This is a genomic window from Aerococcus viridans (assembly GCF_002871935.1).
Lineage (GTDB): Bacteria > Bacillota > Bacilli > Lactobacillales > Aerococcaceae > Aerococcus > Aerococcus viridans_B.
This window is the reverse complement of record NZ_PNHQ01000004.1, coordinates 57,672-114,509: the sequence shown is the minus strand read 5'-3', so window position 1 is coordinate 114,509 and position 56,838 is coordinate 57,672. Positions and strand designations below refer to the sequence as shown.

60 protein-coding genes, 2 pseudogenes and 2 riboswitches (1 of these 64 cut by a window edge) are annotated in these 56,838 nt (G+C 37.7%); of the genes and pseudogenes, 45 read left to right on the top strand and 17 right to left on the bottom strand.

Features of this window, described 5'->3' with window-relative positions:
* The first annotated feature begins 312 nt into the window (after nt 1-312).
* The 12 genes from CJ191_RS02795 (at nt 313) to CJ191_RS02740 (ending at nt 12,114) form a co-directional block, all read left to right on the top strand.
* Complete coding sequence (locus CJ191_RS02795) at nt 313-915, top strand: CadD family cadmium resistance transporter (RefSeq protein ID WP_026465298.1); 603 nt, start codon at nt 313-315, stop codon at nt 913-915.
* A 348-nt stretch (nt 916-1,263) separates the two neighbouring features.
* Nucleotides 1,264-2,454 carry an NAD(P)/FAD-dependent oxidoreductase gene (locus tag CJ191_RS02790; RefSeq protein WP_070468610.1) on the top strand — a complete coding sequence of 397 codons (1,191 nt, stop codon included), beginning with the start codon at nt 1,264-1,266 and terminating at the stop codon, nt 2,452-2,454.
* Between the two features lie 628 nt (nt 2,455-3,082).
* Nucleotides 3,083-4,360 carry an ABC transporter permease gene (locus CJ191_RS02785; protein WP_102198944.1) on the top strand — a complete coding sequence of 426 codons (1,278 nt, stop codon included), beginning with the start codon at nt 3,083-3,085 and terminating at the stop codon, nt 4,358-4,360.
* A gap of 9 nt (nt 4,361-4,369) precedes the next feature.
* Complete coding sequence (locus CJ191_RS02780; RefSeq protein ID WP_070468613.1) at nt 4,370-5,026, top strand: ABC transporter ATP-binding protein; 657 nt, start codon at nt 4,370-4,372, stop codon at nt 5,024-5,026.
* Entirely contained in the window at nt 5,026-6,402 is a 1,377-nt protein-coding gene (locus tag CJ191_RS02775) for an ABC transporter permease (RefSeq protein WP_102198943.1), read from the top strand. Before CJ191_RS02780 ends, CJ191_RS02775 begins: the two co-directional genes overlap by 1 nt.
* Nucleotides 6,403-6,498: 96 nt before the next feature.
* The gene (locus CJ191_RS02770; RefSeq protein ID WP_070468617.1) at nt 6,499-7,152 is read left to right on the top strand and encodes a response regulator transcription factor; all 654 of its coding nucleotides are present in this window, start codon (nt 6,499-6,501) and stop codon (nt 7,150-7,152) included.
* Nucleotides 7,149-8,471, top strand: a complete 1,323-nt coding sequence (locus tag CJ191_RS02765) for a sensor histidine kinase (protein WP_102198942.1) — start codon at nt 7,149-7,151, stop codon at nt 8,469-8,471. The genes CJ191_RS02770 and CJ191_RS02765 overlap by 4 nt, the downstream gene beginning before the upstream one ends.
* Before the next feature lie 362 nt (nt 8,472-8,833).
* Nucleotides 8,834-9,871 (top strand): KPN_02809 family neutral zinc metallopeptidase, encoded by a 1,038-nt coding sequence (ypfJ, locus tag CJ191_RS02760; protein WP_102198941.1) that lies wholly within the window; start codon nt 8,834-8,836, stop codon nt 9,869-9,871.
* An 84-nt stretch (nt 9,872-9,955) separates the two neighbouring features.
* Nucleotides 9,956-10,053: riboswitch (SAM riboswitch) on the top strand.
* Nucleotides 10,054-10,124: 71 nt separating this feature from the next.
* The gene (locus tag CJ191_RS02755; protein ID WP_102198940.1) at nt 10,125-10,439 is read left to right on the top strand and encodes a hypothetical protein; all 315 of its coding nucleotides are present in this window, start codon (nt 10,125-10,127) and stop codon (nt 10,437-10,439) included.
* A 130-nt stretch (nt 10,440-10,569) separates the two neighbouring features.
* Nucleotides 10,570-10,818, top strand: a complete 249-nt coding sequence (locus CJ191_RS02750) for a tryptophan synthase subunit alpha (RefSeq protein WP_445534772.1) — start codon at nt 10,570-10,572, stop codon at nt 10,816-10,818.
* A gap of 321 nt (nt 10,819-11,139) precedes the next feature.
* On the top strand, nt 11,140-11,451 hold the full coding sequence (locus CJ191_RS02745) for a PadR family transcriptional regulator (RefSeq protein WP_102198948.1): 312 nt from the start codon (nt 11,140-11,142) through the stop codon (nt 11,449-11,451).
* 15 nt (nt 11,452-11,466) lie between these two features.
* Complete coding sequence (locus CJ191_RS02740; protein ID WP_102198939.1) at nt 11,467-12,114, top strand: DUF2812 domain-containing protein; 648 nt, start codon at nt 11,467-11,469, stop codon at nt 12,112-12,114.
* 205 nt (nt 12,115-12,319) lie between these two features.
* Here CJ191_RS02740 and gloA read toward each other — a convergent pair whose 3' ends face one another.
* A complete protein-coding gene (gene gloA / locus CJ191_RS02735) occupies nt 12,320-12,700 on the bottom strand; it encodes a lactoylglutathione lyase (protein WP_102198938.1) in 381 nt (126 codons plus the stop codon).
* 140 nt (nt 12,701-12,840) lie between these two features.
* Nucleotides 12,841-13,323, bottom strand: coding sequence for an ECF transporter S component (locus CJ191_RS02730; protein WP_102198937.1), 483 nt, complete (start codon nt 13,321-13,323; stop codon nt 12,841-12,843).
* Between the two features lie 526 nt (nt 13,324-13,849).
* Here CJ191_RS02730 and CJ191_RS02725 point away from each other — a divergent pair.
* Complete coding sequence (locus CJ191_RS02725) at nt 13,850-14,518, top strand: RluA family pseudouridine synthase (protein WP_102198936.1); 669 nt, start codon at nt 13,850-13,852, stop codon at nt 14,516-14,518.
* 70 nt (nt 14,519-14,588) lie between these two features.
* Here CJ191_RS02725 and CJ191_RS02720 read toward each other — a convergent pair whose 3' ends face one another.
* Nucleotides 14,589-14,945, bottom strand: a complete 357-nt coding sequence (locus tag CJ191_RS02720) for a hypothetical protein (protein ID WP_102198935.1) — start codon at nt 14,943-14,945, stop codon at nt 14,589-14,591.
* A gap of 132 nt (nt 14,946-15,077) precedes the next feature.
* Between CJ191_RS02720 and CJ191_RS02715 the strand changes: the two genes are divergently transcribed.
* Entirely contained in the window at nt 15,078-15,644 is a 567-nt protein-coding gene (locus CJ191_RS02715; protein WP_102198934.1) for a sugar O-acetyltransferase, read from the top strand.
* A 907-nt stretch (nt 15,645-16,551) separates the two neighbouring features.
* On the opposite strand, the gene CJ191_RS02710 is transcribed toward CJ191_RS02715, so the two are convergent.
* On the bottom strand, nt 16,552-17,304 hold the full coding sequence (locus tag CJ191_RS02710) for an SDR family NAD(P)-dependent oxidoreductase (protein WP_180960922.1): 753 nt from the start codon (nt 17,302-17,304) through the stop codon (nt 16,552-16,554).
* A 153-nt stretch (nt 17,305-17,457) separates the two neighbouring features.
* On the opposite strand from CJ191_RS02710, the gene yaaA reads away from it, so the two are divergent.
* From yaaA to CJ191_RS02680, 7 genes are all read left to right on the top strand, one after another.
* Entirely contained in the window at nt 17,458-18,180 is a 723-nt protein-coding gene (yaaA, locus tag CJ191_RS02705) for a peroxide stress protein YaaA (protein WP_102198932.1), read from the top strand.
* Nucleotides 18,181-18,210: 30 nt separating this feature from the next.
* Nucleotides 18,211-18,354, top strand: a complete 144-nt coding sequence (locus tag CJ191_RS09120; RefSeq protein WP_180960923.1) for a hypothetical protein — start codon at nt 18,211-18,213, stop codon at nt 18,352-18,354.
* A gap of 221 nt (nt 18,355-18,575) precedes the next feature.
* Entirely contained in the window at nt 18,576-20,285 is a 1,710-nt protein-coding gene (locus CJ191_RS02700) for a catalase (protein WP_219721553.1), read from the top strand.
* A gap of 44 nt (nt 20,286-20,329) precedes the next feature.
* Complete coding sequence (locus CJ191_RS02695) at nt 20,330-20,887, top strand: hypothetical protein (RefSeq protein WP_102198931.1); 558 nt, start codon at nt 20,330-20,332, stop codon at nt 20,885-20,887.
* A gap of 195 nt (nt 20,888-21,082) precedes the next feature.
* Nucleotides 21,083-21,568: a PTS sugar transporter subunit IIA gene (locus CJ191_RS02690; RefSeq protein WP_102198930.1), complete on the top strand. Its 486-nt coding sequence runs from the start codon at nt 21,083-21,085 to the stop codon at nt 21,566-21,568.
* A gap of 22 nt (nt 21,569-21,590) precedes the next feature.
* Nucleotides 21,591-21,881: a PTS sugar transporter subunit IIB gene (locus tag CJ191_RS02685; RefSeq protein ID WP_102198929.1), complete on the top strand. Its 291-nt coding sequence runs from the start codon at nt 21,591-21,593 to the stop codon at nt 21,879-21,881.
* A 27-nt stretch (nt 21,882-21,908) separates the two neighbouring features.
* Nucleotides 21,909-23,309, top strand: a complete 1,401-nt coding sequence (locus CJ191_RS02680) for a PTS galactitol transporter subunit IIC (protein WP_102198928.1) — start codon at nt 21,909-21,911, stop codon at nt 23,307-23,309.
* 110 nt (nt 23,310-23,419) lie between these two features.
* Here the strand turns inward: CJ191_RS02680 and CJ191_RS02675 are convergent, their stop codons facing one another.
* The 4 genes from CJ191_RS02675 to lacA all read right to left on the bottom strand — a co-directional run bounded on the left by CJ191_RS02675 (nt 23,420) and on the right by lacA (nt 26,223).
* The gene (locus CJ191_RS02675) at nt 23,420-24,175 is read right to left on the bottom strand and encodes a DeoR/GlpR family DNA-binding transcription regulator (protein ID WP_102198927.1); all 756 of its coding nucleotides are present in this window, start codon (nt 24,173-24,175) and stop codon (nt 23,420-23,422) included.
* Nucleotides 24,176-24,314: 139 nt separating this feature from the next.
* Nucleotides 24,315-25,247 carry a tagatose-6-phosphate kinase gene (gene lacC / locus CJ191_RS02670; RefSeq protein ID WP_102198926.1) on the bottom strand — a complete coding sequence of 311 codons (933 nt, stop codon included), beginning with the start codon at nt 25,245-25,247 and terminating at the stop codon, nt 24,315-24,317.
* An 11-nt stretch (nt 25,248-25,258) separates the two neighbouring features.
* The gene (lacB, locus tag CJ191_RS02665; protein WP_102198925.1) at nt 25,259-25,771 is read right to left on the bottom strand and encodes a galactose-6-phosphate isomerase subunit LacB; all 513 of its coding nucleotides are present in this window, start codon (nt 25,769-25,771) and stop codon (nt 25,259-25,261) included.
* 23 nt (nt 25,772-25,794) lie between these two features.
* Nucleotides 25,795-26,223 carry a galactose-6-phosphate isomerase subunit LacA gene (lacA, locus tag CJ191_RS02660; RefSeq protein ID WP_102198924.1) on the bottom strand — a complete coding sequence of 143 codons (429 nt, stop codon included), beginning with the start codon at nt 26,221-26,223 and terminating at the stop codon, nt 25,795-25,797.
* A gap of 215 nt (nt 26,224-26,438) precedes the next feature.
* Here lacA and lacD point away from each other — a divergent pair, with 215 nt between their 5' ends.
* From lacD to rlmD, 9 genes are all read left to right on the top strand, one after another.
* Nucleotides 26,439-27,431: a tagatose-bisphosphate aldolase gene (gene lacD / locus CJ191_RS02655; RefSeq protein ID WP_102198923.1), complete on the top strand. Its 993-nt coding sequence runs from the start codon at nt 26,439-26,441 to the stop codon at nt 27,429-27,431.
* Between the two features lie 23 nt (nt 27,432-27,454).
* Nucleotides 27,455-27,772, top strand: a complete 318-nt coding sequence (locus CJ191_RS02650) for a PTS lactose/cellobiose transporter subunit IIA (protein ID WP_102198922.1) — start codon at nt 27,455-27,457, stop codon at nt 27,770-27,772.
* A gap of 4 nt (nt 27,773-27,776) precedes the next feature.
* Nucleotides 27,777-29,477: a lactose-specific PTS transporter subunit EIIC gene (locus CJ191_RS02645; protein WP_102198946.1), complete on the top strand. Its 1,701-nt coding sequence runs from the start codon at nt 27,777-27,779 to the stop codon at nt 29,475-29,477.
* A 13-nt stretch (nt 29,478-29,490) separates the two neighbouring features.
* Complete coding sequence (gene lacG, locus CJ191_RS02640) at nt 29,491-30,912, top strand: 6-phospho-beta-galactosidase (RefSeq protein WP_102198921.1); 1,422 nt, start codon at nt 29,491-29,493, stop codon at nt 30,910-30,912.
* A 274-nt stretch (nt 30,913-31,186) separates the two neighbouring features.
* Nucleotides 31,187-32,134 carry a 2-keto-3-deoxygluconate permease gene (locus tag CJ191_RS02635; RefSeq protein ID WP_180960921.1) on the top strand — a complete coding sequence of 316 codons (948 nt, stop codon included), beginning with the start codon at nt 31,187-31,189 and terminating at the stop codon, nt 32,132-32,134.
* Between the two features lie 173 nt (nt 32,135-32,307).
* Nucleotides 32,308-33,243, top strand: a complete 936-nt coding sequence (locus CJ191_RS02630; RefSeq protein WP_180960920.1) for a 2-keto-3-deoxygluconate permease — start codon at nt 32,308-32,310, stop codon at nt 33,241-33,243.
* Between the two features lie 214 nt (nt 33,244-33,457).
* Entirely contained in the window at nt 33,458-34,042 is a 585-nt protein-coding gene (locus CJ191_RS02625; protein WP_102198918.1) for a sugar O-acetyltransferase, read from the top strand.
* Between the two features lie 36 nt (nt 34,043-34,078).
* On the top strand, nt 34,079-34,570 hold the full coding sequence (locus tag CJ191_RS02620) for a YehS family protein (protein WP_048725910.1): 492 nt from the start codon (nt 34,079-34,081) through the stop codon (nt 34,568-34,570).
* A gap of 112 nt (nt 34,571-34,682) precedes the next feature.
* Nucleotides 34,683-36,092, top strand: a complete 1,410-nt coding sequence (rlmD, locus tag CJ191_RS02615) for a 23S rRNA (uracil(1939)-C(5))-methyltransferase RlmD (RefSeq protein WP_102198917.1) — start codon at nt 34,683-34,685, stop codon at nt 36,090-36,092.
* A gap of 245 nt (nt 36,093-36,337) precedes the next feature.
* Here the strand turns inward: rlmD and CJ191_RS02610 are convergent, their stop codons facing one another.
* Nucleotides 36,338-37,219, bottom strand: coding sequence for a polysaccharide deacetylase family protein (locus CJ191_RS02610; protein WP_102198916.1), 882 nt, complete (start codon nt 37,217-37,219; stop codon nt 36,338-36,340).
* Between the two features lie 214 nt (nt 37,220-37,433).
* Complete coding sequence (locus CJ191_RS02605) at nt 37,434-38,009, bottom strand: rhodanese-like domain-containing protein (protein WP_102198915.1); 576 nt, start codon at nt 38,007-38,009, stop codon at nt 37,434-37,436.
* Between the two features lie 162 nt (nt 38,010-38,171).
* Here CJ191_RS02605 and CJ191_RS02600 point away from each other — a divergent pair, with 162 nt between their 5' ends.
* Nucleotides 38,172-38,744, top strand: coding sequence for an LOG family protein (locus tag CJ191_RS02600; RefSeq protein WP_102198914.1), 573 nt, complete (start codon nt 38,172-38,174; stop codon nt 38,742-38,744).
* A 32-nt stretch (nt 38,745-38,776) separates the two neighbouring features.
* On the opposite strand, the pseudogene CJ191_RS02595 reads toward CJ191_RS02600, so the two are convergent.
* Nucleotides 38,777-39,760: pseudogene (locus tag CJ191_RS02595) on the bottom strand (IS30 family transposase); the annotation flags it as partial.
* A 52-nt stretch (nt 39,761-39,812) separates the two neighbouring features.
* Between CJ191_RS02595 and CJ191_RS09240 the strand changes: the two are divergent.
* Both CJ191_RS09240 and CJ191_RS02590 read left to right on the top strand, forming a co-directional pair.
* Complete coding sequence (locus tag CJ191_RS09240) at nt 39,813-39,935, top strand: hypothetical protein (protein WP_257994106.1); 123 nt, start codon at nt 39,813-39,815, stop codon at nt 39,933-39,935.
* 18 nt (nt 39,936-39,953) lie between these two features.
* Nucleotides 39,954-40,292: a GH32 C-terminal domain-containing protein gene (locus tag CJ191_RS02590; RefSeq protein WP_102198913.1), complete on the top strand. Its 339-nt coding sequence runs from the start codon at nt 39,954-39,956 to the stop codon at nt 40,290-40,292.
* A gap of 239 nt (nt 40,293-40,531) precedes the next feature.
* Here the strand turns inward: CJ191_RS02590 and CJ191_RS02585 are convergent, their stop codons facing one another.
* Both CJ191_RS02585 and CJ191_RS02580 read right to left on the bottom strand, forming a co-directional pair.
* Nucleotides 40,532-41,872 (bottom strand): APC family permease, encoded by a 1,341-nt coding sequence (locus CJ191_RS02585; protein ID WP_102198912.1) that lies wholly within the window; start codon nt 41,870-41,872, stop codon nt 40,532-40,534.
* Between the two features lie 411 nt (nt 41,873-42,283).
* On the bottom strand, nt 42,284-42,667 hold the full coding sequence (locus CJ191_RS02580; protein ID WP_219721552.1) for a hypothetical protein: 384 nt from the start codon (nt 42,665-42,667) through the stop codon (nt 42,284-42,286).
* Between the two features lie 72 nt (nt 42,668-42,739).
* Here CJ191_RS02580 and CJ191_RS09365 point away from each other — a divergent pair.
* Both CJ191_RS09365 and CJ191_RS02570 read left to right on the top strand, forming a co-directional pair.
* A pseudogene (locus tag CJ191_RS09365) lies at nt 42,740-43,632 on the top strand (IS30 family transposase); the annotation flags it as partial.
* Nucleotides 43,633-43,852: 220 nt separating this feature from the next.
* Entirely contained in the window at nt 43,853-44,149 is a 297-nt protein-coding gene (locus CJ191_RS02570) for a hypothetical protein (protein ID WP_102198911.1), read from the top strand.
* Nucleotides 44,150-44,450: 301 nt separating this feature from the next.
* On the opposite strand, the gene CJ191_RS02565 is transcribed toward CJ191_RS02570, so the two are convergent.
* Nucleotides 44,451-44,966, bottom strand: a complete 516-nt coding sequence (locus CJ191_RS02565) for a hypothetical protein (RefSeq protein WP_102198910.1) — start codon at nt 44,964-44,966, stop codon at nt 44,451-44,453.
* A gap of 196 nt (nt 44,967-45,162) precedes the next feature.
* Here CJ191_RS02565 and budA point away from each other — a divergent pair, with 196 nt between their 5' ends.
* The 5 genes from budA (at nt 45,163) to CJ191_RS02540 (ending at nt 49,522) form a co-directional block, all read left to right on the top strand.
* Nucleotides 45,163-45,867, top strand: a complete 705-nt coding sequence (gene budA, locus CJ191_RS02560) for an acetolactate decarboxylase (protein WP_102198909.1) — start codon at nt 45,163-45,165, stop codon at nt 45,865-45,867.
* Nucleotides 45,868-45,878: 11 nt separating this feature from the next.
* Nucleotides 45,879-46,619: a M48 family metallopeptidase gene (locus CJ191_RS02555; RefSeq protein WP_257994105.1), complete on the top strand. Its 741-nt coding sequence runs from the start codon at nt 45,879-45,881 to the stop codon at nt 46,617-46,619.
* Nucleotides 46,620-46,726: 107 nt separating this feature from the next.
* Nucleotides 46,727-47,929 carry a dicarboxylate/amino acid:cation symporter gene (locus CJ191_RS02550; protein WP_102198907.1) on the top strand — a complete coding sequence of 401 codons (1,203 nt, stop codon included), beginning with the start codon at nt 46,727-46,729 and terminating at the stop codon, nt 47,927-47,929.
* 889 nt (nt 47,930-48,818) lie between these two features.
* A complete protein-coding gene (locus CJ191_RS09345) occupies nt 48,819-49,001 on the top strand; it encodes a VOC family protein (protein WP_210382493.1) in 183 nt (60 codons plus the stop codon).
* Nucleotides 49,002-49,021: 20 nt separating this feature from the next.
* Nucleotides 49,022-49,522 carry an SRPBCC domain-containing protein gene (locus CJ191_RS02540; protein WP_102198906.1) on the top strand — a complete coding sequence of 167 codons (501 nt, stop codon included), beginning with the start codon at nt 49,022-49,024 and terminating at the stop codon, nt 49,520-49,522.
* A gap of 63 nt (nt 49,523-49,585) precedes the next feature.
* Here the strand turns inward: CJ191_RS02540 and gpmA are convergent, their stop codons facing one another.
* Entirely contained in the window at nt 49,586-50,275 is a 690-nt protein-coding gene (gpmA, locus tag CJ191_RS02535) for a 2,3-diphosphoglycerate-dependent phosphoglycerate mutase (RefSeq protein ID WP_070468666.1), read from the bottom strand.
* A 451-nt stretch (nt 50,276-50,726) separates the two neighbouring features.
* Nucleotides 50,727-50,823: riboswitch (Fluoride riboswitch) on the top strand.
* A gap of 47 nt (nt 50,824-50,870) precedes the next feature.
* On the opposite strand from gpmA, the gene CJ191_RS02530 reads away from it, so the two are divergent.
* Complete coding sequence (locus CJ191_RS02530) at nt 50,871-52,052, top strand: cation:proton antiporter (RefSeq protein ID WP_070468668.1); 1,182 nt, start codon at nt 50,871-50,873, stop codon at nt 52,050-52,052.
* 145 nt (nt 52,053-52,197) lie between these two features.
* Here the strand turns inward: CJ191_RS02530 and CJ191_RS02525 are convergent, their stop codons facing one another.
* Nucleotides 52,198-52,476, bottom strand: coding sequence for an SDR family oxidoreductase (locus CJ191_RS02525; protein WP_083272805.1), 279 nt, complete (start codon nt 52,474-52,476; stop codon nt 52,198-52,200).
* 44 nt (nt 52,477-52,520) lie between these two features.
* Nucleotides 52,521-53,717 carry an NADH-dependent flavin oxidoreductase gene (locus CJ191_RS02520; protein ID WP_102198905.1) on the bottom strand — a complete coding sequence of 399 codons (1,197 nt, stop codon included), beginning with the start codon at nt 53,715-53,717 and terminating at the stop codon, nt 52,521-52,523.
* A 208-nt stretch (nt 53,718-53,925) separates the two neighbouring features.
* Between CJ191_RS02520 and CJ191_RS02515 the strand changes: the two genes are divergently transcribed.
* From CJ191_RS02515 to CJ191_RS02500, 4 genes are all read left to right on the top strand, one after another.
* Nucleotides 53,926-54,942 (top strand): MsnO8 family LLM class oxidoreductase, encoded by a 1,017-nt coding sequence (locus CJ191_RS02515; protein ID WP_102198904.1) that lies wholly within the window; start codon nt 53,926-53,928, stop codon nt 54,940-54,942.
* A gap of 147 nt (nt 54,943-55,089) precedes the next feature.
* Nucleotides 55,090-55,428, top strand: coding sequence for a glycine cleavage system protein H (locus CJ191_RS02510; RefSeq protein ID WP_070468673.1), 339 nt, complete (start codon nt 55,090-55,092; stop codon nt 55,426-55,428).
* Between the two features lie 3 nt (nt 55,429-55,431).
* Nucleotides 55,432-56,265: a protein-ADP-ribose hydrolase gene (locus tag CJ191_RS02505; protein ID WP_102198903.1), complete on the top strand. Its 834-nt coding sequence runs from the start codon at nt 55,432-55,434 to the stop codon at nt 56,263-56,265.
* A 67-nt stretch (nt 56,266-56,332) separates the two neighbouring features.
* Nucleotides 56,333-56,838 carry the 5' portion of an SIR2 family NAD-dependent protein deacylase gene (locus CJ191_RS02500; protein ID WP_374754464.1) on the top strand. 385 nt of this gene lie beyond the right edge of the window, so the window shows 506 of its 891 coding nt (coding positions 1-506); its start codon is at nt 56,333-56,335; its stop codon lies beyond the right edge, outside the window.

Below are 56,838 nucleotides of genomic sequence, written 5' to 3'. Positions count from 1 at the left end.
TCTACAGACCGCTTACTGATGGGGTGCCAGTCAACCATCCCTTAGTGTCTTTAAACGGTTGGAGATATTACATCGTTTGTACAACCACCATGTTTAGGACAAACTCTCTGTTTTAACAGAGAGTAGTTGATGAGGGAACAAAGCGACTTCATAAATGTTGGTTTAGAAAGCATATGAGTCACGTGAAAAAAATATGAAAGTTGGATGTTTTATATGAAGCAATTTATTAAACATTCTCCCTTGGCTTTGGCCAAGTTGATGTGTTTGTGTGAAAACTACCAATTCTAATAAACATATTGAAAGGGGAGGCTTATGGAAATAATTATATCTTCAATGTTAGTTTTTATCTCTACGTCCATCGATTATTTGGTTGTTTTAACGATTCTTTTCTCTACCATGAATACGGGTAAACAACGATCAATTTATATTGGCCAATATATTGGAACGGGGTTGCTCGTTGGCTTTAGTCTCATTGCAGCGTACTTCCTGAACTTTATTCCACAAGATTGGGTGATCGGATTACTTGGTTTACTTCCTTTGATTCTGGGGATTCGGGCTATCTTCATCGATGAAGATGTAGATGAAAAGGACTTAGAAGAAAAGATGTCGCATAGACAGTCAGAAGTTGCGAGTGTGGTTGCTCTGACCATTGCCCTTGGCGGAGATAATTTGGGGATTTATATTCCTTACTTTACTGGAATGTCCTTCCAGGAAGTCATGGTTGTGATCCTTGTTTTTATCATTGGGATTTTTACCTTGTGTTATTTATCCAAACGATTAGCTTCGGTTCCTATGATTGGTGAAGTAGTTGAGCGTTACGAAAAAGTCATCGTACCAGTCGTTTTCATCGGCTTGGGTATTTTTATTCTGTTAGAGAATGGTACGATTCAACATCTTTGGTCACTGATTGCATAGAATTTTAAGCACCTTCACGGAAAGTAGAATATACCATTAAAGTATATAAGGTTGAGCTTAGATACATATAACACAACCGGAATATGAAAGAGGCACAGAACGATGTAATATCATTAGCGTCGTTCTGTGTCTCATTTTTATGTATATTTTTTAACAATTATGGATCACAGCTTTCTTATTCTCTAAATGGGAAATAAATAAGCTGATATTTTATTAATAGGTTATACTTGAAAAACTGAGACAATCATAGATCTAATTCGAGAGAGAATAAGAAATATAGCGTATGCAAAAATATTTAAGAAGAATTTTGGTAATATATGTAGGAAGAGAAAAAGGGGGGCATGATTTATGCAATATTCATATAAATATATAATATTAGGTGGCGGGATGGCTGGTGCCAATGCCGCAATGGAAATTCGTAAGTATGACCGTAAAGGGACATTGCTGATAGTCACGCAAGAAACTGACAAACCCTACTATCGTCCTCCATTAAGTAAAGAATTTTGGACAGAGCCAGCCTACCCAAAAGAAACGATATATTATAATATTTCGGATAATGAATCGATTGATATCTTAACTGGGACAACTGTGAAGCAAATTAATGCCGATCGACAAACGATTGAGATTGAGAGTGGAGAAATCTATCAATACGAAAAATTGCTTTATTCACTGGGTGGCGCTCCAAAGTGGATTGATGGGCTGGAGAGCGAGCGTGTCCTAGCTTTAAGAAACTTAGAAGATTACCGAAACCTCCGAAAGTTAGCCAAACCTGGGAGCAAAGTCATTATCGTTGGAGGAGGCTGGGTTGGAGCAGAACTTGCAGCAGGTCTAAAGCTGAATGATATGGATGTGACGCTTGTTTTTCCTAATGAAATATTAAATGAAAAACGACTACCACGAATGCTTGCTAAAGAATTTCAACAGCGCTTTGTAGATATTGGCGTTTCTTTGATAAACAATACTTATGCTAATAGTTACAGTGTAGCAGACGATCAGGTGAGTCTTACATTAGAGAATGGCGCTGTATTGAAAGCGGATATTCTTGTTTTAGGAATTGGATTAAAGCCAAATGTTGAATTAGCAGAAGCAGCTGGGTTAGAAGTGGGTAATGGCGTCATTGCTGACAAGTATTTGCAAACTTCCAACAAACATATCTATGCAGCAGGAGATGTGTTGAATTATCCAGATGTAATCATAGGACGTAATCGTTTTGAACATGAAGAGCAAGCGGAGTATTCTGGGAAAGTAGCGGGACGAAACATGACGGGCGCTGAAGAAGTTTATAATCATGGTGCGCCACTCTCTTATACGAATGTCTTAGATATTTCTATTGAAGGTGTCGGTGAAATGAGTCGCAACCGTGATGATGCGATTATTGAAGAAGTTGCCGGAGGTTATATTGTTTATTATCTTTTTAAAGGTAAACCAACAGGAATATTAACTTATAATGTGAAAGTTGATATGGATAAGGCCCGTGAAATTCTTGTTAACCCACCGAAAACATTAGATAAGCTAACGAGAATGTTGAAGCCTATTTAATTGATTTGTTGAATACTAGATAGCTTCAGAATTGAAAAAGATGATAAAAAGGAATATTTTATGGAAAAATTTTACGAGAGTTGACCAATCGTCAACTCTTTTTTATATCAATGACAATTAATGATTGTTGTCGACTTTACTGGTCACGATACTGTGCTGGACTGTACCAAACAAGTTTTGCTTTGATGCGTATTCGTTCTTCGTTATAGTGCTACCTAAATCTTCAAAATAATGATAAGTTTCTCTATCATATTTTTTTTAGTTTGCTAAAAAACTTTTCAATCGATAATTGATTACAATAATTTCTTAATAATACCCTCTAAAGTCAGGTTTCTGGTCTTACTTTAGGGGGTTTTTGTATGCTTATTTGCTAAGTATGTAAGAAGAAATTTAAGGATGTTATTTGTCTTGTTATAGCCTAGCTTAAAAAAATAAAGCAGTATTTCATAAACGTTTCATAAAAGGTGTATAGAATGTTATTGAAAATAGCGATCAAAGCTATTGTGTAAAAAATAATGGAGGACAAGCCTTCAGTTCTGAAGAGCTAGGAAGCTTAATTCATGCGAATGTTTGACCTGTGGCTACAATAAGTTTTTTGGAATAAAAATAGAAAGGGGCTTATTAGTAAGTGATAAAAAACGCACTAGCATATATTACAAGAAAAAAATATAGAACATTGATTATTTTTGTTATTTTAACAATCGTTCTTTCTTGTTTGTATGCATGTTTGATCATAATGAAATCAAGCAACGAAATAGAAGATTTTTTATATAAAAGTTCTAATGCTTCAATATCAATAACCCAAAAGGATGGTCATTATTTTAATATCAGTCAATTTAAAGATATTGAAAAAATAGCAGAGATTGAAGAAAAAATCATTCAATTTGATGGATTAGCAAAACTAAAAGATGCTAAAGCAGTTAGCGGAGAGCAAAAAATAAAAAGAGAGGATTTATCTGACGAGTTTAAAAATGTTGTTTCATTCGAAGCTACTAATAATACTTCAAGAAACATTTTATTCAGTAGCGGAGCATTTACAATGAAACAAGGTAAAAACATAGAAATAAATGATAAAAACGCCATAATTATCCATGAAGAATTTGCTAAACAAAACAATCTCCAATTAGGTGATGAAGTTGAACTTGAATTATTAGATATGGAAGAAAGTGGCAAAATAAATAGTCATAAATTTAAAATTATCGGAATATTTTCTGGTAAAAAACAGGAAACATATACAGGATTATCTTCTGATTTCAGTGAAAATATGGTTTTTATAGATTATTCAACAAGCCAAGAGATATTCAATAAATCAGAAGATAATAAAATTGCCAATAAAATTTTGATGTATGCTGGTAGTTTACAATCTACAGACTTAGCTTTAAAAAAAATTAAAGCCCTTGAAATTGACCAGTCGAGATATGTTATTGAGAAAGAGAATAAGGCGTTTGAAGAATCTCTAGAGTCAGTGAGTGGCATAAAACATATCATAAAATTAATGACTCATTCTATTATGTTAGCTGGTATAGTTGTGTTTTCGTTGATCTTGATTCTATGGTTAAGAGAAAGAATTTATGAAATAGGTATATTTTTATCGATTGGCATAACCAAGATACAAATCATCATGCAATTTATATTCGAGTTAATATTCATATCTATACCCAGTATCATAGTCTCATTATTGTTAGGAAACCTACTCCTAAAAGTAATTGTAGAAGGACTTATAAACTCAGAGGACGCAATGATATTCGGTGGAGGATTCATCAATAAAAGCAGTTTGATGTTGAATATCACAACCTTTATAGAAAGTTATTTAATACTAGTCAGTATCATTGTTTTATCAGTTGTCATTGCTTCCTCATTCATATTAATAAAGAAGCCAAAAGAAATATTATCAAAAATCAGTTAGGAGAAAATAATGGATATATTCGAAATAAAGAATGTAACTTACAGTTACGGAAATTCTAAAGAAAAAGTGTTATCAGGTGTAAATCAAAAATTTGAACTTGGAAAGTTCTATGCGATAGTAGGGAAGTCAGGAACAGGAAAGTCCACACTGCTGTCCTTACTTGCAGGACTGGATAAAGCACAAACAGGGAAAATCTTGTTTAAGAATGAAGATATAGAAAAGAAAGGATATCGTCATCATAGAAAGAATAATATATCCCTGGTGTTTCAAAATTATAATTTAATCGATTATTTATCACCAATTGAAAATATTAGATTAGTAAATAAATCAGCGGATGAGCAGATTTTGTTTGAACTAGGCTTAGATAAAACACAAATAAAAAGAAATGTGATGAAATTATCTGGTGGTCAGCAACAAAGGGTAGCTATTGCTAGAGCATTGGTATCAGATGCGCCAATTATACTAGCGGATGAGCCTACCGGTAACCTAGATAGTGTAACTGCTGGAGAAATCATTCATATATTAAAGACATTGGCTAAAGATAGAAATAAATGTGTAATTGTTGTCACACATAGTAAGGAAGTAGCAGATGCTGCGGATATCATTTTAGAACTGAGTGATAAAAAATTGAAAAAAGTCAATAAAATGAATTTGGAGGCTGAATAATGATAAAAAATGCATTTGCTTATGTAACAAGAAAAAGCTTAAAATCGTTCATCATTATGTTAGTTATTTTATCCATGTCAACTTTAAGTCTCATTAGTTTATCGATTAAAGATGCCACGGACAGAGCTTCAAAAGAGACATTTGCTAATATAACGAATAGTTTTTCTATAGAAATAAATAGACAAGTAAATCCAGGAACACCTAGGGGAGGGGGAAATGTAAAAGGTGAGGATATTAAAAAGATATCTCAAACAGATAGCATTGACGCCTATGTAAAAAGAATAAATAGTGTCGCAGACTTAGTTGATTATGATATTATTGAAACCCAAGATACGCTTGCGAATCAATCACCTGAAAGAGCGAAGAATTTTAAAAGAACAGTGATGTTAACTGGGGTTAACGATTCTTCAAAAGAAACAAAATTTATATCAGAAGCATATAAATTAGTAGAAGGAAACCATTTAGAAAATGAAGATAAAAATAAAATTTTAATGCACAAAGATTTAGCAGAAAAAAACCATCTAAAAGTTGGCGATAAAATAAAAATAAAATCTAATTTATTTGATGCTGATAATGAGAAAGGTGCAAATGAAACTGTAGAAGTAGAAATTAAAGGTCTATTTGATGGATATAATAGCGGTGGCGTAAGTGCAGCACAAGAACTATATGAAAATACATTAATCACTGATATTCATACAGCTGCTAAAGTTTATGGTAATACAGAAGATACAGCTGTATACCAAGATGCAACATTCTTTGTAAAAGGGGATAAAAATCTTGATAGTGTACTAAAAGATCTTGGGAAATTAGATATAAATTGGAGAGAATATAATTTGATTAAAAGTTCATCCAATTATCCTGCACTGCAACAATCTATATCAGGTATCTATTCAATTTCAAACAAATTACTTGTTGGCGCTTTAATATTTGCAGGAGTGGTCGTTTCGTTATTGCTATTCTTATGGATGGATGCTAGAAAAAAAGAAATAGCAGTATTACTATCATTAGGTACATCTAAATTAGAAATTTTTGGTCAATTCATAGTTGAGTTAGTATTTATATCCATTCCAGCACTACTTGGTGCTTATTTCTTAGCTCAATATACATCTGATAAGCTTGGAAACAATATATTGGATAAGGTTACTGATGATATAGCTAAACAAATCGCTAGACAATCTGCATCTAGCCAATTAGGTGGTGGAGCAGAAGTTGAAGGATTCAACAAGACTTTATCAAGTTTAGACATAAATGTCTTACCTAAATTCATCATTTATGTAGCTATATTTATGGGTCTAGTACTTCTGATATCATTGATTATTTCTTCCTTCAATATATTAAGAAAGAATCCAAAAGAATTATTAACTGACAATAATTAAAGCTTTCGGTGCTTTTTAGCACCGAAAATTTTTGACTTTCAAATATCCAATAATAGACATGTATAATATGGTATACATACACCAAAGGAGAAGGCTATGAAAATATTAACTGTTGAAGACGATCATATGATAAGAGAGGGAATCAGTGCATATCTTTCAGAATTTGGATATATGGTTATTCAAGCTAAAGATGGTAGGGAAGCCTTGTCAAAATTTAGTAGCGATATCAATTTGGTTATCCTAGACATTCAGATACCCTTCGTAAATGGTTTAGAAGTATTGAAAGAGATTAGAAAGAAAAGCAACCTACCAATTTTAATTTTGACTGCATTTAGTGATGAAGAATATAAAATTGATGCATTTACGCATTTGGCAGATGGATACGTAGAAAAGCCATTTTCATTGCCGGTATTAAAGGCTAGAATAGATTCTTTAATTAAGAAGCATTATGGTCATATAGAAAAGTTTGAATATAAGGATTTATCGGTAAATTTTAATAGTTATACAGCTAAAATAAATGGTGAAGAAATAGATGTAAATGCAAAAGAACTAGAGATATTAAAATGTTTATTGGATAATGATGGGCAAGTATTAACAAGAATGCAAATTATTGATTATGTATGGAAGGATAGCGAAGAAATTCCTTATGATCGCGTAATAGATGTGTATATAAAAGAACTTAGAAAAAAATTAAAATTGGACTGTATAACGACGATAAGAAATGTAGGATATAAATTGGAGAGAAAATGAAAAAGTTAACCATATTTCCCAAAATGTTCATACAAATATTTTCTGTTCTTGGCATAATTATTATATTCGTTCATTTATTGGTTTTTTTTATCTTTCCTAAAACATATTTGGAGACAAGAAAAGAAGAGATTCATGATATGGCAAATGAAATCTCTAGTAATATGAACGGAAAACACATAAAAGATATAGCGCAAACTTTGGAACTTTATTCTAAGAGTAGTGAAATCAAGGTATTTATAGAAGAAAAGAATAATCCACATGAATTACAGATCAACGATAATATCAATTTTAATTTAGAAAGTGATAGTAATTCTTTGATCATTGAAGAAAGAGAAATAGAGCTGAATGATGGAAACAAAACAAATCTACAATTTGTATCTATAGCAGATATGCAGAAAGATGCGAAAGATTTAAGTCTTAAATTTTTACCCTATTCTTTATTGATATCCATTCTATTTTCTACCGTTATTTCTTTATGGTATGCTAAATTAATAAAAAACAATATACAGGAAATAAAAATTGTTACTGACAAAATGATCACACTAGATAAAAAAGCGCGTCTAAAAGTGCATTCTAATGACGAGGTTGGGCAACTCAAACAACAAATCAATGACCTATATGCTGCTTTATTAACCACCATTAACGATTTAGAAGTTAAAAATAATGAAATTATAAAATTGGAAAAGTTAAAATATGATTTTTTTAAAGGTGCATCTCATGAACTTAAAACACCTATAGCGAGCCTTAAAATCATACTGGAAAACATGAAATATAATATTGGAAAATATAAAGATAGAGATATTTATATTAACGAATGCATTGAAATAGTTGATAGTTTGACTAAAAATATTACTCAAATATTATCTGTTCATCATATAGAAAAATTGAATAATGATGAAGAATATTTGAAAATAAATGATACTTTAGAAGACGTATTGAAAAAGTATGAGGTATTGGTAAATCAAAAGAACATTACTGTCAACAATAATCTACTAAATGCGCATGCTTATATAGGCAAAACAGCTTTAAAAATGATTCTATCTAATTTGATTAGTAACGCTGTAAAATATACTGATGTAGGTGGGGTAATTAATATAGGGATTGATAACAGTTGGTTTTATATCGAAAATTCAAACAGTAATCATCATATTTCTAATATGGATCAAATATTTGAGGTTAAATTTGATTTAAACAAAGAAAATAGTAATGGGTTAGGCTTATATATTGTAAGTAATATTCTGAATAATTATAATATGGAATATAAAGCATTGCAGGATGAAGATTTTTTTATTTTTAAAATTAAAATGCTTTCTAAATAATATATAAAGAATATTCTCCTTCTGCCATTTTAGAGGACTCCTTACGTCAATATCTAGGAGTCCTTTTTTGTTATGAGACCTATATACTGTAGCGTCAAAAAAATGGTACTGCTGAATGGTGTGCCCACCAATATGTTTTGAACTGCATCCGGTCAGATAAAAGCCATGTACTGCACGCACGTGACTTCGGCTACCAACGTCAAGTCGTCCAACTGCGGATCAATATTCGTATAGATATCATGTTAAAACGATTGAGTTAGACGATTATCTTATATTTAATGATGAATATCGTTTACATTACTTTAGTTTTCTGCATTATATTATATATGATATAATGTAGAAAACTGTCAGGGGGTATTTCCATGAAATGGCAAGGGCGCAAACGTAGTGGTAATGTAAAAGACTTGCGTGGTCAAAACACCAGAGGTGGTGGATTAGGTGGTTTGGGGCAAGGGCGATCCGGAGGGAGAATACCTATTCCACTTCCAGGAGGGCGTGGAAGATCAACTGGAGGTAGAAGCTTAGGTTGCGGTTCGATTATCTTAATGTTGATTCTATTCTTTGTATTTGGAGGAACATCTTTATTAGGTGGCAATCAGTCTAGTTCAAGCAATAATCAATCAAACGATCGAACCAGTCAGGTAGATGTCCAATTACCGGGACAGATGGAATCGAATACGCAAATTCAAGCAAATCCTAATAATCAGGTCAGTTTACCAGAGACTGGATCCACAGATAGTGACACAGTTACTGAAGATGAGTTGGCTGAATTTGTTTCTGTTATCCTTTATGATACCGAAGAATATTGGACACAAGCATTTTCTGAAGCTGGATATACATATAAGGCTCCAGAGTTGGTCATCTTTGAGGATGCTGTGAATTCATCTTGTGGGTATAATACATCTGAAGTTGGACCTTTCTATTGTCCAACGGATGAAACTATTTATATCGACTTAGAGTTCTATAATCAACTTGTTAAAAATTATGGAGGCGGTGGTGATTTTGCTATGGCCTATGTAATCGCCCATGAAGTAGGTCACCATGTCCAACAGCAACTTGGTATTTCCAATCAGGTTAGACAAATTCAGTCTGAAGTAGGTGAAACTGAACAAAATCAATGGACCGTACGGATGGAATTACAAGCGGACTATCTTGCTGGTGTATGGGCGCATAACGTCGTTGAGAATGATTGGATGGAAGCAGGAGATCTTGAAGAAGGATTAAACGCAGCTTATCACATTGGTGATGACGTCTTGCAAGAAAAGGCCTATGGCTATACGATGCCCGACTCTTTTACCCACGGTACTGCTGAGCAACGGCAAAGCTGGTTTAAGAAAGGGTTAGAAGCAGGCGACTTGTCACAATGGGATACGTACAATATAGACTATAGTAGCCTATAAAGTGAGTTACAAAATTTGTTTGATGATAATAGTTTTGAAATCTATCAATACATTTGGTATAGTAGGAATACAATTAAAGAACACAACTTATTCAGAGCAAGTGGAGGGATTTGGCCCTATGAAGCTTCAGCAACCTACTTTTGGCAAGGTGCTAATTCCAACTCGAAAGAGATAGATGAGTCTAACCAAGTTATGGGCACGACGAGTCGCGTTGTGCTTTTTTTATTGAATAAAATAACTAGGAGTGTGTCGGATGTTTAATGATGAGTGCGTAAATTTTAGTGAATTTGTAGGTGGGATTAGCACCCTAGGTTTTATGCCGTATTTTCGTTTTCGCAAAAGTAAGACAGGAGATCCTAAGGAACATGATCATATTGCTGTGATCTGTCGTGATGAGCCATGTTCTGGGGACCATATTGCTAGAGTTTGCGTGTGTTGTATAGGAAAAGTCCATGTCAATGATTATGATGGATTTAAAGAGGCAATAAGCCGTGAAACATATGACCAATTAGTCAATTTGATTACTAATTTTTCCTATACAGATGTGGACTATAAAGCAATACGGTAGTAAAAAAGAGACCCTACTAGTTGCCATTTGGTAGCGACCCCCAAAAGTTAGAGCTATAAAACTAACTTTTGGGGGTCGCTACCTTGCCAAAGAGGCAGAGGGGTTTATTTACTTAGTATCGTCTATGGGGGTGACTGGTGTCCGTTCGAATATCACAACGGATATATCAGCTATGGTTGCTGAAATTCGGGCAGTTTCAGATATTCCAGTAGCAGTTGGCTTTGGCATCAACCGACCGAGTCAGGTTAAAGATATTGCCACTAAAGCAGATGGCGTCATTGTAGGGAGCGGGTTTGTGCGTTTAGTTGAAGCCCACGGTGAAGAAGCAAAAACTTACATTTACGACTATGTTCATGAGATGCAAGGTGCTTTAAGATAGGATGTGAGACAGGGCGTTCAGACATCCTAGTTTCATTGCTAAGGTAAAATAGGTAGTTGTGCGTTTAGTAGCTGATAACTGTTCCCCCATTTCAAATCACAGTTTTACTATCATAACTGAATAATTGTAAAAGGAGTTAGTAAACGATAAGCTAGCTTCTTTTTTACTGAGTATTTTTCCTGATAAGAGAATATATTAACTGTGATTCCTTGGCTATTCTTGCTTGGGAAAATTGTAAATTAAAAAAACTTGCAATATACAGTCCGACTGTATATAATCTAACTATACAGTTGAACTGTATATAAAGAATAAGGGATGATCATCATGCGTAATAGTGCTTTACCACTCACAGAAACAACTTATTTAATTTTATTGAGTTTACTAGAACCACGCCATGGCTATGCCATTATCAAAAATGTGGCGGAACTAAGTGACAATCATGTCAAAATTGCAGCCGGTACAATGTACGGTGCATTAGATAATCTTTATAAGCAGGCTTGGATTGAAGAAGTAGCTAGCGAAAATAAACGGCGGAAAGTTTATCAAATTACAGAAAAAGGCAAAGAAGTACTTGATGCAGAAATTGATAGATTATCAAATTTAACTGCGTTAGGCAATCGATTGTTTAATTAAGAGAGAAGGGGTACTATGTCTAAATCAACATATAAGTTTAAGTTATTCTTATTTGCAGATATTGATAAAGAAGAAGCATGGATAAACGCACAACGAGATAAACATTTATATCTAGCTAGCATACCTATCGGTTCCATATTGTATCGTTTTCGTGAAGCTGAAACTGACTTCGTCCCAATTACCCGGCTTGATTTTCGTGAATTCAAGAACAAATCAGCATATGAAAACTATTTATCTTTATATGAAGATGGTGATTGGTACCATATTTATGGTAATCGTTGGAATGGTTTGCATTATTTTAGACAGGACAATCCAAGTGGAGATACCAACCTATATTCTGATGAAGACTCCAAAGCACAGTTATACCTAAGATATGCTAAGTACTTAGTGACCTTATTCATCTGTTTTTTACCAATTATATTAAATCTAGAATTAATGGATTTATTAAACTTCCATACTTTTAAATCAGCCTATTTAACACCGGGACTTTGGCAAATGAGCGGTGCTCAGTTCTGGAGTGCATTTGCCTTTGAAACCCCATTTGCCCTAATGAGAATTTTTTCTGGTTGGCTACTTGTGGTCTTAGTTGCTTCATTCTTATTGGGCTCATTTATTAATTGGCGTCGCTATAAGAAATTACAAGATGAAGCGATTAGTTTATAAATTGTTTCGGTATGTTTGTATATAAGGTATATAACATATGGACGAAAGATGCATAAAAAAGGTAAGACAAAAGTCGTTTAGAATTTATGTTCTGCTTTTGGGTAATATCAAACAATGCTGACTTTTGAAAACCGATGATAAACATTTTTATATAGCGAAAAGAGGCTGGTATATTTTTGTCCCAGCCTCTTTTTGCTATATAAGTTTATTTTTTACGTTTTACTTCGATGCGATAACCATCTGGGTCAGTCACAAAGAAGTATGATGGTGTACCACCAGAAAGGCCTTTTAAATCACCAGTTTCATAGGCAGAAGCTTTACAAGTTTCATGCATAGCTTCTAAATCATCAACCGTTACACCTAAATGACTAAAGCCGTCTCCAATAGTATATGGCTCTGCATCATAGTTGTATGTTAATTCGATTTGAACAGCAGATCCTGGAGAATTTAAGTAAATTAAATCAAATTTATTTTCAGGAAATTCTCTACGACTTGCTACCTCAAAATCAAATAGGTTCGTGTAAAAATCTAATGTTGCATCAATATCTCTCACACGTAAACAAATTTCAACAAGTACTTGGCTCATTCTATTTACCTCCATTCATTTGATTAACTTCATCATAACATAGAACATAAATGCGGTCGCATGATATGAATGATTCAAGATAACAAAAACAAATGACCATGCATACATCAATTGTGTCATTGGTCATTTGTTTCTTTAGCTTATAAATATCTTTGGATGACTGGTCTTAACCTGATACTGATTGGAATAGCGATTAAGGCCCCTACACCAGATTGTAGAATGTTAGTGAACAAGCCTGCAATCGCTGCAGCAGCCGTACCATATAAGATCCAGCTAGCAATCGCATAACCGACAATCATCACAACTGCGGATAAAACTAAGTATAATACTTTTTCTTTACGGCCTTTATCTATGGCTAAACCAGCAATATACCCTTGGGCACCATGGATAACTGCTGAAAAGATTATCCACTGTGCATAACCTGAGAGTAAGTCAATTAAACCACCACTCATAGCACCGACGACCAAGCCGCCTATTGGCCCAAAAACCAATGAAGCTGTGACGATACCTACATCAGCAAACGTGAAGAATCCATTTGATGCAGGAACAGGAATAATGATAAATAAAGAGATGGCTACAACTAATGCCGCCGTCACAGCATAAAATGCATATTGTTTTTTCATATAAATTTCCTCCCTAACCCTATCAAAATAAAAATTTTTATTTAAATGAAATTTTTATTAGATAATATGAAAATTTTAATCCAATCTTTATATTATCATTTGAAAACAAATAAAGAAAGGTGGATAAAACGCTATCATTTTTATTCGCACATAAAAAGCAATGACCAGTCGAAATTGAAACTAAATGATGAAATATAATTGATTATTCATTATCTATTTAAATGTTTAACGATGTTAAGAAGAATGTCATCTAACGTCAAAAGAGGTATTCATTCAAAACGTCATGCTATAATAGTGATTGAAATACCTAGTAAGTTTGATGCTGGCTAAAAGACGCTTGTCGATGGCTAACGGTTGATGAAGGATATGTACTTGATATTTGTCAATCTAAATACTATCAATATGACCTTTTACCATTTTTAATGTATCAAATGCCCCTTTTTTATACATGAAAAACCTGTTTAAATAGAAGAAGTTGGTTAGATATGCTATGGTAGGATCATTAGTTCAAAAAGGAGTAGAGTCAATGGATGTACCAATACTATATGAAGACAATCATTTATTGGTAGTTCAAAAACCAGTAAATATACCCGTTCAAGGAGACAATAGTGGAGATAAGGATTTATTAACCTATCTGAAAGAGGATATTAAATATCGCTATCAAAAACCCGGCAATGTCTACTTAGGTTTAGTACATCGTTTAGACCGGCCGGTTGGCGGTGCGATAGTATTCGCCAAAACTTCAAAAGCAGCGTCAAGATTATCTGATCAAATTCGGCGTAATGCTATGGACCGAACTTATTATGCAGTGGTTCATGGTAGACCTAAGCAATCTAGTAATCGGTTGGTAGATTATCTATATAAGAATCGCCAGAAGAATATGGTATCCATTGTTTCAAAGAATCACAAAGAAGCCAAAAAGGCTGTTCTTGATTATACTGTCATTGCATCAAAGGATGGTCTCAGTCTGGTTAGCGTGCAATTACAGACCGGTCGTCCCCACCAAATTCGTGTGCAGTTGGCAGGTATGGGAACACCTATCTGGGGCGATCAAAAGTATGGTCAACAATATAGTCAAGTCGGTCAGCAGATTGCCTTGTGGGCACAAAGCCTTACTTTAGAACACCCGGTTAAAAAGACCATACTTACTGTCGAGTCACCACTACCAACAACTTATCCATGGGATATTTGGTAAATAAGCAATGATGAATGCAAGAAGTACTCCCTTGATAGAAGAGTGCTTTTTTTTAGGTACACTGATTTCACTATTTTAACGATCTAAGTGCAAACGAAGATGTGAGGTCACTTGCCACCAGAATTGGTTGTGCCAGCATCTTTAGGGGTTGCCCTGTATAATTATATAAGGCTACTAGTTTCTTTGTTTCATCAAGTCGCTCCTTAATATCTTCCGCAATCCCACTATAACAATGAAATTGTATATCAGGATATTTTGCTTGGACATCTTTCACTACTTGAGCAATCAGTCGCAAACTCGCTGACTCACCACCACCAATATAGACACTGCCAACGATAACATCATCTGGCTTTCGTATTTCAGCTGCCGTAGTATAGTTCTCAGCTTTGGCAATAGCTATAAAATAACGTAAAGTAGGTATCTCCATTCTAAATCCTCCTAAAGCATCGCTATAACTTTTTGTTATAACAGCACATAAAATATAACTATTTGTTATATAAAAATTTAGCGCCAATACTAGAAATAAGCAATGAAGAAGTAGATAAAGGAGCGAACCGTCATGGATTTAGAAACTTATTTAGCAGAAGTGAAGAAGGGCAACCGCATTGAAGCGGATTCTCCAGCCCATCTAGTGATGCACCAGATGAGTCAGGAAGCTTTAAAGATAACCATGCAAATCAACAATCAGTATCATGAGCCATCAAAGCTACGGCAACTCATGTCAGATTTAACCGGTCAAGAAATTGATGACAGTTTTACCCTATTTCCACCATTTTATACAGACTTTGGTAAGAATATTCATATTGGCAAAAATGTCTTTATCAACGCCGGATGCAAGTTCCAAGACCAGGGAGGTATTGAAGTCGGGGACGGTGCTTTAATCGGTCATAATGTGGTGATGGCCACCTTAAATCATGCAGAAGACCCGAGTGACCGTGGTTCAATGATTCCCGGAAAAATTACCCTTGGTAAAAATGTGTGGATTGGGTCTAATGCTACTATTTTAGCCGGTACAACAGTCGGAGATGGTGCGATTATTGCAGCAGGCGCGGTTGTCACAAAAGATGTCCCAGCCAATACGGTTGTAGGTGGCGTCCCTGCAAAAGTGATTAAAGAGATACAGTAAGATAAAAATACCAGTCAACTGAAAGATTTACTTCAGTTAACTGGTATTTTATTACTTCTTAACATCGGAAACCATACCCATACTCTTTATAGTCGGGTTCGAGTCTCTAGAAATGACTGCGTTTCAGATGAAGTTGTAGCTGACTGTATCATCTACTGCCTTCATCTTCCAATGGTTCATTTCTAATCGGTTTGTGTCACACCCTATGGAGTTGAGCTCCAAATGTCAGACTCGTGCCACTTCAGGATTAGGCTACGTGATTTTTAATCACTCCGGCTAATGCTTCCATTGTTACGAGTCTAAACGACATTTGTCACATCCTGTAGTTGAGCTCGTCAGGGCAGGCAGGTGTCCGCTTCAGAAATAGATTGCGTGATGTGCCATCACTACATCTATTTCTTCCATCGTCTCCTGTCTGAACGCCCTGCCTCACATCCTTTAGTCGGGTTCCACAAACCAGAAATGACTGCGTTTCAGATGAAGTTGTAGCTGACTGTATCATCTACTGCCTTCATCTTCCAACGGTTCATTTCTAATCGGTTTGTGTCACACCCTTTTTAGTTGAGCTCCAAATATCAGACTCGTGCCACTTCAGGATTAGGCTACGTGATTTTTAATCACTCCGGCTAATGCTTCCATTGTTACGAGTCTAAACGACATTTGTCACATCCTGTAGTTGAGCTCGTCAGGGCAGGCAGGTGTCCGCTTCAGAAATAGATTGCGTGATGTGCCATCACTACATCTATTTCTTCCATCGTCTCCTGTCTGAACGCCCTGCCTCACATCCTTTAGTCGGGTTCCACAAACCAGAAATGACTGCGTTTCAGATGAAGTTGTAGCTGACTGTATCATCTACTGCCTTCATCTTCCAACGGTCCATTTCTAATCGGTTTGTGTCACACCCTTTCTATTCTACTGGGTATCCGCCTAGTGTCCAACCGCCGTCTTGGATTAGGTTAATGCCCTGGATATAGTCAGAGTCATCTGAGGCAAGGAAGAGGGCTGTTTTTGCGATTTCATCTGGTTGGCCTGGTCGTCCTAGTGGTGATTTTTCTAGACGTTTGTCTGTTACAGTTTCGGTCATTGGGGTATCAATAAAACCAGGTGATAGCGTATTTACCTTAATGCCTTTAGGTCCTAGTTCATGCGCTAATTGGCGCGTCATTCCGACTAAACCATATTTACTTGACATATAAGGTGTTCCGCCAACACCAACCATACCGGTAGCTTGCGAAGCAATATTGATGATCACACCTGAACCACGTTCAATCATATGTGGTACGACAGTTTTTGTAGCTAACCAAGGTGCTTTTAAATTTAAGCGGATGACGTCATCGAAAAGCGCTTCATCCGTGTCTTGAATTGGATCGTAATTATCCAAAATACCTGCACCATTATAAAGGATATCGATTTTACCATAGTGATCTAAAGTGGTTTGAACAGCATCTTTAATGGATTGGCTTTCATTTAAGTCAGCTTTTACAAAAAGACCTGTTGGCCCAAATTCAGCAATTGTATCTAAAATCTTATTTGCCTTGTCTTCGTTACGACCAACGATAGCAACTTGTGCGCCTTCTTTAGCGTACAAAGTAGCAGTTGCCTCGCCAATACCTGATGTACCACCAAAAATTAATGCGACTTTACCATCTAATTTTCCCATTAAAAACATCCTTTCTGATTTTAAATGTTGATTACTTCTAGCATAGGAGATTTAGATAGCGCTTGCAAATAAAATACATGGTTGTGTCTTGGCTATATTTTAAAGAATAAGCTAAACTAATGACATAGATTGAAAAGTAAGGACGCGTGAACTATGAAAATTATTTTTTCTCCAGCCAAAGAAATGAAGCTAGATCAAGTATCTGCAAATCAACCTAAGTATTTAAACACTACTAATACTATTATCCAAACCTTACAGACGCTGTCAGATGAGGAAATAAAAGCAATTTACAAAATTTCCGATCAACAAGTGTCACAAGTAAAAGACTATATCCAACATTTAAACGTGGGAGATGCATACCCAGCCTTATCTCTATACAATGGACTAGCCTTTCGCCAAATTGATGTGGATACAGGTGACGGCGCTATTGGGGCATATTTAGACCAACACTTGCGTATTTTATCTGCTTTATATGGGCCCTTGAAAGCTTTTGAACCTATACGACCTTATAGGCTTGATTTCAATACTGCATTAAAAGTTGAAGGTCAAAACTTGCGTCAATTGTGGGACAATGATTTTAATCTTTTTTTTGAAGAAGGGGAGGTCATTTTAAATCTAGCGAGTCAAGAATTTTCAGGAATGTTAGATAAAGACCGCTACACTTGGATTGACTTTGAATTTTATGAATATGATGAAATAAAAACAAATGGTTTAAAAAAACATGCAACCATTTCGAAAAAGGGACGAGGGAAAATGCTGCAATTCTTAGCAGAAAATCAAATTAAAGAGCTGTCAGCTATTAAAGCGTTTTGTAAAGATGGTTATCAATTTGATTCAGAACGTTCAAATAGCAGAAAAATCGTCTTTATAAAATAAAAAAATATTAAGTGTTTTGTGAAAAAATGTGTGAAACACATAAAAAATATTGCATATGTCTCTTGGACAGAAGGATTGAAGGAAGCCTTCACTAGAGAAGATTCACTAGGTTTACCACCACTACCAGGTGGCGAAACCATCCAACACTTACATACAGGCCGTTATGATATGTGAAGAAAATAAATAAGATCAAAAAAGCGTTCATATGAACGCTTTTTTGATACAAGATTGTTTTTTATAAATTTCTTAACACCACCGGCATTAAGGGGAAGTACTGGCTATAGGAGAAATTTTAGAATATAAAATGTTTTTATTATTTATTATATAAGCAACATTTTTGAGTGTCATTTTAGTAGGTGTTACCCTTTAAGTAATATAAATAGGAGGTTTTAGATTTGAAAAATCCAATGGATAAAAATGGACTAGTTAAAAATAGTGAAAGTCGTAACCAAGTTGTACCGGATAATCCAGCACTCCATACTGATGAAGGGGCACCGGTGATCAATAATGATGATACGATGACAGCAGGTCGACGAGGACCAAGTGTATTACAAGATACTTGGCTACAAGAAAAACTAGCGAATTTTTCTCGTGAAGTCATACCAGAAAGACGTATGCATGCAAAAGGTTCTGGTGCATTTGGTACATTTACAGTGACCAATGATGTGACTAAATATACTAAAGCAAAGATTTTTTCTGACGTAGGTAAACAGACAGAAATGTTTGCGCGATTTTCTGAGGTCGCTGCTGAACGTGGAGGTGCGGATGCCGAACGTGATATCCGTGGTTTTGCCCTAAAATTCTACACTGAAGAGGGTAACTGGGATATGGTTGGAAATAATACACCAGTATTTTTCTTGCGTGATCCTAAACACTTTATTGATTTAAACCGTGCAATTAAACGTGACCCCAAAACCAATATGCGTAGTGCCAATACCAACTGGGACTTCTGGACATCACTACCAGAGTCATTGCACCAAGTGACCATTACAATGAGTGACCGTGGTATTCCATCATCTTATCGCTTTATGCACGGTTTTTCTTCTCATACCTACAGCTTAATTAATGCCAATAACGAACGTGTATGGGTGAAATTCTTCTTCCGTTCTCAACAAGGGATTCAAAATCTGACTGATCAAGAGGCAGCTCAAGTGATTGCAGAAGATAGAGAATCACACCAACGCGACTTATTTGATGCGATTGAATTTGGACAATATCCTAAATGGACATTATATTTCCAAATTATGACTGAAGAAGAAGCTAAACAAGTAGATTTTAATCCGTTTGACTTAACAAAGGTTTGGCCAAAAGAAGACTTCCCGTTTGTTGAAGTAGGAGAAATGGAATTAAATAAAAATCCTGAAAACTATTTCCAAGACGTTGAACAAGCTTCATTTAACCCTGCCGCTTTAGTTCCAGGTATCGGTGTTTCACCAGATAGAATGCTACAAGCACGTTTATTCTCATATCCGGATGCACAACGTTACAGAATTGGTGTTAATTATCATCAAATCCCCGTGAACTATCCGCGTGGCGTAAAAGATTTCCATCCTTATAGTCGTGATGGTCAAGGACGTATGGATGGTAATGGCGGAGGACAAATCCATGTGGAACCCAATTCATATGGCAACTGGAAAGACCATAAAGATATGGCAGAACCACCAATGGATGCGGGAGATGTTGATTATTACGATTTCCGTGGAGACGATAATGACTATTACACGCAACCAGGTATTTTATTTAACCGGATGACACCAGAACAACAATTAGTTTTATTTGAAAATACCGCACGTGCAATGGGCGATGCTACGCTACAAATTAAGCACCGTCATATTAATAATTGCTACCAAGCAGATCCTAAATACGGGGAAGGTGTAGCAGAAGCCTTAGGTATTGATATCAATACTGTTGATTTAACACCAACACCAAGGGATTCAGACCAAGCCAACCGTGAAGCCAATGCCCGCGGTGCTGAAGATCTTAATGTGCCAACTGAACCTGCACAACCAGTATCAGCAAAGGATTTACCAGAAAAAGGCCGTGATACCAACGTTCAAGATCCAACAAGCTTAACAGGTATTATGGACGATCCATTTGTCTTATAATCAGAAGCACCTTTGAGTTAGTCATTTATTTTAGGAGGACAAAAATGAAAAAAAGATTTTATCCGATATTAGGAATGGTTATTTTTCTGACACTGCTTGCTAGTTTAATTGGAAAAGCAAGCATTTCAATGGGACTGGTCATGGGGTTAATGGTATTTGCTTTAATGTTAGCGAGTACCCTGCAAATTATTTTGAACAATGACCAAGGATCTCATATACAAGCTGCATCCACTACAATCATAGGTGGGATTTTAGCGATGATTAGTCACGTTGCAATAGCATTCACAGGTTTCGATAATCTGTTATCAGGATCAGTGGTCGCTATTACAGGATTTGTCGCTGTAATTGGTTTTATTGCTTATGCAATAGCTAGTTTTATCCGTTTGAAAACTACCGGAAAAATGACTCAAGCTAGTCAATTGACTTTTAATAAATGGACAAAAGGGATTCTTATTGTAAGCACTACTGCAACCCTTATCCATATGCTGTCATTTGATTTCTTACATCAAAATATAGTGTTCATGAGCTTAATTACTTTTTATGTTGTATCAACAGTCATTGCTTTTATATACGCCAACAGCAAACAAGCCGTGAGCGTGTAAAATTAAAAATATAGTGAAATAAATCTCCAAGAATTACGTTAAAGGTAGATTCCTGGAGATTTTTTTATTATTTAAATTAAGAGTATTAATAGATCTAGTGTTTATATTTGTTTAAAAATGTTAATTAATGTTGATAAATGAAATGTAAGCGCTATAATTACAGATGTAAAGTATATAAGAAGAGGAGGATTTATATTGTCAGAAGTTAAAGAATCGTTAGTTTCCATAGAGGATACTTTTATTTCAGAAGCCACAACTAGCGAAGAAGTTTTAAAAGAAATTGGTTTGAAATTATTAGAGAAAGGACTTGTGAAAGAAAAATTTGTAGAGAATATTCTTGAACGAGAAGAGAATTATCCCACTGGCTTAGATTTGTCCGTAATTAATCCGAGTTACGATAATATTGCAGTCCCTCACACCGAAGGAGAATACGTGAACACTACTAAGGTAATTCCTGTAGGTTTAACTAATAAAATTGTATTTCATAATATGATTCGACCTAAGGAACCTTTAGAGGTATCTAATTTATTTATTATTTTGAATAATAGTCCTGAGGAGCAATCGCAGATACTAGCTAAAATAATGGATTTCATTAATTCTCTAGATATTGAAGAAGCAGAAGCTTTATTCCAAGCTTCAACGCCTTCAAACTTATACGATGTCATTAAAAATAAACTATAGATAAAAATTAGGAGGTAATAGTATGACTAAGATTTTAGCAGCATGTGGTGCAGGAGTTAATTCTAGCCACCAAATCAAACACGCTATTGAAGAGGAAATGAAAAATAGAGGATATAACGTAACTTGTGATGCAGTGATGATTAAGGATATTACGGAGGATCTGTTAAGTAAGTATGATATTTTCGCAGAAATTGCTGAAACGGATTTCTCTTTTGATATCAATATTCCAGTCGTCAATGCAGGTCCTATTTTATATCGTATTCCAGCTATGGCAAAACCAGTTTTCGATGAAATAGAAGCAATTATTAAATAAGACTTTAAAAGCACTTGGAGGTAGAAGATGAGCTATATAATTGATTTGGCGAATACAGTACTCCAACCCTTAATAAACTTAGGGGCTGCTCCATTAATGACGATTATATTAACAGTCATTGCTTTACTGTTTCGTGTGAAATTTACTAAAGCACTTGAAGGTGGGATTAAATTAGGGATTGCATTAACTGGTGTTGGTGCAATTATGAATATTTTAACCGGTGCTTTCTCTAATGCACTAGGAGAATTTGTAGCAAATACAGGGCTAAATTTAAATGTAACTGATGTTGGGTGGGCACCACTCGCAACCATTACATGGGGTTCACCGTATACACTATATTTTATGCTGATTCTCCTAATTGTTAATGGTATTATGCTTGCACTAAATAAAACAAACACGTTAGATGTAGATATATTTGATATTTGGCATTTATCTATAGTAGGTTTGTTTGCGATGTACATGGGGGCTAACTTACTCGTAACTACATTGTTGGTTGTATTTATTGGGGTATTAAAAATTATCAACTCAGATTTAATGAAACCAACTTTCAACGATTTATTGAATGCACCAGATGAAAACCCAATGACTACCACTCATATGAATTATATGATGAATCCAATCATTATGTTATTAGATAAAATTTATGACAAACTATTTTCATGGTTAGATAAGTACGATTTTGATGCAGCTAAATTGAATAGTAAGATTGGTTTTTGGGGATCTAAATTTGCAATTGGAATTTATCTAGGAATTTTCGTAGGTCTGTTAGCAGGTATTTCTATTCAAGAAATGTTGACACTAGGCTTTACGGCAGCTGTTTGTTTGGAGTTATTCTCTGTTATTGGTCAATGGTTTATTGCTTCTGTTGAGCCACTATCACAGGGCGTAACTGATTTCACAAGTAAGAAATTCTCAGATAGAACTTTTAATATAGGTTTAGATTGGCCATTTATCGCTGGTCGTGCGGAAATTTGGGCGGTGGCTAATGTATTAGCACCTATTATGCTGATTGAAGCATTAATCTTACCTAATAATGGGCTTCTTCCACTTGGTGGGATTATTGCAATGGGCTTAACGCCAGCATTATTGGTAGTTACTCGCGGTAAAATTATTCGAATGATTGTGATTGGTACAGTATTGCTACCCACATTCTTATATTCAGGCACATTAATCGCACCATTTGTTACTGAAACAGCAAAACAGGTAGGTGCATTCCCAGCAGATGTAGCTTCAAACTCATTGATTTCACATACTACGTTAGAAGGACCAATTGAGAAATTTGTGGCTTATTTTGTGGGACAAGCATCACAAGGCGATATTGAAATGATGATATATGCTGCTTTAGCAATTGCTTTATACCTTATTCTGTTTGTCTGGTATGCAAAACAAATGCAGAAACGAAATGCTGAATACGCTAAGAAAGGATAGAGATTCATTTTTGATAAAATGATTCGAAAAGCTTCCCAAGGACTTTTAAAAGTCCTTGGGAAGCTTTTTATGATTGAATAGTAAGAATATTTATGGTGAGTAAGTGACTGTTATTCAGAAACTAGGAGGATATTAGCGTACTTATTGATGTGTTCATACCGGTGATCTTCATCGTTATTAATCACAACCGCATTCACATCGTTTAGAGAATAATAAGTGAAGAAATCTTCTTTACCTACTTTAGAAGCGTCTAGTAACAGAAACTTTTCTACTGAATTATTCAGTGCTAATTCCTGCGTTTTTCCTTCTTCTAATGTAGCAGTCATAATGCTATTATTTGTTACGCCATTAGCACTAAAGAATGCCTTATGAAATTTTAAATTCTCTAATACAGCAAGAGTAATATACCCATTAAATGCTTGTGTATTCTTCTTGATTTTTCCGCCTAGTAGGTATACATTGATATCCTTTTCAGCTAGGGTATTGAAAACGGGTAGACAATTTGTATATACTTCATAATCTTGACGCTGCATCTTTTGTGCCACGATTTCCATGGTAGTACCAGGTCCCATATAAATGATATCGCCATCGTTGATTAACTCAATAGCCTTGTCTGCGATACGGTTTTTTTCTTGAATATTAATGACTTTTTTTGCTTCATGGGATAGTTCTTCTTTAGGATATTCTTCTTTAGAAATGGCTCCCCCATGAACTCGTCTTAATGCACCACTTTCTTCAAGTTCTGTTAAATCTCGCCGAACGGTCATATCTGATACATTAAGTTTGTCAACAATATCTGTTACGGATACTGTACCGTTTCGTTTAAGTAAATCTAGGATAAGTTCATGTCTCTTTTCCTTTAACATTGTTGAGTTCACCTCACTTCCTGTCAGCTATAATGGTTACTTTTAATTATCAATAGTCACGTATTATTATGATTCATGCCTATAAAAAAATAAAGCCCTTCTCAAATACATAGTATACTTGAAAAGAGCACGAAATAAATTAATATTCGGTTACAGTCACGCGATTAAATAAATCATCATAATGATCGGTAGCGATATGGCCCGTCACACTCTCCATTGCATTTAACATACCAGTTGTCATCGCTTGCTTAAGTAGATGAATATCATCTAATTTATCCTCCAAGGCACTGGCAATACCTGCTACTGTAGCATCACCAGAACCAACAGGATTTACAACAGGAATGGTCGGTATATTGACCTTATAGAAACGATTATTATGTTTGGCAAAAGCGCCATCGCCGCCTAAGGACACTACAATCCACTCAATTCCTGAAAATAAATCATTGGTTAATACAGATTTTAAACTATCTGGGTCAGAACTAACTTCAGTTCCTAATAAATCTGATAGTTCTTCAATATTCGGTTTAATGACAGTAGGCTTCTGAACAGATTTTAGCACACTTGAAAGATTTGCTTTAGAGGTATCTAAAACAATTTTCTTGTTTGAATCATTCGCAAATTGAATTAATTTTGCATAATAGTCATCTTCTAAACCATTTGGTAAAGAACCAGATATGGTAATGACATTAGCGTGGCTAACCAATGCCTTGAAGTGGTTTAAGAAAGCTAGTTTTTCATCATCTGCTATAGTAGGACCTGATTCTAATACTTCAGTTTGTTGGTTATCGTGCAGGATGGCTATACAATTTCTTGTTTCACCTTTTATTGATAAAAAATCATTTTGTATACCAGACTCATTCAGATCCTTCACAATTGCTTTACCCAAATTACCACCAATAAATCCAGTGGCAGTTACAGCTTTATTTAAATCGTGTAAAACCCTAGTGACATTGATACCTTTTCCACCAGCTGTCTTGCTTACTTTATCAGTTCTATTCGTGGTATCTAATTTTAGGTTTGAAATTGTGTATGAGATATCTATAGAAGGGTTCAGGGTTACAGTCAATATCATACAATCACCATTTAATCGTGGTATTCGCCACGATCCCATTTTTCAAGATATTCAGTAAATAAGTCAGAATTATCAGCTTGATTGCTAGATTCTAAATGTGTAATTTTATCGATTAATGTTTTGTTTTCTTCTGATGGCTGATATTCTTCTTGAATAAAGGCTGTAATGATATCTTCCATTAACAATTCACCGGTAATCATACCACCAAAGGCAATGACATTCGCATTTAATTCACGTTTCGAATATTGTGCGGTAGTCATGTCTCTAACCAAAGCAGCACGAATCCCTGGGACTTTATTGACAGCATTAGAAATACCAACACCGGTACCACAAATGACAACGCCTAGATCAGCTTCTCCACTAGCTACTGCTTCGCCCACTTTTCGGCCATAAATTGGATAATGTGTTCTTACATGATTATAGGTACCTACATCGATTACTTCATAACCTTGTTCAACTAAATAATCGGATACATTTATTTTGATATCCGTTACGATATGGTCACAACCAATTGCAATTTTCATAAATTTACCTCCTATTTTATTCATTAGCACATAGCATTTAACATATCTACTCTAATTTGGTGACGTCCACCATCATAGTCGGCAGATAAAAAGGCGTCGACAATATTTTCTGCCAATTCAGGACCAACAATTTGTTCCCCTAAAGTGATAATTTTTGAATTATTGTGTTCTCTAGTCATATAAGCTGAGCGTTCATCAGAAACTTCAGCTGCAATAATGCCTTTGATTTTTGTTGCTGAAATATATGAACCTGCACCATAGCGATCAAATAAAATGCCCCGTGCGTTATCATCAGCTAAGATTTTTTGAGCCACTTTAGTAGTAGATTCTACAAAGTCAACACTTGCGGTCTCTGATAAATCTTCGAACTCATAGTTGTTTGCTTCTAGGAATTGTTTGATCGTTTCTTTTAACTTCATACCATCCTTATCAGCACCAAGATATACTTTCATATGATTACCTCCAAAATTAAATTTTTATATTTACAAACATATTGTAGAACATAAACAAACAAAAAACAACAATAACAATCAAATTTAATAAAAATAAGTGATTTAATAATCTTTTAAAAAGGACTTGACTAGTTATTGAAAGCGTTATAATATCTAATTAAACAAAAAGAAACATAAAACAACACAAAAGAACACACATCCATAAGGAGGACATTATGAAAATAGTATCAGCAGAAAAATTAAATCGATTAAAACAGTTATCCACTGAGGAAGGGTTTATTTCAGCACTAGCAATTGACCAACGTGGGTCATTAAAAAAGATGATTGCACAAGCTGGAGAAACAGATGATATTCAAAAAGCTGTAGAAACATTTAAAGAAGCAATTTCTGAAGAATTAACCCCTTACGCATCTTCTATCTTATTAGATCCAGAATATGGTTTACCTGCTTCAAAAGTAAAAGCACCTACTTCAGGATTGTTATTAGCTTATGAAGAAACAGGGTATGATGCCTCTGAACCTGGTAGATTACCTGATTTATTACCTATTTGGTCTGCTCGAAGAATTAAAGAAGAAGGCGCAGATGCCGTAAAATTCTTATTATATTATGATGCGGATGAGGGAGTTGAAATTAACGATCAAAAACAAGCTTTTGTTGAACGGATTGGATCTGAATGTAAAGCAGAAGATATCCCTTACTTTTTAGAAATTTTAACGTATGACAAAGATATTGAGGATGCTAAATCTAAAGAATATGCAAAAGTGAAGCCAAGAAAAGTAATAGAAGCAATGAAAGAATTCTCTAAGGATAGATATGATGTAGATGTCTTAAAAGTGGAAGTACCTGTAAATATGAACTTCGTAGAAGGTTATACAGAAGAAGAACCAGTATACACACTCGAAGAAGCGAAAGGTTATTTTAAAGCCCAAGATGAGGCGACAACACTGCCTTACATTTATCTAAGTGCAGGCGTAAGTTCAAAATTATTTAGAGATACCTTGGTATTTGCTAAAGAGTCTGGCGCAGCATTCAATGGTGTATTGTGTGGGCGAGCTACTTGGAAAGATTCAGTTGCTGTATTTGCAAATGATGGAGAAGAAGCTGCGCGTAAATGGTTGAGCACACAAGGTGTAGCTAATATTGAAGAATTGAATAAAACTTTAAATGAAACAGCAACATCTTGGGAAAATAAAATATCAAGTAAATAAAAATATTTAACGGAGGCATAATTATGAATAAAGAAGAAGCAACTATGATAGGTTTTGAAATTGTTGCCTATGCAGGTGAAGCACGATCAGTTTTGGTGGAAGCTTTATCCAAAGCCCGTAATGGTGATTTTGAAGCAGCCGAGCGATTAGTTAGCGAAGCGAATGAAAGCTTGGTGGATGCACATAATGCTCAAACAGATATGCTAGCTAAAGAAGCAAGTGGAGAAGATATTGAATTAGGCTTTATTATGGTTCATGGACAAGATCATTTGATGACGACCTTATTATTAAAAGAAATTGTGACTGATTTTATTGAACTTTACCGAAGAGTAGGTGACTAAAATGATGGAAAAATTAATTTCTCAGATTGAGAAAATGAAACCATTTTTCGAGAAGTTATCTAGAAATATTTACTTACGGGCGATTAAAGATGGTTTTATCTCGGCTATGCCGATAGTTTTATTTTCAAGTATTTTTATGCTAATCGCTTATGTACCGAATGTTTGGGGATTTTATTGGAGTGATGAAGTAGTTGCCTTCATTGTAAAACCATATACCTTCTCAATGGGGATTTTAGGACTACTCGTTTCAGCAACAACAGCAAGGGCGCTAACAGATTCCTATAATAGACGCTTGCCGGCAACCAAGCAGTTAAATCGGGTTTCCACCATGATTGCAGCGATTGTTGTCTTCCTATTCCTTTCATCAACTGAAATTGCACAGGGTGAAGGGGATGCAGTTGTTGCAGGATTTTCATCTGGTTATCTCGGCACAACAGGCCTATTAGCAGCCTTTGTAGCAGCCTTTATTACCGTAATTGTCTATAATTTCTGTATGAAAAATGACATTGCCATTCGAATGCCAGAGGAAGTACCACCAAATATCTCACAAGCATTTACGGACGTTATCCCATTTGCTATTGCAGTGGTCATCGCGTATGGTATTGACATTGCGATTCGTGCTTTTACAGGCGTAAGTTTTGCACAAGCCATAATTCAAATGTTTCAACCCTTGTTTACTGCAGCCGATGGTTATGTGGGGATCGCCATTATTTACGGTGCTATAGGATTCTTCTGGTTTATTGGTATTCATGGACCATCAATTGTAGAACCAGCCATTACTGCAATTGCCTTCTTGAATATGGATGCAAACCTAGCATTAATCCAAGGTGGCGAGCATGCTGCTAACATTATCACACCGGGCTTACAGTACTTTGTTGCAACATTAGGGGGTACAGGTGCAACGTTTGTCGTGCCTTACTTATTTATGTGGTTTGGTAAATCAAAACAAAATAAAGCAGTTGGGAAAGCGTCATTTATCCCAACCTCTTTTGGTGTGAATGAGCCAATCCTATTTGGTGGACCATTGGTACTGAATCCAGTATTCTTTGTACCTTTTGTTTTAGCACCTATTTTAAATGTCTGGATTTTTAAATTCTTTGTAGAAGTTTTTGGAATGAATGGATTCTCTTATTTCCTACCTTGGCCAACACCAGGACCTATAGGTATCGTATTAGGGACAGGAATTGCACCTTTATCATTTGTTGTAGTGGCTCTACTGATTGCAGTAGATGCGATTATTTACTACCCATTCTTTAAAGTTTATGACAAACAAATTTTAGAAGAAGAAATGCGTAATGAAGCCGAAATCATTGAAGAACAAGAGGAAGAAGGAGAAAAAGAGCCTGTAGATGTAGACACAACATCAACTGGTAGTCATATTAAAGATGAGGTATCTGTATTAGTATTGTGTGCTGGAGCAGGAACGAGTGGCTTACTGGCAAATGCTTTAAATAAAGGAGCCAAAGAATATGATGTTCCAGTAGTAGCAGGTGCAGGGGCTTATGGTGCTCACCAAGAGATTATGGGCAATTATGATTTAATCATATTAGCACCTCAAGTAGCTTCTAACTATGATGATATTAAAGCAGATGCTGATAGATTAAATGTGAGATTAGTAAAAACTAAAGGGAAAGAGTACATCTCTTTAACTCGAGATCCAAAAGCTGCACTAGAATTTGTTGATTCTGTATTAAAAGAAGCATAAAGTAAAGGAGATTATGATGAATTTACCTAAAGAATTTTTATTGGGTGGCGCAACAGCCGCTTATCAAGCAGAGGGTGCAACGACAGCAGATGGAAAAGGGAAAGTTGCTTGGGATGATTATCTAGAGAAACAAGGACGATTTAAAGCTGAGCCAGCGAGTGATTTTTATAATAAATATCCATTAGATTTAAAATTATCACAAGAATTTGGCGTAGATGCTATTCGTGTTTCTATTGCTTGGTCACGTATCTTTCCTAACGGGGACGATGCAGAAGCGAATCCAGCAGGCGTACAATTTTATCATGACCTATTTAAGGAAGCGCATGCTCGAGGCGTTGAACCCTATGTAACACTCCATCACTTCGACACACCGGATGCCTTACATAGTCAGGGTGATTTTTTAAATCCTCATACTATTGAAAGTTTTGTCAGATATGCAGAGTTTTGTTTTAATGAATATCAAGAAGAAGTAAAATACTGGATTACCTTTAATGAGATTTGGCCTGTGACTAGTGGGCAATATTTAGTAGGAAAATTCCCACCAGCAATTACTTATGATTTCTCAAAAACTTTGCAAGGACAACATAATATGATGGTTGCCCATGCAAAAGCCATTAAATTATTTAAAGACAATCAGTATGATGGTGAGATTGGAATTATTCATTCATTAGAAACGAAGTATCCTTATGAAGGTAAAAAAGAAAATGAGCATGCAGCATTCTTGTATGATGTACTTGCGAATAAATTCTTATTGGATGCGACATATAAAGGATACTACACTGAAGAAGTGATGAATGCGGTAGATGAAATATTATCGGCTAATAATGGTGAGATTCATATTACAGAAGAAGACCTCGCACACTTAGATGCAGCGAAAGATTTAAATGACTTCCTCGGTATTAATTACTATCAAAGTAATTTTGTAAAAGCATATGATGGTGATAATGATATTCATCATAATGGTACAGGCGAGAAAGGAACATCAGTATTCGCGTTACATGGTGTTGGAGAGCAAATGTTTGATATGGATATCCCTAGAAATGATTGGGATTGGTTAATTTATCCGGATGGTCTAAGAGATCAAATGATTCGTGTAGCAAAAGAGTATCCAAACTACAAGAAGATTTATGTCACTGAAAATGGGATGGGTTATAAGGATGACTTCAATACAGAGTTAATCGATGATACTCCTCGAATTGATTATATTAGAAAGCATTTAATCGCTTGTACAGAGGCAATTGATGCTGGTGTTAATGTAGTTGGTTACTTTGTTTGGTCATTAATGGACGTATTCTCTTGGTCAAATGGCTATAATAAGCGTTACGGGCTATTCTATGTAGACTTTGATACTCAAGAAAGATATCCGAAAAAGAGTGCCTATTGGTGGAAACAATTGAATGAGAATAGAGATTTAAGCTCCAACGATATAGGATAATAGTAGCTAGTTAACCATCTAAGGTGATATACTTTAGATGGTTATTTTTTTAACTTTTAAATTATTATAACTTTGGTAATAATTGAAGGGGAAAATTCACAAACTATTTCTAAAATGAAGTATACGTTTTCTTGATTTTGGCTTATGAAAATTAGTTAAAAACGCTACATTTAGGCTTTTGGCAATAGTGAATGGCATTTTTTTAATCTTTGAAATTCGCTTGAATTACTAAAATTTTAGCCGTATGATTGTGAAGAAAGAAGGAGTGTTATACATGATTAACTTAATGCGTAGAGTGCCAGCGGGTACTTTTTTAATTCCAATGATTATTTCCATGATTATTTACTCGATAATGCCTGATTTATTTAGAATTGGTGGTCCAACCGAGGCTTTCTTCTCAAGTTCAGGAACGAATTATATTATTGGTTTGCTTGTATTTGCATCTGGTACAACAGTTGATTTGAAGAAAATTGGTAAATTACTGAAACACCAGGGTGCTTTAGTCATTTTTAAAATCGTGATTGCGACAATTTTCTCATTTATCTTTTTAAATTTCTTTGGTTTAGATGGTATTTGGGGGATTTCAGGTTTAGGATTTGTTTCTGTTATGCTGTCTTCAAATCCAGCTATCAACTTATCTATCACTGATTCGTACGGTGATAAAGATGATGCTGCAATTTATCCATTTGCGGTTATTCCATCACTTCCCGCAATACCTTTAATCATTATGAGTGTCTATATCAACGGCGGTTTTGGTGGCGTAGATTGGATGCCGGTTATTTCCGTTTTCTTACCGTTAGTAGTAGGGATTATTTTTGGTAACCTAGATAAAGAATTCGGTAAAGTATTTGGTGCAGTCATGCCGGCATCATTAATGTTATTAGGTTGGTTGCTTGGTCAAAATATGGATATGTTTGAGGCAATTAAGTCAGGGGTTTCTGGTATTATTGTGACAATCATCTTCATGATATTAGAAATGCCAACTTCTTATATCTTTGAGAAAAAAGTATTACATTATGAAGGCTATTCAGCGATCGCTTTATCTACCGTTGCTGGTGTGACAACAGCCGTGCCAGCAGTAGTTGCAGTGGCCTTACCTGAAGTTGCTAAAGACGTAACTTCTGCTACAGCGCAAGTATTAATGGCTACAATTATCACATCGATTGTTGCACCACTAATTGTTAATAAAATTCATGATAAGTATACAGAAATAGATCACTAGATTAAGATAAATAGCAATCGATTTTGAGACTGGATTTTACAGTCTCTTTTTCTTCGTCAAGATGTTTTAAAAAATATTGAATACTAGTAAGGTCCTTGTATTCAATATTTATGCATAGTATGATAGTTTTGATGTACTGATTTATAAAATAAAAACAGAAGGAGTTTATGTGGTTGATTAAATTTATGCGTCGAATACCAGCAGGGACATTTATAGTCCCAATGGTTGTGTCTATGGTGATTTATTCGTTTTTCCCTAGTTTATTTAATATAGGCGGTCCAACAGAGGCTTTTTTCTCTAATTCAGGGACAAATTATATTGTTGGTTTATTGGTATTTGCATCTGGTACAACAGTAGACTTAAAAAAATTAGGGCATTTGATGAAACATCAAGGCGCGTTAGTTTTAATAAAAATGTTTATTTCCATCATTTTTGGGACAATCTTTCTGCTAGTATTCGGTCTTGATGGTGCTTGGGGGATTTCTGGATTAGGTTTCTTAGCGGTTATTTTATCGATTAATCCAGCTGTACACTTGGCTTTAACTGAAATGTATGGTGATAAGGATGATGCTTCTATTTATCCATTTGCGGTTATTCCAGCCTTGCCAGCCTTACCAATGATTATGTTATCAGCATACATCTCAGGTGGTTTTGGTGGTATTGAGTGGACACCCATCATCTCGATCTTCTTACCTTTGGTGATAGGTATTATATTGGGTAATTTGGATCCTGAATTTGGCAAAGTATTCGGTCCGGTAATGCCAGCTGCCTTAATGCTACTTGGTTGGTTACTTGGTCAAGGGATGGATATGTTTGAAGCTATTCGATCAGGTATTTCTGGTATTATTGTGACAATTATTTTCATGGTTTTATCTATGCCACTAATGTACTTCATTGATAAGAAAATATTGAAATATGATGGGTTAGCTGGGGTATCTATCGCTACAGTCGCAGGTATGTCTACAGCTGTTCCAGCAACTGTTGGTGCAGCTATACCAGCGGTAGCAGGCGATGTAACATCTGCTACTGCGCAAGTGTTGATGGCAGCGATTATCACTAGTATACTTGCACCAATCATTGTAGATAAACTTTATCAAAAAAAGGATTAATTTAGTATCATTAAATGAGCTTGAGAGGTCGGGAATTGGTCCCGGCTTTTTTTATTAGACTTTAGACTTAAATGGTCTAGCGCGATCAGTACATGATGCGTATTACACAATCTAGACAGATTTGTAAATGAGGAAGGACGTTATTTCTGGTTAACAATAGATTTTGTTATACTAAGCATTAAGAAATAGGTTAAAGACATAAGGAGTTTCATTCATGACAACTGAGAAAGAAAAGATGCTAACTGGCAAAATTTATGATGCGAATTACGATCCAGAACTCGTTGCTGCAAGAGCGGATGCTAAGGAATTGTGTTTTGACTTTAACAATGCGCGACCTAAAGAAATATCTAAACGACAAGATATTATTCGACAATTATTAGGTAAGATAGGTAAGCAATTTGAAATTGCAGGGCCATTCTTTTGTGATTACGGCTTTAATATTGAAATTGGAGACCATTTTTATGCTAACCATAATTTAGTAATTTTGGATGGTGCCAAAGTGATATTTGGAGACAATGTTTTTATCGCACCAGACTGTGGCTTTTATACAGCCGGCCACCCGCTAGATGCAGACCGCCGCAACAAGGGATTAGAATACGCCAGACCCATTACAGTCGGCAATGATGTCTGGTTTGGTGGTGGCGTGAAAGTCATGCCAGGTGTAACGATAGGCGACGGGGCTGTCATTGGTGGCGGTTCAGTAGTCACAAAAGATATCCCAGCCAACATGATTGCAGTCGGTAACCCTTGTAAGCCAATCCGTGAAATTACTGAAGCAGATGCCCGTTGTGACGGTTAATCTGCTATAATAACTATTGAGAGAGGTTGAGATAAAATGAATAATAATGACCGACTAACGCGCTTGCGTTATGCTTTAGATATCAAAGACGAAGATGTTGTAAAAATTTTCGACATGGGTGGGGCAAGTGTCACAGCTGATCAAGTACGTGCCTTCACTACTTCAACGCCTACTAGTGAAGATGAGTATGAGCGTGAGTATGAAGAAGTCTTAGACAATGAACACTTTGAACGCTTTTTAAATGGGATTATCACTTCCCAACGTGGCGTCCGTGAAGGGGCACCGGAACCAAAACTTGAGTTAACTGACGACAATGCCAACAATCTATTATTGAAGAAAATGAAGATTGCCTTGTCATTAACCACAGAAGATTTGCATGAAATCATGGAAGATGCTGGCGGCCGTTTAACCAAAAGTGAGTTAGGCGCCGTCTTACGTAAAGAAGGACACCGCAACTACAAACCATGTGGCGACCGGTACGCACGTAACTTCCTAAATGGGTTGAAAATGCGCTACCGCGGGGAATAAATTACCGTCACATATATAGTAGTTAATAGTAGAAATCAGACTGGGGAAACCTAGTCTTTTTTCGTATAAACTGTTATAATTTCTTGACAATTGCCAGAAGAGGTGTGAAAAAGTGAAGAAAGATCTATATCCAACAGAAGTTCTTGAAGTGACAGTTGAGAAACTGGACCATACAGGCGTGGGGTTTGTGCGCTATATCCATCCGCCAGAAAAAGGCCCCCATGGAAAACATTTACTACTATTTATCGATAATGTCGTCCCAGGAGACAAAGTTCGCGTGACTGTGCCTAACGCCAAAGGACGTCATAAAGCCAGTCTATCATTTGACGAATTGCTGGAGCCAAGTCCCATGCGGAATTTGGATATGCCAGTAGACCGAGAAATGGCTGCCGGCGCGCCCCTACAATTTATGAAATACGAAGACCAGCTAGCCCACAAAGAAAATCTAATTAAGGGTTATTTAGCAGAAGCTGGCTTTGATACTAACCTAGTCAAACCCATCATCGGCATGGACAATCCTTACAGATACCGCAACAAGATGGAATTAACTTTTGGCGTAGACGGGTCTTTAGGTATGCACCAACAAGGAAATTACCGCAAAGTTATCGACTTAGAAGACTCCATCCTAGCCCCAGAAGAGATGATTGCCATTAAAAAAGTTGTCTCCAAATGGCAAAAAGACTACCAATTCCCAGGCTTGGATAAAGATACCAAAGAAGGTTTGCTATGCAACCTATTGATGCGTCAATCATTTGCAACAGGGGAAATCATGGTCGCTATTTACGCTTTAGAAGCACCGGATGCTTACACTGAAGCAATCGAAGACCTTACCCAACGCCTTCTGAACGCGCAACCACGGATTGTTTCCTTCCAATGGTTGAAGAAAAATGGGGGTACCGAACGGTCGTATGACAATGATGTCTATCTCATTCACGGTCGTGACTATATCAACGACGAACTACAAGGTTTTAAATTCCGTATTTGGGCAGATACTTTCTTCCAAGTAAATCCTGTCCAAGCCAATAAGATGGTTGAAACGGCGATTGACATGGCTCAGGTCAAAGAGGATATGAAAGTATTAGACCTATTCTGTGGTATCGGAACTTTTTCACTACCATTAGCAGCCGCTTCAAAATCACTGGCAGGGATTGAAATCGTAGAGAAGTCAATCAACTCAGCCAAACGAAATGCCGCGGATAATAACCTAGATAATACCTTCTTTATGGCCTCAGATGCCAGAGCAGGATTGCGGGTTTTACCAGATGTTTGGGGACAACCAGACTTATTATTATTAGACCCACCACGTAACGGGGCGGGCGGTAAAGTCATGCGTGCCATCGGGCGATTCGGCACCGACCGCATTGTCTACGTGTCGTGCGGACCGAAAAGTTTAGCAGCCGACCTAGTTTGGTTACTCGACTTTGGCTACGAAGTCGTAGAAGTGCAACCAATCGACCAATTCCCTCATACCGCACATTTAGAAAATATCGTGTTATTAAAGAAAAAAGAAATAAAAGATTAATTAAGACATGAAGCCTCTGGCTTCAACTCTATTTAGTAACTTTTGTTGATTAATAGATAAGCTCTCGGCTTTAAGGTAATTCACGAATACATTCAATAGTTACAGAATGTAAATATATTCTAATTATGATGAGTAATTTCTCAACGTAGTCAAATTAATAGCCAATATAAAAAGATAGTGAATGTTAACTTAAACAGACACTATCTTTTTGCGTGTATAAATGTTTTTAAAATCATGTGGTTGGATTATAGGTCAGCCATTTCGTCTCGTGTAGCGATGTCACGGGCGTCAACAAATTCATATCCTTTGGCTTGGATACCGTCTAGTATGGCCGGCATAGCTTCGTTAGTCCAAGTTAAGTCGTGCATTAATAAATTAGCGCCTGGGGATAAGAATTCAGTGCTCACCATGACATCTGCTAGTGTTGCTGGGTCTGAATAGTTTTCGTCCCAATCAAAACCATACGACCAGTTCATCGACACCATATTTTCTTCTTCTAAAATCCCTTCTAATCCTGGGGCTTCAATACCGTGTGGTGGACGGAAGAATTGTGGGCGATAACCAATAACTTCTTCAATAATATCTTGGTTACCAATAATTTCGTGACGCAAGGTTTCTTCGTCAGGTACTTGGTCAAGACTATAATGCGTAAGCGTGTGGTTACCAATCACATGACCCATGTCGGCAATCTCTTTTAATGCTTGCCTGCCTTCTTCGCCATCTTCACCTTGTAAGTACATACCGTTGACGAAGAAAATCCCGTAAATACCGCGATCGGCCATAGCTTGTGCTTCCTCTACTGACGACGTTGGTGTTTCGGGTAACTTCCTTGGTACATCATCGACAGTGGCGAGTACAACATTAGGATTCGCATCCTCATTAGCCGGCAATACACTTGAAATCTCAGGGTCGATATAGTAGTTAGCTACTTGATTATCTGTTTCTTCATTAGTATCCTCATCTTGGTCAATGCTTTCCGCATCTTCACCATCATTAGTATTGTTAGCCTCTGAAGATTCACTAGAAGTAGCTTGTTCTTGGGACCCATCGCCATTTTCTTGTTCATTTCCAGCACAACCAGCTAAAAGCAAACCTGTTAATAATAGAATGGGTAATTTTTTCAACATGTTCTATTCCTCCCTATAACATATAATATATGTCCATTATACACTAATGGATAAAAAATACGGAAAAAACCCATTCAAATTCCAGGAAAACAATCACGCAAATGAAAAAGATAGTGACCGCTGACTTGGCAATCACTATCTTTTTAGCAATATTAGTGGAAATTCTCCTCAGTAAAGCAACATAGCAAATTAAAATAAAATACAGCTAAAACAATTATTCCCCTTGTGCTTGAATGACTGCTTTGATGCCGCCTTCGATGACATGCGTTTTGTTGTAGCCATGTGCTGTTAAGTAGGCGTCGCCTGCTGTGGCGCGGCCGCCTGATCCACAGAGTAGGTAAATATCTTTGTCGCTATCAATTTTTTCTAAGTTATCCGCTAGCTTTTCTAGTGGGATATTGACCAAGTTTTTCTCTGGTGCTGGGCGGGTAATTTCATCTGGGTGACGTAAGTCTAATAAGACATACTCCTGGTCATCAGGCAATTGTAAGAAATCTGCTGCAGTGATTTCTGCACTTGTAACCAATACTTCTTGCGGGATATCTTCAAAAAGAAGATAAGCGTTTGGATCTAAGTCTTCAAAGTCAGCGAGCGATTCTTCCTTATCTGTAAGGATGACGAGATTTTCTTTGTTTTTGACCAAGCCATCCCAGTATTTGTTTTTTTGTTTGGCTGTGACGTTCAAACTATTCGGCAAGTGACCTTGGCGGAAGGTTGTATTGTCACGAATATCCACCACTACTTGGTCTTGTAAGTTTTCATATGCGATTTTATTTAATGTTGTTGTCATATAACCACCTCTTCTATTTGTATTATGACAGGATGCGTGGGGTGGGTCAATGCGGATGCTTGATAGAGAATGCCAGCAGGATGCGTTTCGCCATTTTCTAGGGAGGTACTTGTCAGATGCTGATGGTTTGGCTAAAATATTGGGAAAGAAGGAGTGTTGTGTATGGAACTTAAAAGTGTTGCGGTATATTTGGGATCGGCTGTTGGGGATGATCCGGTGTATGAAGAAATGGCGACAAGGGTCGGCGAAGTGATTGCTAAATCAGGGCGGACTTTGGTTTATGGCGGGTCAAATGTGGGTTGTATGGCTGCTGTAGCGAACGGGGCTTTGGCATTTGGCGGCGATGTGATGGGGGTTGTGCCACAGAAGTTGTCGGACAATAATATTCAACATCCTGACCTGACTAAATTGTTTGTTGTCCAAGGGATGCACGCACGGAAGGCGCAGATGATTGATTTGTCTGACGGGTTTATTGCCTTGCCGGGTGGCCCAGGGACCATGGAAGAGTTGTTTGAGGTGATTTCCTGGAAGCAAGTTGGTTACCACGATAAACCAATCGGGATTTTGAATGTGAATAACTACTATGACGGGTTGTTGGGCTTTTTGGATTTCCAAGTCGATCATGGGTTTATGCATCAACAATACCGGGATATGTTGTTGGTTGAAACTGATCCAGAAATCTTGTTAGAGAAAATGGCTGCTTATGAACCAACAGCAGAAGCGAAATGGAAATAGATATAAAGTCGAAATAAATGTATCTTCAATTGTCAGATTAAGTGCAACGATTCATTAAAAAATACTTCATAAGGGGTTTTCCAGTTTAGACATTTCCGTGGTCGCGTGTTTAATTTATTCGCTCATTCTTGAATTTGACTATCGAAAATACCTGAAATATCTTCACCTTTAGGTGAATATTCACGTAATAAACCATTAGTATTTTCGTTTGTACCACGTTGCCATGGAGCATGTGGATCTGGAAAATACACTTTAGTGCCATTTAATTCTAGCGTTATTCGACTATGTTGGGAGAATTCTTTTCCTCTATCGGGTGTAACGGTTTTACATTTATCTTCTCCTATATTTCTTAGTAGATTGATCATACAATCAATCACATTTTTAGAGATTTTTTTTTCAACCTTACCAAGTAGGGAAAAACGATATCTACGATCGACTAGAGTTACAATACAAGCCCTACCTGTTTTACCGGCTACAGTATCAGCTTCCCAATGACCAATCTCAAGGCGCTCATTGGCAGCAGATGGCCGTTCATGAATCGTATTCGAAATTGGTATTTTTCCACGGCGCTCTCAATAATTGTTTGTGTATCGTGTTTTACCTCGATGTTTTAACTTACGAATTGCACCTTTATTGCCGTGAGAAAGATTCGGTTCGTCAAAATCTCCGCGATATATTGCACGATAAATCGTATTATAACTAAGAGCTTGCTGATTTATTTCTAGTCTCATTCGGGCACTAATCTCCTCTGGAGACCATTGTTCTTCCAAAAAGAGTCGTTGTACCCGAGAATGAATTTCTGTATCTAGAAGTATGCGTTTACGACCACACTTTCTTCTCTTTCTTTGCTGATACTTTTCTTGTGCTTTTGAGGGAGAATAACTTTTTTCTTGAATAGTATTCCGCTTTAGTTCTCTTGAAATTGTTGATTTTGCACGATTTAGTTGCTTAGAAATATATCCTAAAGACTTTCCTTGCTCATGCAATAGGAATATTATTTCGCGTTCATTAAATGAGTATCCTGTTTACCAAGATGGTTGGACAAATTGTTTAAATTTAGTGAAGGAATTGAAAGTAAAAGGAAACCAATTATATCAATATCCTGTAGAAGAAATGAACAAAACTAAACGATTGCTTGAAGAAAAAGCAGAGAAAATAAATGGTTTGGTAACTTTACACCAGCCAGATTAAAATGCTTATGAATTAGAAATTCTTCTTCCTGAAAATCAACAAGGGATCCTCTATCTTTTGGCAAATAAAGAGCGGACTCGCTACTTAAAAGTTGATTTTGACTCAGAACGAGGTTTTGTTGAAGTAGACCGCACGAATGTAGGGATTGGAAAGATGAATGAAACAAAATCAACACGTCAAAGTAAATTCCTTCCAAACAAAGAGTTGAAGATGAATATCTTCGTTGATACTTCATCCGTAGAAATCTTTTTCAATGATGGCTTGAAAAGTATTATCGAGTCTTGCTTTCCCAGAAAAAGAAGATACATTTATCTTTTTGGAAATGAAAGAAAGTCATGTCAGTACGCGCCTTTTTAAAATTGAATAGAGCATTCAAATAGAGACAAGCTCCAAAATTCGGAGCTTGTTTCTATTTTTTTCTTCGAACGTATCATTACTGCTCGTCGTCATTCATTTCTTTAGGAAATGTGTATGATACAGCTCATAAAAAAGTTCTGTACTATACAAACTTCCCCAAATCCCTATAAACCACCCCAAAAAAATGCAAAACAAGCAGCTTCCATATGGGGCTGCTTGTTCGATAATCTATGCCAATATTATTCTTCTTCAATTAAAACGGGAGCTTTTTGATTTTTTTGAGTATATAAGAAAACAGGAACACCTAACAGAGTCAAGACGATTCCCAATAAAGCGTTGAACGGCTGCGTCAGCAAAGTACTCATTAAAATAAACAAGCCTCCTGCAATTGCTACCAGCGGAATAAAGGGATAGAGTGGCACTTTGTAAGAGCGCTCAATTGCGGGTTTTCTTTTCCGCAGGATAATGACTGCCAGGAAAGTCATGGTAGAGAAAATCCATATAACGAATACAATCAAATCAGTCAGCTGATTGAACGAACCGGACAGCATCATCACGACAGAGATAGAAACAATCATTATGCCGCCATTCATTGGGACATAAGTTTTGGGATGCAAAACACCGAACCAATCAGCAAAAGGAAGCAATCCTCTTTTTGCCAGTACATAGGGAATGCGCATAGCAGAAATGAAGTAGCCATTCATTGCACCAAAAACAGAGATTAAAATTCCCACCGTGATTAATTTGCCGCCAATACCTGGAAACAGTTTAGAAGCAACAGCTGCTGCAGGAGTAGCAGTACCTGCAAGAGTAGCGCTATCGACTACAAAAAGATAGGCAACATTGATTGCAAGATAAACGGCCATCACGATGGAGAGTCCGCCGACAATCACACGAGGCAATGTCTTCCCGGGATTTTTCATCTCTCCCGCCAACGTCCCCACGTTCATCCAACCATCATAAGCAAAAAGGGTGGCAACCAGTGCTGAGCTAAGAGCAGTCAGGAAAGAATGGTCTTCTGAAACAAAAGGCATAAGGCTCTGTTGGCCTCCTCCAGGATAAAGTAACCCAGCAATAATGATAATAAAAAGAGGAATAAGTTTCAGGAAAGTAGCGACATTTTGAATCTTGCTGCCATGCTTCGTTCCCATAAAATTCATGAGGGCTATAAAGAGGGCGGTCCCAATCGCAATGGGAATGATCAATTGATCGCTTAACCCGAAAAGATTGATAACTTGCGTCGCAAAGATAATGGCCAAAGCCGCAAAGTTTGCTGGGAAATAAACAATCATCTGTGCCCATCCAGCCAGAAACCCCCAAATCTTTCCATATACTTTTTCCATATACAGCATTAATCCGCCCGATTCCGAGTAAATCGTGCCAATTTCAGCAACAGTCAGACCACCAGTGATGGTAATGATACCGGCAACAAACCAAGCCAACAGCCCAACACCCGGAGCCCCGCTAGCAGAATACACCGCTGTAGGCTTAAAGAAGACCCCCGCTCCAATTACAGTACCCACTAATACTGTCAGCGCAGTCAAGCCGCTGATACTTTTTTTCAATTCCGTTTTTTCCATGTTTTCTAATTCTCCTAAATGACCTTTGTCAGTGATACGTCCATACATTCTAGGGACGAAAAAACGATTCGTCAAGAACTATTTCATAGCAGAATCAACAAATATGGCGCAGGCATTTTTATTGCCTGTGCTACCTGCCATGAATAGGCAAGAGAAGGGTTTTGATTTGCAGTCTCTGATTAAAAAAGGAAACATCGATATGAAAGATAACCTTCAGAAAAGTATTTTATGTTTCTTTTAGATCAAATGGAATGGAAAAGTGGGAAGGCCGAGCGATTCCTGCTGTCAAAAATACCTCCTTCACGTAATCAACTGCTAAGCCTTTCGTGAAGGAGGTATTTTTCTTTATATTCATTTTACATCTGTAAATCCTCTTAAAAATGATCGTCACAGCATTCTACTTCTGTCTTTCTAAGCCTTTTTATTTACGGAAGCATCAAAAATGCTATCAATTGCATCCTTTAATGCGGCGTTAAATTCCTCATCGGTCTGGTTGACGTTCAGGTCTTGGGAGAGAGCACGGGAGAAGCTGGCGATCAAACCATCATTTTCTTTCAGTTTTACGTTTGCCTCATCCCTTGAATAACCGCCGGAAAGGGCCACGACCCGAAGAACATTTAGATGGTCAATGGTTTCTTTATAAGTATTAGCCACAGTAGGAATTGTCAACTTCAACATAACATGATCGTCTTCGTGTAAGGTATCCAGATTCCGCAGCAATTCTTCTTTCAGAATAGTCTCCACTTCATCTTTTTTCTCACTATAGGTGTCGACTTCAGGTTCAATGATTGGCACAAGCCCCGCATCCAGAATCTGTCTGGCAACTTCAAATTGTTGCTCGACAACTGCCCGGATTCCTTTTGGGTTCAGCTCCAAAATGGAAAAGTGTATGACACCTACTATTCTGTTTATGACGCTGATGCAGGACAGGCCTTCTATGAAAATCAACGACTGAACTGTGGCAGACGCCCCAAATGGGCGAACACAAATGCCTTCATTGACTGGGCAGATGACAAAATGTTAAATGAAAAATGGTCGCCGGACGTCGTAGTCGGATTTGCCAGAAAACACGCGCTGTTCGATTGTGCCATCATTCCTGGAACAACTGCTCTTTATCAATGGATTGACCGCGGAATCATGCGAACAAAGAACATGGACTTGCTTGAAAAACTGTCCCGTAAAATCAAAGCGGGCCGCCCAGGACACCGTCCCAACAAGCGTGTTCTCGGGACGTCAATTGAAGAACGCTCTAAAGAAGTTGAAACCCGGGAAACATTCGGTCATTGGGCAATCGACACAGTCGTGGGAAACAGACCAAGTCGGATGCCGTGCTGCTGACGCTGGCTGAACGTCAGACACGCTTTGAAGTCATCCTAAAGTTGAACGGGAAGGACACCGAATCGGTGGACCAAGCGGTTCAACAGCTAAGAGAACGGGCTGGCGCTAACTTCGATCAATTATTTAAGACCGTGACCTCCGACAATGGCTCGGAGTTTTCGGGGCTACACGATGCTCTGCAAGATGTAGCTGACGTCTATTTCAGCCACCCCTATGCTTCTTGGGAGCGTGGGACGAGCGAAAATCAGCATAAATTAATTCGCCGTTTCGTCCCCAAGGGAAGCCCGATTAGTGAGGTGAGCGAGAACCAGATTTTGCGAATCCAGCGTTGGATGAACGATTACCCGCGGAAAATTTTGGGTTATGCAACACCACATGACACATTTGTTCAAGCATTCAAGCAAGAACGATTGGGGGCTTGACCTATCATTACTTGACCTCGGCATGGCTTCATGTCTGGAAAGATGGCCTGAGGCCAGACTGGTCGGAAGACTACCATCCCTCAGTTCATTATCAGAGGGTCACTGATTTAGAATAACAAGGCAGTTACGGTACCAAACAAATGAGTTACCTGTAGTGGCTAACTTAACCTTGAAATTTACGAAAAAATAAAAACATAATTTTTAGGAAGGAAGTATTCAGTTGGTTCAATTGTTTTCCATTGTTTCAAAACATAGAGGCGTGGATTTCCATCATCCCCATTCCGAGAAAATTGGTCATCCTGAAGAAATTGATGTTTACCTTGCTCTCTTTATCAAAACAAATGCTATTTTTTATATAAATGATAAATTTCATCAAGTGAGACCAAATTCTATAGTTATATTTTCTCCTGGCACTTCTTTTTCTTATCATAACCCTGAAGGTGATTGCATTAATGATTACTTTAGATTTCATTGTTCGGATCCAGATTTTTTAAAAAAACTGTGGATCTTTTTTTGAATTTTTTATGTGTTGCACTTAAATTGTAAATTCGTCATATAGAAAAAGGGGCTTTGACATTAGTGTCAGGCCCCTAATTACTATTTACCACAAGTCGTAATATCAGGCTCTTCTTACGAAAGGCATCCGTATGTCGTTGCGTTCCGTCGGCTGTCCCACAAAAGTCAAACTCTTTCGATGCTTTCCAAAATACGCCAATTACTTCCGGTAATTGTTCGGCTTTTTAAGGTGTAAGAGCCGACACCAAGAAAGGAACCTTTGGAAGATTTGAGCAGCGACTTTTGTCGCAGCTCCAATCTATCTACCACAAGTCTTCTGCTTGGTCGTAATATGTCTGGTATTTTTTGATGATGTCGTCTTTTTGTTTCAAGAGGTTGGATAGTCCTTTGACCAATTCGCTAGACGTTTCTACCATCGACATGTCCTCTTTTTGGCTTAGAATTGCGTCTGAAACTCCGTCGTAGGGTACTGCTTCGTAGATTTCATCCAGGACTTTGGTGATTTGGTATGCTAAGCGTTCTTTTCGTTGCTCTTCGTAGGCCTTTATTTGCGGTAGGGCACTAATCATATAGCGAAAGTCAAGGTGGCGGGTCATCTGCCCATTTTGCACAAGAACATATTCCTTCTCGAAGGGTGAAATGCCAGGAAACTGGCCGTGAATTTGGTACCAACCATCATAAATTTCCCAAACGCCGGGCCGGATCTCAGGTTGAAAATCCCGCTTCAAGACGAAAGTCTCATCATCACCAGTAATTTCTGCCATCCACCGCTTCTCATCCTCGCCAATCGGCATCAAAGGCAACTCGTGCGAAATCATCCAACCACTCCTCTCAAATTTTTTGTCTCGTAAGTACTAGTAAGTATAGGAAAAAGGGTTAACAATTTCAAGTTGATACCCCCGCAGCAGCTTGCGAGACGAAGATAAAAAAGGTAGTATGGACATGACAAGAAGTGCCATCGTTTAAATAAAATGAAAATGAACTGTGCACATAAAGCGATACGGGGAGACAGATATGGCGAAACTATTTCAACATCAAACATTAGGTGACTTAATGGCGGGCTTTTTCGATGGGTCGATGACTATAGAAGCCCTATTAAAAGAGGGCAACTATGGGATTGGCACCATGGACCATTTAGATGGGGAATTGATCGTGATTGACGGTAAGGCATACCAAGCCAAGGAAAACGGCGAATTAGTTGTTTTAAAAGGGGACGAAACCGTGCCGTATGCCGCCGTGACTGACTTTATGCCTGACCAAACCTTCACCATAAACGAATTATTTACCCTAGACGAATGGCATCAGTTCTTAAAAGGGAAATTGAAATCCTTATCGACATTTTCAGTCATCCGCATCGAAGGGTCTTTTGATTTCATGCATACCCGGGTTATCCCGCGCGTTGAAGAACCTTTCCCGCGCTTTATCGAAGCCAGTCGTAAGCAACCCGAATTCAAGCAAGAAAACGTCAAGGGCACTTGCATCGGGATTTACGGTCCTTACCTATTTGAAGGTGTAGTTAAACAAGGTTTTCATTGCCATTTTATCAGCGAAGACAAGAACTTTGGTGGCCACATCATTGATTATAGGATTAATCATGCAGATGTATCCGTCCAAACCGTCACCGACTTCCACCAGCATTTCGCAACTGATAATACAGCTTTCATGAATGCTACAGTCAATTACGATAACCTCATTACAGAGATTAACGAGAGTGAATAAGGGCAGTCATTTTGCCAAAACAATCACGCAAGGAGGTGCTAGCTATTAAACTTGATATGACCATCGCGGGCTATCCCGTTCAAGTAACCAAGCAGGCCAACTATAAAAACTTGACCTTAAAAGCCGTCCCGCCGCATGGAGACCTGCGCATTTCAGCACCCAATTATGCCAGTAAAGCCGCTATTATCGCTTTTGTGGAAAACAACTTAGCCCGAATTGAGCGGATGCAGGCAGATATCAAAGACCGTTACCAAAACCAAGTCAAACGCTATGAAACCGGCGAAAGCCATTATTTATGGGGCCAAGCCTATCCTTTACTAGTCATTGAAAAACCGGGGCCGACGTCTTGCCAATTAATGGATGACCAGCTAGTTTTAACTGTCAAACCAGGAATGGACAAGGATGGGCGGGCACAAGTCATGATGACTTTTTACAGACAAGTGTTGAAAGACCAATTAGCTATTACCGGGCCTAAAATGATGGCCCATATGGACGTATGGGCCAACGAATTTCGGGTCAAGCAAATGAAAACCAGGTGGGGCACCTGTAATATCCAGAAGAAGCGCATCTGGATTAATCTGAACTTGGTCACTGCACCATTAATTTGCCTGGAATCAGTCATCGTTCACGAATTAGTCCATTTACTAGAAACCAACCATACCAAGCGTTTCTACCAGCTAATGGACCAATATTTTCCGAAATGGCAAGAAGCGAATGCGATTTTGTCGAAATTACCTAGTTTATTTCATTAAAAATCTGTTAAAATAGAAGCAGTAATCTCATAAAGATAAGTTAAGCCCCAAGTTGATTTGGGACTTTTTTCTTTCTGAGAAAGAAATGATTTAGAGGAGTTGTTCATATGGCAAAGAAGGGGTTTAAAATACCGCTAGCCTTGAAATTAGTAATTGCAATTATATTAGGGATTATTGTCGGCCAATTTGGTTTTCTACCAGAAATTTTCTTCCAAGTATTAAAAACATTATCCGGATTATTCTCTGAGTTCCTGTCCTTCATCATTCCATTGATGATCGTCGGCCTGATTATTCCAGGTATCGCTGAACTGGCAGAAGGTGCGGGTAAACTTTTAGGGATTACTGTAGCCATTTCCTACGGGTCAACAATCGTTGCCGGTATCCTTGCCTATACTGTAGCCAGCAATTTATTCCCAATGTTTATTACCTCTGACTTGGCAAATACCATCCAAGAATCAGGCGAAGGGGCAACCGCCTTATTCTCAATTGGTCTAGAACCCATGTTTTCAGTTACCGCAGCCATTATCTTCGCCTTTATGTTAGGCTTAGGGATTTCTTGGCTACGAGCAAGAGGACGGGGAGAAGCTTTGATGACAGTATTTACCGACTTCGGTAAGGTTATCGATTTAACCTTACAAACAGTCGTGATTCCATTCCTGCCATTCTATATCTTCTTCAACTTTGCAGACATGTCATATTCAGGTTCAGTATTTGCCGTTATGTCAGTCTTTTGGCGGGTATTAGTCACTGCCATCGTCTTACATTTACTATACCTAGTCTGCATGTTCGCCGTGGTTGGTGCTTACGCCGGTAAGAACCCAATTCAAATGATGAAGAATCAAATTCCAGGTTGGTTAACAGCCGCAGGTACCCAATCATCTGCCGCAACCATTCCAACAAACGTTGAAATTGCCCGGAAAAATGGCGTCTCTGAGCAAATCGCTAACTTCGTTGTGCCACTATGCGCCACTATCCATCTAGCTGGTTCAATGATTACCATCATATCTTGTGTGACAGCCATCTTAATGATGTACTCAATGCCAATCTCAATTGGTACAATGGTTGGCTTCATCATGGTATTAGGAATCGCTATGGTCGCTGCACCAGGTGCACCAGGCGGGGCCATCATGTCAGCTTTACCTTTCTTACCAATGGTTGGACTAACAGAAGCCTTCAACCAATTAGCCATTTCTTTATACATCACCCAAGACTCATTTGGTACCGCAACAAATGTATCAGGTGACAACGCCATCGCCGTCATCGTCGATGCCGTCTACAAAAAAGATAAAAAAGCAGAACAAACTAAGTAGATTTACTCTAAAGGATCCAGTGTAAAGGCTGTATCTTTTTTTATCTAGTGATTAAAATCCTTCGGCTTTCACTATACCTATCATTACCTTAGATTCGGTGGGGCCTCCAACTGCCAAGGTCTAATGGTTTGGCTGACTATACATTCTGTAAGGGATAAACGCCTAACAAACTGACATGCGCCAGGCCACCCTGAGTTCACCGCGAAGGCATGCTAGGTATGTTCCAGCCTTTGCTTAGTAAGTCCACAACCGAGTAATAACTTCAATGAAAAGTAAAATGTGGATTAAGTAAAGTATTTTTGGATAAATGGTATACTACTTTTTTAATCGAGGAAAGAAAGGCATAAGGCTGACGGCAACATTATTTGTTCTATTGATGATACGGTTGCTGTTGAAGCTAATGTGAATGATCATGGTGGAATCATCGATGTAGTTAAAGCGTACCTGTAGTCATCGACAAGGGTTATTGGTGGTAGGTCGATGATGGTGTAGGTCGTTTTTCAGTGGGGGATAGGCCTAATTGGGATAGACCGTTCGAATTTTCAATTTCTTGTGGTAAACTATATAGGTATTAGTGACGTATGACTAACCAGCACCCAATGAGGAGGAGCTATCGTGAAGTGGATTGCCCTTGTTTATGGTTTAGTGACGGCGATTGTGATAGGCGGTTCGCTTCTATGTAGATTTGATTCCGAATTCAGAAATTCAGCACATTGAATACTATCCAGATGCCAGTTTACAGGAACACTTTGAGGGTATGTCAGGTTAAGTTATTACGGCAGAGTTCATTTTAAATAACCAACCTTAAATTGTTTTGGATGGCGGGCCATATTTCCATTTTAATGAGGTGATATCTTTGAGCCTTAATTGCGAGAGTCAGATGAAATAGATTATTACTGGGAAAAATTATGCCGCTGGTCCTAAAGCTGAGCAGTGTGGTTGTGTAAAAGATAGATATGGTTTATCATGGCAAATTGTGCCGATAAATATTGGAGAATTACAACATAATTCAGCACAAATTCAAGCCATGATGCAGATGAAGAAGATTATATCCAAAGGCTATTATATTTAGCGTAAGGGAAAGGAAACACAATGTTATTTGGGCAATTAATTGAAAACGAAAGTTCGTATTCACTATACTTTGAAAGGGACTTTTACCAGTCAAAAGAGGTGGTATTCAACGCTTTGACAGATCCGGTCATTTTTTCAAAATGGTATCCATTCGCAACAGGGGAAATGGATGGCCAAGTTGGCGGATTGATAAAATTTGATGACGGCGAAGGGAATCTTTACCAAGAGGTGATTACTAAGTATTCACTTGAAGATGGTTTTGAGTTTATCGAAGATGGCCGCGATGTGATACGCATGGAGATTTCTGAAACGGAATCTGGTGCTAGATTGCATTTTAACCATACATTTTCAGACCTTGCCTGGGTAGTGCAAACGGCTACCGGTTGGCATAATTGCTTAAATGTATTCGTGCAAATCATGAACGGTCAACCACCACAATGGCCATTGCCAGATGAATTGGTTGAGTTAACGCAAGCTTATGAAACACAATTTAAAGAAGCAAATTTTAAAGAAGAAAAATAGCCCAGAAGTCAAGGGACACAACGTTCCAGGTTTCCGGGCTATTTATTTGCATGTCATTACATGTTATTTGGTGATATGTTTCGTTAAGACTTTTTTGTTTGAGATATGAAGGTTTTCGTCAACGTCATAAATAATGGGTTCACCGGTGGCGATTTCTAAGTCAGGAATATCTTCATCAGAAATACTTTCCAAGTATTTGGTTAATGACCGCAAACTGTTACCATGAGCGACAACAAGGACATTTTTGCCTTCTTTTAAATCAGCTGCAATATGGTCTTCCCAATAAGGCATGGTCCGGTTTAAAGTGTCTTTTAAACTTTCGCCAGCTAATAAATGGTCGATATCAAGGTCTTGGTAGCGGCGGTCAAAAGTATTGGCAGTCGCTTGAGGCGGGCGGACATCATAAGAACGGCGCCAGATATGCACTTGGTCTTCACCGTGAATAGCGGCCGTTTCTGCCTTATTTAATCCTTGAAGTGCACCGTAATGACGTTCGTTTAACCGCCAATGTTTGTGGACTGGTAAGTAAAGTTGGTCTAAATTATCTAGCGTATAAAAAGTTGTTTGAATCGCACGTGCTAGTAGGGAAGTGTGTACAACATCAAAAATTAAACCTTCTTCTTTAAGCGCTAGACCGGCGGCCTTAGCCTCCTCCACCCCCAGAGGACTTAAAGCCGGATCTAACCATCCAGTAAACACATTTTGTAAATTTAATTCACTTTGTCCGTGGCGGATAAATACTAATTTAGCCATCTTTCTCCATCCTTTCAAGGATACTGTCGTTTTATTTTTAGGTTCACCTACACTATACACCCAGGTAAAAAAGATAGCAATAAAATACACCTCAAATTCTTTAATAACAAGCGAAAATGTCTGGTTGATAAAGTTTTGTATATATTATGATCTCACTGTTTTTGTAATTGTTATTATGGAGAGTAGTCCTTTATATATGAGTAAGAGACTGAAACGTCCTAGCATGCCTTAGCAGGGAAGAGAGGCTGACTACTGACCCATATCATTCTATTAGGCGCATTAGCCCTTACAGAATGAATTGCCAGACAAAGAATTAGACCTTGGCTAATTCTGGGCCCACTGCTTTTAAAACTATGATAGGTATGTGAAGGCCGATGACCTGCTATAATAATAAGAGTATGTGTATTTAATACCTTGTATTTTTCAGAAAAATGGCGTATGCTTAGGAAGCATAAAAAGAGGGAATGAGGTTCTCCCTGGTCAAGTAGATGGTGATTTTAGGCCATCCCATACCGAACCGCTGAAAAGCTGATGACTTCTGCAAGTAAAACTGCAGGCGTATCAGCTTTTTTTTTGCCTGCAAAAGGAGGAAATTATGTTACTATCGTTAGGTTTTATCATTATTGTGGGGTATTTATTGGGGCGCTTGTTGAGTGCGATGAATTTACCTAGTTTAATCGGCTACATCATCGCTGGCTTAATCATGGGACCGTCATTTTTTAATCTAATTGACCAAAGTACATTGGATATATCCAGTGATTTAAGACGGATTGCCTTGATGATCATCTTACTTAGAGCGGGTTTAAATATCGATTTGCAGGACTTGAAGAAAGTAGGGCGCCCAGCCATCTTGATGAGCTTCCTACCAGCCACCCTAGAAATCATCGGGACTATCATTTTGGCACCAATATTCTTTGGAATGTCATACTTATCTGCCGCTATCTTAGGGACTATTATCGCGGCCACATCACCAGCCGTCGTCGTTGCCCGCATGTTAGATTTAATGGGTAAGGGATACGGTAAGAAAAAAGGGGTACCGCAAATGATTCTAGCGGGCTCTTCTATGGATGATATCTTCGTCATCATCATATTCACTGCCTTAACAGCCCTTGCTCAAACTGGTGAATTCCATTGGTTAAGCATGCTATCTATGCCAACTTCTATCATATTAGGCATCGCTGGGGGATTATTGGTAGGTTGGCTACTGTCACTAGCCATTGAAAAATATCAATTATCAGGTGGATACCCAGTCATCTTAACCTTTGGGATGGCTATGTTATTTGATGGAATTGAAAAAGCCATGACAGGACCAATCGGCTTCTCCGCCTTACTTGCTGTGATGGCGATGGGCTTTATGATGCTTCGCGTCAATCCAGTTCAAGCCAAATCTGTTCAAGTAGGGTTTAATAACTTATGGCAAGTCTTTGAAATTATCCTGTTCGTGTTAGTTGGTGCCAGCATGTCCATCGAATCCGTGAAAGATTCAGGCATCATTGCAGTAGTGTTAATTGTCTTGTTGTTGGTATTTAGAGGACTTGGTGTACTTTTATCTGTTTTAGGCACTCAATTAAACAAAGAGGAAAAAGCATTCACCATTTTTGCCTACATTCCAAAAGCCACAGTACAAGCAGCCATAGGGGCGGTGCCCTTAACGATGGGCTTGCCGAGTGGTCAAATCATTTTAACCATCTCAGTCGTTGCCATCTTAGTCACCGCACCGCTTGGCGCTGTCTTAATCGACCAAACCCATAATCGACTATTGCGTGATGATCGATAAATAAGAATATGAAAACAAAAAAAGCTGACCCTCAGAAAAATGAGGACCAGCTTTTTTTTGGGATATTTATTTATTTTAGAATGGTGCCGTGAAGCCACCATCTACAGTGATAATATCACCGTTGATAAAATTGCGTCATCTGATGCTAAGAATACTGCGGCATTGGCAATATCTTCAGGTTGATAACACCTGGGTTTATGGCGCTGACGGCACCAATCCGAGCGTTCGCAAAGTCACTTGAGTCGGTCATCGTTGAGGCAATACTTGTAGCGATGGCACCTGGGGCGATACCGTTAACACGAATTTTGTTGTTGGTATACATGAAGGCAGTTGATTTCGTCATAGCAGACACAGCGTGTTTAGACGCAACATATGTCGTTCCAGCAACTAAGGCAATGATAGAGAAAGCTAAAACCGAAGGCATATCTATAGGTATTTAAATGTTTAGATTTTTAGATGTTTAAGTGTTTATTTTGAATCATAATTTTTTTCGTGTTCACGTAATTTGTCGCGGGCTTCTTGTGGTAAGCCTTTGCCGTAATCCATCATACGGACGATGTCTTTGAAGGCTGCTTTTGGTATAGCAAGGTCATCAATATCTTTGTTGGTTAATTGTAAGTCAATTTCATCTGCTTTTCCGGCTGCTAATTTATTGACAAAATCCGGCTCTGTAATAAAAGGCGATGACATCCCAACCATATCTGCATATTGGATAGCTTCCATGGCTTTGTCAGGTGAATTGATCCCACCAGTTGCCATCATGACAACGCGGCCATTTAAATGGTCATGAACGATTTTATTGACTGGTTGACCATAGTATCGACCTTCAGCGCGTACAGTATGTTGGAAAATGTTTTGACCCCAAGAGGCAATAGCGAGGTAATCTAAATCTGCCACTTCAAGGATCCAGTCCACCCATTGGTTAAATTCTTCAACGGTATAGCCGATATCTTGCCCGCGTGTTTCTTCAGGTGTACCACGAAAACCAAGAATAAAGTTGTCAGGTGCTTCTTCATCGATGACCTTTTGAACTTCTTTAAAGACTTCTAAGCCAAAACGAGCCCGATTTTCTAAAGTCTGACTACCATATTCATCTGTTCGTTGGTTTGAATAAGGGGAGAAGAAAGTCTGCATCAGTAAACGTTGAGCTGCAGAAATCTCTACACCAGCAAAACCTGCTTTAATTGCACGACGGGTTGCATCACCGTATTGACGGATCACTTGTTTAATTTTTCGTGGGGACATTTCAAGCACTTGGTGGTCGATTGGTGTATGTAAGGATTGCGGACTTGGGCCGTAAACGGTGTAATAATCAAGAATTGCTTGATTGGCAAATCGACCAGCATGGGTTAGTTGCAAAATAGCTTTAGCACCTTCAGCTTGCATCGCATCAGCCATTTTGCTTAAACCAGGAATAGCACGGTCATCGTCAACTGAGAAACCATATTCAAATAATTGACCATAAGGTTCAATGTAAGCGGCACCTGTCACTTGGATAGGGGCAGATTTAGCTCGACGACTAGCGTAATCAAGGTCTTCTTGTGTAATAAAACCCTCTTGAGTAGAAGAGTTGGTAACGATTGGGGATAATACAAAACGGTTTTCAAGGACTTGACCGTTGGGTAGGGTAACAGGTTCTAATAATGTCTTATAATCTTGCGTCATCATGTGATTTCCTTTCTATAGATGTATACGAAGTAAATGTTTGAGAAAATACATACGTTGTATGCGCATACAAAAAAATATTTTAATCAAACATTTGAACAGTTTATATGATATCATGATAATAGTTGAAAAGGCTAGTAATGTTATTTTTGGATAGAGTGATATACTTGTAGTATAACAGTGTGTGAAAATAAAGGAGTACAGTTGTATGACCAATACAGTGAAATGGAATGTCCTTGATTTCGTGGTCCGTGACCTAGGAAAAAGTGATACAGACGCTTACAATGATACCTTATATTTAGCTAAAAGGGCAGAAGAATTGGGCTATCATCGGTTTTGGCTTGCTGAACACCACAGTTTAGCTGCTTATCCATCAGCAGCCCCTGAAATCATGATGACTTATCTATTAAGTCGGACGAAGCGGCTTAAATTCGGATCAGGTGGGGTGATGCTACCGCATTATGCCCCATTTAAAGTGGCAGAGGTCTTTAATACGATTGCCCATTTATATCCTGGTCGTGTAGATTTGGGGATGGGTAATAATCCAGGCCGACAAGCGGTTCGAGATGCTTTAGACAGCAATCTTAAAGGCTATAAAGATAATGAAGAAGCTATGGGGGAAGTAAGGGATTTTGTTAGCCAAGCACCTAATCACTATGGCGATCTCAAAGTCTATCCAAGACCAGATACCCCACCAACAATGTGGACCCTCTCAGCCAGTGAGGCATCTGCTTATAAGGCCGCCCGCTTAGGTATTGGCTACGTCTATAGTTTATTATTTAACCAGGATGAAGATGCTATCGAAGCAGCTGAACGGATTGCGAAAATCTATCGGGACAACTTCCAACCTTCAGCCACTTTGTCCAAACCGCAATTTATGGTTTCAGCATTCATTGCTGTTGTACCAGAGGGGGTTGATATTCAGCCACTTCAGCGAGCTTTTGAGCTATGGATTCTTGGTAAAAAAGACTACAGCGAATTTGACCACCTACCAACAATTGAAGAAGCTGCCAATTATCAATTTACGGAAGCCGACCAGGTAAAAATGGCCCGTAATCGTAAAAAGCTGATTATCGGAGATATTCAACAAGTCAAAGATCAAATCCAGCAAATTATTCAACTGACAGCTGCTGATGAATTTATGGTCATACCAACTGTACCAGGAATCGAGCGCCGGGAAGAAAACTTAGCACTGATTGCCAAAGCATTTAATCTATCGTCTTAGACGATAGAATAGGTGCATAATCTTAGCTATATTTTATCGTAGCATCACAACAAATGAAATATTAGCCAAGTCAGTCAAAACATGCTACATTAAAAACGTAAATAAGCAAAATACAAGAGAATAATCAATATTTGAGGAGGAAACAACATGCGCAAATTAGCAAATTATTTATGGGTAGAACAAAACGGGGATGAATTCACATTTATCATGACACCAGAATTGCAAGATGATATCGGTACAGTTGGTTACGTAGAATTTATTACCAAAGAAGGCGACCAAATCGAAGAAAATCAAGCCATCTTAAACTTAGAAGCATCTAAAACAGTCCTAGAATTGCAAGCACCACTAGCTGGAACAATTACAGCCATCAATAAGGCAACTGAAGATACACCAGAACAATTAAACTCAGAAAAAGCCGACGAAAGCTGGGTTTACAAAATGACCAACGTAGACCAAGCCGCTTACGACAAACTACCAGAAGCCTAACATATGGAAAGAAAGCACAACCCACTCATCCAATACCTATGGGAACAGAAAACCACTTTAACCAATCATCAAAAAGCCTATCGAGATGATTTGAAAAGGGCAGGCATCGTCCAAGCTGATAACAGTCTAGACTTATCAGCTATCCCTGATGATCACAGTCGTTGGGCGGTTTTTAGAGGCTTAGTCAATGTGCGCGAACCCTACCAACCAAGCACAGAATACCTATTGGCAGAAGAATCGCTACTGCAATCCAAGTTAGCGCACGCTGCCAACTTAAATCAATGGCAAAAAAGTCATTTAGACCAAGATATTTTTCTTTGGCAAGGGGATATCACCCACTTGAAGGTAGATGCTATTGTGAATGCGGCGAATAAGGATGGACTAGGTTGCTTCATTCCAAACCATCATTGTATAGATAATACAATTCATACAATGGCGGGTGCCCAAGTAAGAACAGATATGGCCAAAGTACTCAATGGACGTAAATTACCAGTAGGTAAAGTAGTAGTGACAGAAGGTTACAATTTGCCAGCAAAATTCATTTTTCATACGGTGGGTCCGGTGATTTATAAGGAGTCTGTGTCCAAAATGAATCAAGATTTATTGGCAGCCTGCTATAAAAATTGCTTGGTAGAAGCGGATGCTAGAGGGCTTTCGACTATTGCTTTTTGTAGTATTTCAACTGGTGAGTTTCATTTTCCAAAGATATTAGCTAGAGATATTGCCATCCAAACAGTTCAAAACTATTTAAAGGACACAGGTAGTGTATTACAAGTTGTCTTTAATGTCTTCTCGGATGAAGATTTGGCTTTATATCGAAAAGTGTTAATCCATTAAATAAGGCATTTTAGAGTAGGTAGGCTAAAGACTAGCTGCCTACTCTTTTTATAGGAAAGGAAGAAGTATAGGTATGTGGCAATCCTTTAAGGACCCAACAGAAAATCAAGCAAGTATGTTAAAAGAAGCAATAACTGAGGCAGATGCTATCGTTATCGGTATTGGGGCTGGCATGTCAGCTGCAGATGGCTTTACCTATGTGGGCCCACGGTTCGAAAATAATTTCCCTGACTTTATTGAGAAATATGGTTTCTTTGACATGTTACAAGCTAGTTTATTCGATTTTCCCTCAACGCAAGAATACTGGGCTTTTGAATCGCGTTTTATCGCCTTAAATTATCTAGATCAACCAGTTGGGGCATCTTACATTGCGTTGAAAGAATTATTAGCCAATAAACCATATCATATTATAACGACCAACGCCGATAATGCCTTTGCGGTTGCTGAATATGATATGGATAAAGTTTTCCATATTCAAGGAGAGTATATCTTGATGCAATGCAGTCAAATGTGCCATCAAGAAACCTACCGGGATGATGATTTAATTAGAGAAATGATAACAAGGCAAGAAAA

Coding starts and splice junctions, on each gene's coding strand:
- CJ191_RS02730 (WP_102198937.1), bottom strand. CDS start 13,323: ATGAAAAAACAATATGCATTTTATGCTGTGACGGCGGCATTAGTTGTA.
- CJ191_RS02720 (WP_102198935.1), bottom strand. CDS start 14,945: ATGGAGATACCTACTTTACGTTATTTTATAGCTATTGCCAAAGCTGAG.
- lacC (WP_102198926.1), bottom strand. CDS start 25,247: ATGATATTGACTGTAACCCTGAACCCTTCTATAGATATCTCATACACA.
- CJ191_RS02675 (WP_102198927.1), bottom strand. CDS start 24,175: ATGTTAAAGGAAAAGAGACATGAACTTATCCTAGATTTACTTAAACGA.
- CJ191_RS02635 (WP_180960921.1), top strand. CDS start 31,187: ATGATTAACTTAATGCGTAGAGTGCCAGCGGGTACTTTTTTAATTCCA.
- lacD (WP_102198923.1), top strand. CDS start 26,439: ATGAAAATAGTATCAGCAGAAAAATTAAATCGATTAAAACAGTTATCC.
- CJ191_RS02680 (WP_102198928.1), top strand. CDS start 21,909: ATGAGCTATATAATTGATTTGGCGAATACAGTACTCCAACCCTTAATA.
- CJ191_RS02780 (WP_070468613.1), top strand. CDS start 4,370: ATGGATATATTCGAAATAAAGAATGTAACTTACAGTTACGGAAATTCT.
- CJ191_RS02795 (WP_026465298.1), top strand. CDS start 313: ATGGAAATAATTATATCTTCAATGTTAGTTTTTATCTCTACGTCCATC.
- CJ191_RS02520 (WP_102198905.1), bottom strand. CDS start 53,717: ATGACGCAAGATTATAAGACATTATTAGAACCTGTTACCCTACCCAAC.
- CJ191_RS02725 (WP_102198936.1), top strand. CDS start 13,850: ATGGATGTACCAATACTATATGAAGACAATCATTTATTGGTAGTTCAA.
- CJ191_RS02790 (WP_070468610.1), top strand. CDS start 1,264: ATGCAATATTCATATAAATATATAATATTAGGTGGCGGGATGGCTGGT.
- CJ191_RS02625 (WP_102198918.1), top strand. CDS start 33,458: ATGACAACTGAGAAAGAAAAGATGCTAACTGGCAAAATTTATGATGCG.
- CJ191_RS02715 (WP_102198934.1), top strand. CDS start 15,078: ATGGATTTAGAAACTTATTTAGCAGAAGTGAAGAAGGGCAACCGCATT.
- CJ191_RS02600 (WP_102198914.1), top strand. CDS start 38,172: ATGGAACTTAAAAGTGTTGCGGTATATTTGGGATCGGCTGTTGGGGAT.
- lacA (WP_102198924.1), bottom strand. CDS start 26,223: ATGAAAGTATATCTTGGTGCTGATAAGGATGGTATGAAGTTAAAAGAA.
- gloA (WP_102198938.1), bottom strand. CDS start 12,700: ATGAGCCAAGTACTTGTTGAAATTTGTTTACGTGTGAGAGATATTGAT.
- CJ191_RS02740 (WP_102198939.1), top strand. CDS start 11,467: ATGTCTAAATCAACATATAAGTTTAAGTTATTCTTATTTGCAGATATT.
- CJ191_RS02515 (WP_102198904.1), top strand. CDS start 53,926: ATGACCAATACAGTGAAATGGAATGTCCTTGATTTCGTGGTCCGTGAC.
- CJ191_RS02605 (WP_102198915.1), bottom strand. CDS start 38,009: ATGACAACAACATTAAATAAAATCGCATATGAAAACTTACAAGACCAA.
- yaaA (WP_102198932.1), top strand. CDS start 17,458: ATGAAAATTATTTTTTCTCCAGCCAAAGAAATGAAGCTAGATCAAGTA.
- CJ191_RS02530 (WP_070468668.1), top strand. CDS start 50,871: ATGTTACTATCGTTAGGTTTTATCATTATTGTGGGGTATTTATTGGGG.
- CJ191_RS02585 (WP_102198912.1), bottom strand. CDS start 41,872: ATGGAAAAAACGGAATTGAAAAAAAGTATCAGCGGCTTGACTGCGCTG.
- CJ191_RS02755 (WP_102198940.1), top strand. CDS start 10,125: ATGTTTAATGATGAGTGCGTAAATTTTAGTGAATTTGTAGGTGGGATT.
- budA (WP_102198909.1), top strand. CDS start 45,163: ATGGCGAAACTATTTCAACATCAAACATTAGGTGACTTAATGGCGGGC.
- lacB (WP_102198925.1), bottom strand. CDS start 25,771: ATGAAAATTGCAATTGGTTGTGACCATATCGTAACGGATATCAAAATA.
- ypfJ (WP_102198941.1), top strand. CDS start 8,834: ATGAAATGGCAAGGGCGCAAACGTAGTGGTAATGTAAAAGACTTGCGT.
- CJ191_RS02775 (WP_102198943.1), top strand. CDS start 5,026: ATGATAAAAAATGCATTTGCTTATGTAACAAGAAAAAGCTTAAAATCG.
- CJ191_RS02620 (WP_048725910.1), top strand. CDS start 34,079: ATGAATAATAATGACCGACTAACGCGCTTGCGTTATGCTTTAGATATC.
- CJ191_RS02610 (WP_102198916.1), bottom strand. CDS start 37,219: ATGTTGAAAAAATTACCCATTCTATTATTAACAGGTTTGCTTTTAGCT.
- CJ191_RS02685 (WP_102198929.1), top strand. CDS start 21,591: ATGACTAAGATTTTAGCAGCATGTGGTGCAGGAGTTAATTCTAGCCAC.
- CJ191_RS02770 (WP_070468617.1), top strand. CDS start 6,499: ATGAAAATATTAACTGTTGAAGACGATCATATGATAAGAGAGGGAATC.
- lacG (WP_102198921.1), top strand. CDS start 29,491: ATGATGAATTTACCTAAAGAATTTTTATTGGGTGGCGCAACAGCCGCT.
- CJ191_RS02650 (WP_102198922.1), top strand. CDS start 27,455: ATGAATAAAGAAGAAGCAACTATGATAGGTTTTGAAATTGTTGCCTAT.
- CJ191_RS02565 (WP_102198910.1), bottom strand. CDS start 44,966: ATGATTTCGCACGAGTTGCCTTTGATGCCGATTGGCGAGGATGAGAAG.
- CJ191_RS02710 (WP_180960922.1), bottom strand. CDS start 17,304: ATGGGAAAATTAGATGGTAAAGTCGCATTAATTTTTGGTGGTACATCA.
- CJ191_RS02550 (WP_102198907.1), top strand. CDS start 46,727: ATGGCAAAGAAGGGGTTTAAAATACCGCTAGCCTTGAAATTAGTAATT.
- CJ191_RS02765 (WP_102198942.1), top strand. CDS start 7,149: ATGAAAAAGTTAACCATATTTCCCAAAATGTTCATACAAATATTTTCT.
- CJ191_RS02645 (WP_102198946.1), top strand. CDS start 27,777: ATGGAAAAATTAATTTCTCAGATTGAGAAAATGAAACCATTTTTCGAG.
- CJ191_RS02525 (WP_083272805.1), bottom strand. CDS start 52,476: ATGCCTTCGGTTTTAGCTTTCTCTATCATTGCCTTAGTTGCTGGAACG.
- CJ191_RS02695 (WP_102198931.1), top strand. CDS start 20,330: ATGAAAAAAAGATTTTATCCGATATTAGGAATGGTTATTTTTCTGACA.
- CJ191_RS02505 (WP_102198903.1), top strand. CDS start 55,432: ATGGAAAGAAAGCACAACCCACTCATCCAATACCTATGGGAACAGAAA.
- CJ191_RS02510 (WP_070468673.1), top strand. CDS start 55,090: ATGCGCAAATTAGCAAATTATTTATGGGTAGAACAAAACGGGGATGAA.
- CJ191_RS02540 (WP_102198906.1), top strand. CDS start 49,022: ATGTTATTTGGGCAATTAATTGAAAACGAAAGTTCGTATTCACTATAC.
- gpmA (WP_070468666.1), bottom strand. CDS start 50,275: ATGGCTAAATTAGTATTTATCCGCCACGGACAAAGTGAATTAAATTTA.